At 69.7% G+C, this 56,860-nt stretch carries 52 protein-coding genes and 2 tRNA genes (1 of these 54 running past the window's edge); 30 read left to right on the top strand and 24 right to left on the bottom strand.

The features are described from left to right. Positions 1-738: 738 nt before the first annotated feature. From AFR_RS00525 to AFR_RS00510, 4 genes are read left to right on the top strand one after another with little or no spacing between them, the layout of a single operon-like run. Positions 739-2,484 (top strand): dynamin family protein, encoded by a 1,746-nt coding sequence (locus AFR_RS00525; RefSeq protein ID WP_052359614.1) that lies wholly within the window; start codon positions 739-741, stop codon positions 2,482-2,484. Next, positions 2,481-4,160, top strand: coding sequence for a GTPase family protein (locus AFR_RS00520; RefSeq protein WP_023357335.1), 1,680 nt, complete (start codon positions 2,481-2,483; stop codon positions 4,158-4,160). The genes AFR_RS00525 and AFR_RS00520 overlap by 4 nt, the downstream gene beginning before the upstream one ends. 35 nt (positions 4,161-4,195) lie before the next feature. Further along, the gene (locus tag AFR_RS00515) at positions 4,196-5,419 is read left to right on the top strand and encodes a hypothetical protein (RefSeq protein WP_023357334.1); all 1,224 of its coding nucleotides are present in this window, start codon (positions 4,196-4,198) and stop codon (positions 5,417-5,419) included. A 7-nt stretch (positions 5,420-5,426) separates the two neighbouring features. Then, entirely contained in the window at positions 5,427-6,005 is a 579-nt protein-coding gene (locus AFR_RS00510) for a Uma2 family endonuclease (RefSeq protein WP_023357333.1), read from the top strand. Positions 6,006-6,057: 52 nt separating this feature from the next. On the opposite strand, the gene AFR_RS46610 is transcribed toward AFR_RS00510, so the two are convergent. Then, a complete protein-coding gene (locus AFR_RS46610) occupies positions 6,058-7,740 on the bottom strand; it encodes a hypothetical protein (RefSeq protein WP_023357332.1) in 1,683 nt (560 codons plus the stop codon). 419 nt (positions 7,741-8,159) lie between these two features. Here AFR_RS46610 and pdhA point away from each other — a divergent pair, with 419 nt between their 5' ends. From pdhA to AFR_RS00470, 8 genes are all read left to right on the top strand, one after another. Beyond that, positions 8,160-9,335: a pyruvate dehydrogenase (acetyl-transferring) E1 component subunit alpha gene (pdhA, locus tag AFR_RS00500; RefSeq protein ID WP_023357331.1), complete on the top strand. Its 1,176-nt coding sequence runs from the start codon at positions 8,160-8,162 to the stop codon at positions 9,333-9,335. After that, positions 9,332-10,315 carry an alpha-ketoacid dehydrogenase subunit beta gene (locus AFR_RS00495; RefSeq protein WP_041841627.1) on the top strand — a complete coding sequence of 328 codons (984 nt, stop codon included), beginning with the start codon at positions 9,332-9,334 and terminating at the stop codon, positions 10,313-10,315. Before pdhA ends, AFR_RS00495 begins: the two co-directional genes overlap by 4 nt. Positions 10,316-10,320: 5 nt before the next feature. Beyond that, positions 10,321-11,769: a dihydrolipoamide acetyltransferase family protein gene (locus AFR_RS00490; protein ID WP_023357329.1), complete on the top strand. Its 1,449-nt coding sequence runs from the start codon at positions 10,321-10,323 to the stop codon at positions 11,767-11,769. A 164-nt stretch (positions 11,770-11,933) separates the two neighbouring features. Further along, positions 11,934-12,071: a hypothetical protein gene (locus tag AFR_RS47040; protein ID WP_023357328.1), complete on the top strand. Its 138-nt coding sequence runs from the start codon at positions 11,934-11,936 to the stop codon at positions 12,069-12,071. A gap of 299 nt (positions 12,072-12,370) precedes the next feature. Further along, positions 12,371-16,249: an LppU/SCO3897 family protein gene (locus AFR_RS00485; RefSeq protein WP_023357327.1), complete on the top strand. Its 3,879-nt coding sequence runs from the start codon at positions 12,371-12,373 to the stop codon at positions 16,247-16,249. Between the two features lie 69 nt (positions 16,250-16,318). Beyond that, a complete protein-coding gene (locus tag AFR_RS00480) occupies positions 16,319-18,103 on the top strand; it encodes an NHL domain-containing thioredoxin family protein (RefSeq protein WP_023357326.1) in 1,785 nt (594 codons plus the stop codon). A 46-nt stretch (positions 18,104-18,149) separates the two neighbouring features. Next, positions 18,150-18,827, top strand: coding sequence for a PAQR family membrane homeostasis protein TrhA (gene trhA / locus AFR_RS00475; RefSeq protein ID WP_023357325.1), 678 nt, complete (start codon positions 18,150-18,152; stop codon positions 18,825-18,827). Continuing rightward, complete coding sequence (locus AFR_RS00470) at positions 18,820-19,614, top strand: alpha/beta fold hydrolase (RefSeq protein ID WP_023357324.1); 795 nt, start codon at positions 18,820-18,822, stop codon at positions 19,612-19,614. The genes trhA and AFR_RS00470 overlap by 8 nt, the downstream gene beginning before the upstream one ends. Here the strand turns inward: AFR_RS00470 and AFR_RS00465 are convergent. After that, the gene (locus AFR_RS00465) at positions 19,596-19,952 is read right to left on the bottom strand and encodes a winged helix-turn-helix transcriptional regulator (protein WP_041840482.1); all 357 of its coding nucleotides are present in this window, start codon (positions 19,950-19,952) and stop codon (positions 19,596-19,598) included. The two genes, AFR_RS00470 and AFR_RS00465, sit on opposite strands and share 19 nt — an antisense overlap. A 132-nt stretch (positions 19,953-20,084) precedes the next feature. On the opposite strand from AFR_RS00465, the gene AFR_RS00460 reads away from it, so the two are divergent. Then, positions 20,085-20,933, top strand: a complete 849-nt coding sequence (locus AFR_RS00460) for an SDR family oxidoreductase (RefSeq protein ID WP_023357322.1) — start codon at positions 20,085-20,087, stop codon at positions 20,931-20,933. Positions 20,934-20,986: 53 nt separating this feature from the next. Here AFR_RS00460 and AFR_RS00455 read toward each other — a convergent pair whose 3' ends face one another. Then, positions 20,987-21,280, bottom strand: a complete 294-nt coding sequence (locus AFR_RS00455) for a DUF6458 family protein (protein WP_023357321.1) — start codon at positions 21,278-21,280, stop codon at positions 20,987-20,989. A gap of 104 nt (positions 21,281-21,384) precedes the next feature. On the opposite strand from AFR_RS00455, the gene AFR_RS00450 reads away from it, so the two are divergent. Beyond that, positions 21,385-21,900 (top strand): SixA phosphatase family protein, encoded by a 516-nt coding sequence (locus AFR_RS00450; RefSeq protein ID WP_023357320.1) that lies wholly within the window; start codon positions 21,385-21,387, stop codon positions 21,898-21,900. A gap of 51 nt (positions 21,901-21,951) precedes the next feature. On the opposite strand, the gene AFR_RS00445 is transcribed toward AFR_RS00450, so the two are convergent. After that, positions 21,952-23,808 carry an acyl-CoA dehydrogenase gene (locus tag AFR_RS00445; protein WP_023357319.1) on the bottom strand — a complete coding sequence of 619 codons (1,857 nt, stop codon included), beginning with the start codon at positions 23,806-23,808 and terminating at the stop codon, positions 21,952-21,954. A 258-nt stretch (positions 23,809-24,066) separates the two neighbouring features. Here AFR_RS00445 and AFR_RS00440 point away from each other — a divergent pair, with 258 nt between their 5' ends. Further along, entirely contained in the window at positions 24,067-24,276 is a 210-nt protein-coding gene (locus tag AFR_RS00440) for a hypothetical protein (RefSeq protein ID WP_023357318.1), read from the top strand. Here the strand turns inward: AFR_RS00440 and AFR_RS00435 are convergent. Further along, the gene (locus tag AFR_RS00435; protein WP_023357317.1) at positions 24,273-25,400 is read right to left on the bottom strand and encodes a PP2C family protein-serine/threonine phosphatase; all 1,128 of its coding nucleotides are present in this window, start codon (positions 25,398-25,400) and stop codon (positions 24,273-24,275) included. The genes AFR_RS00440 and AFR_RS00435 overlap by 4 nt on opposite strands. 102 nt (positions 25,401-25,502) lie before the next feature. Between AFR_RS00435 and AFR_RS00430 the strand changes: the two genes are divergently transcribed. From AFR_RS00430 to AFR_RS00420, 3 genes are all read left to right on the top strand, one after another. Next, the gene (locus tag AFR_RS00430) at positions 25,503-26,051 is read left to right on the top strand and encodes a phosphoribosyltransferase family protein (RefSeq protein ID WP_023357316.1); all 549 of its coding nucleotides are present in this window, start codon (positions 25,503-25,505) and stop codon (positions 26,049-26,051) included. A gap of 65 nt (positions 26,052-26,116) precedes the next feature. Next, the gene (locus tag AFR_RS00425) at positions 26,117-26,422 is read left to right on the top strand and encodes an SCO4225 family membrane protein (RefSeq protein ID WP_148307830.1); all 306 of its coding nucleotides are present in this window, start codon (positions 26,117-26,119) and stop codon (positions 26,420-26,422) included. A 35-nt stretch (positions 26,423-26,457) separates the two neighbouring features. After that, complete coding sequence (locus AFR_RS00420; RefSeq protein ID WP_148307829.1) at positions 26,458-26,745, top strand: hypothetical protein; 288 nt, start codon at positions 26,458-26,460, stop codon at positions 26,743-26,745. Here AFR_RS00420 and AFR_RS00415 read toward each other — a convergent pair. Beyond that, positions 26,742-27,014 carry a YciI family protein gene (locus AFR_RS00415; RefSeq protein ID WP_041841625.1) on the bottom strand — a complete coding sequence of 91 codons (273 nt, stop codon included), beginning with the start codon at positions 27,012-27,014 and terminating at the stop codon, positions 26,742-26,744. The genes AFR_RS00420 and AFR_RS00415 overlap by 4 nt on opposite strands. Before the next feature lie 60 nt (positions 27,015-27,074). Beyond that, a complete protein-coding gene (locus AFR_RS00410) occupies positions 27,075-27,734 on the bottom strand; it encodes a carboxypeptidase-like regulatory domain-containing protein (protein WP_041840479.1) in 660 nt (219 codons plus the stop codon). A gap of 89 nt (positions 27,735-27,823) precedes the next feature. Here AFR_RS00410 and AFR_RS00405 point away from each other — a divergent pair, with 89 nt between their 5' ends. Beyond that, positions 27,824-28,567 (top strand): hypothetical protein, encoded by a 744-nt coding sequence (locus AFR_RS00405; protein WP_148307828.1) that lies wholly within the window; start codon positions 27,824-27,826, stop codon positions 28,565-28,567. 249 nt (positions 28,568-28,816) lie between these two features. Here AFR_RS00405 and dcd read toward each other — a convergent pair whose 3' ends face one another. Beyond that, positions 28,817-29,395: a dCTP deaminase gene (gene dcd, locus AFR_RS00400; RefSeq protein ID WP_023357310.1), complete on the bottom strand. Its 579-nt coding sequence runs from the start codon at positions 29,393-29,395 to the stop codon at positions 28,817-28,819. A 75-nt stretch (positions 29,396-29,470) separates the two neighbouring features. Here dcd and AFR_RS00395 point away from each other — a divergent pair, with 75 nt between their 5' ends. Further along, positions 29,471-29,983, top strand: coding sequence for a pyridoxamine 5'-phosphate oxidase family protein (locus tag AFR_RS00395; protein WP_023357309.1), 513 nt, complete (start codon positions 29,471-29,473; stop codon positions 29,981-29,983). Between the two features lie 145 nt (positions 29,984-30,128). After that, a tRNA-Gly gene (locus AFR_RS00390) sits at positions 30,129-30,199 on the top strand. Between the two features lie 313 nt (positions 30,200-30,512). On the opposite strand, the gene AFR_RS00385 is transcribed toward AFR_RS00390, so the two are convergent. Then, positions 30,513-30,803, bottom strand: a complete 291-nt coding sequence (locus tag AFR_RS00385) for a helix-turn-helix domain-containing protein (RefSeq protein WP_023357308.1) — start codon at positions 30,801-30,803, stop codon at positions 30,513-30,515. A 19-nt stretch (positions 30,804-30,822) separates the two neighbouring features. Continuing rightward, complete coding sequence (locus AFR_RS00380; RefSeq protein ID WP_023357307.1) at positions 30,823-31,107, bottom strand: type II toxin-antitoxin system RelE/ParE family toxin; 285 nt, start codon at positions 31,105-31,107, stop codon at positions 30,823-30,825. A gap of 269 nt (positions 31,108-31,376) precedes the next feature. Here AFR_RS00380 and AFR_RS00375 point away from each other — a divergent pair, with 269 nt between their 5' ends. Further along, positions 31,377-31,898, top strand: a complete 522-nt coding sequence (locus AFR_RS00375; RefSeq protein ID WP_023357306.1) for an NUDIX domain-containing protein — start codon at positions 31,377-31,379, stop codon at positions 31,896-31,898. A gap of 49 nt (positions 31,899-31,947) precedes the next feature. Then, positions 31,948-33,156 (top strand): helix-turn-helix domain-containing protein, encoded by a 1,209-nt coding sequence (locus AFR_RS00370; RefSeq protein WP_041840478.1) that lies wholly within the window; start codon positions 31,948-31,950, stop codon positions 33,154-33,156. Here the strand turns inward: AFR_RS00370 and AFR_RS00365 are convergent. The 5 genes from AFR_RS00365 to AFR_RS00345 all read right to left on the bottom strand — a co-directional run bounded on the left by AFR_RS00365 (position 33,146) and on the right by AFR_RS00345 (position 37,873). Then, positions 33,146-33,973, bottom strand: a complete 828-nt coding sequence (locus AFR_RS00365; protein ID WP_148307827.1) for a hypothetical protein — start codon at positions 33,971-33,973, stop codon at positions 33,146-33,148. The two genes, AFR_RS00370 and AFR_RS00365, sit on opposite strands and share 11 nt — an antisense overlap. After that, the gene (locus AFR_RS00360) at positions 33,970-34,488 is read right to left on the bottom strand and encodes a SigE family RNA polymerase sigma factor (RefSeq protein WP_238547216.1); all 519 of its coding nucleotides are present in this window, start codon (positions 34,486-34,488) and stop codon (positions 33,970-33,972) included. Before AFR_RS00360 ends, AFR_RS00365 begins: the two co-directional genes overlap by 4 nt. A gap of 82 nt (positions 34,489-34,570) precedes the next feature. Then, positions 34,571-35,455, bottom strand: a complete 885-nt coding sequence (locus AFR_RS00355; RefSeq protein ID WP_023357302.1) for a LamG domain-containing protein — start codon at positions 35,453-35,455, stop codon at positions 34,571-34,573. Positions 35,456-35,520: 65 nt separating this feature from the next. Continuing rightward, positions 35,521-36,546, bottom strand: a complete 1,026-nt coding sequence (locus AFR_RS00350) for a hemolysin family protein (protein ID WP_041841621.1) — start codon at positions 36,544-36,546, stop codon at positions 35,521-35,523. Further along, positions 36,539-37,873 (bottom strand): hemolysin family protein, encoded by a 1,335-nt coding sequence (locus tag AFR_RS00345; RefSeq protein ID WP_023357300.1) that lies wholly within the window; start codon positions 37,871-37,873, stop codon positions 36,539-36,541. The genes AFR_RS00350 and AFR_RS00345 overlap by 8 nt, the downstream gene beginning before the upstream one ends. A 101-nt stretch (positions 37,874-37,974) precedes the next feature. Between AFR_RS00345 and AFR_RS00340 the strand changes: the two genes are divergently transcribed. Next, positions 37,975-38,637, top strand: coding sequence for a GOLPH3/VPS74 family protein (locus AFR_RS00340; RefSeq protein ID WP_023357299.1), 663 nt, complete (start codon positions 37,975-37,977; stop codon positions 38,635-38,637). Here AFR_RS00340 and AFR_RS00335 read toward each other — a convergent pair. Next, complete coding sequence (locus AFR_RS00335) at positions 38,634-40,775, bottom strand: (Fe-S)-binding protein (RefSeq protein WP_023357298.1); 2,142 nt, start codon at positions 40,773-40,775, stop codon at positions 38,634-38,636. The genes AFR_RS00340 and AFR_RS00335 overlap by 4 nt on opposite strands. A gap of 196 nt (positions 40,776-40,971) precedes the next feature. After that, the gene (locus AFR_RS00330; protein ID WP_023357297.1) at positions 40,972-41,235 is read right to left on the bottom strand and encodes a cell division protein CrgA; all 264 of its coding nucleotides are present in this window, start codon (positions 41,233-41,235) and stop codon (positions 40,972-40,974) included. Positions 41,236-41,404: 169 nt separating this feature from the next. On the opposite strand from AFR_RS00330, the gene AFR_RS00325 reads away from it, so the two are divergent. The 4 genes from AFR_RS00325 (at position 41,405) to AFR_RS00310 (ending at position 46,366) form a co-directional block, all read left to right on the top strand. Next, positions 41,405-42,214: a DUF881 domain-containing protein gene (locus AFR_RS00325; protein WP_041840477.1), complete on the top strand. Its 810-nt coding sequence runs from the start codon at positions 41,405-41,407 to the stop codon at positions 42,212-42,214. Between the two features lie 1,274 nt (positions 42,215-43,488). Then, on the top strand, positions 43,489-45,411 hold the full coding sequence (locus AFR_RS47570; RefSeq protein WP_238547215.1) for a class E sortase: 1,923 nt from the start codon (positions 43,489-43,491) through the stop codon (positions 45,409-45,411). Positions 45,412-45,422: 11 nt separating this feature from the next. Then, complete coding sequence (locus AFR_RS00315) at positions 45,423-45,707, top strand: hypothetical protein (protein WP_023357294.1); 285 nt, start codon at positions 45,423-45,425, stop codon at positions 45,705-45,707. 8 nt (positions 45,708-45,715) lie between these two features. Continuing rightward, positions 45,716-46,366 (top strand): aminodeoxychorismate/anthranilate synthase component II, encoded by a 651-nt coding sequence (locus tag AFR_RS00310; RefSeq protein ID WP_023357293.1) that lies wholly within the window; start codon positions 45,716-45,718, stop codon positions 46,364-46,366. A 59-nt stretch (positions 46,367-46,425) separates the two neighbouring features. Here AFR_RS00310 and pknB read toward each other — a convergent pair whose 3' ends face one another. The 7 genes from pknB to AFR_RS00275 form a co-directional block, all read right to left on the bottom strand. Beyond that, positions 46,426-48,219, bottom strand: coding sequence for a Stk1 family PASTA domain-containing Ser/Thr kinase (pknB, locus tag AFR_RS00305; RefSeq protein ID WP_023357292.1), 1,794 nt, complete (start codon positions 48,217-48,219; stop codon positions 46,426-46,428). After that, the gene (locus AFR_RS00300; protein WP_023357291.1) at positions 48,216-49,604 is read right to left on the bottom strand and encodes a serine/threonine-protein kinase; all 1,389 of its coding nucleotides are present in this window, start codon (positions 49,602-49,604) and stop codon (positions 48,216-48,218) included. Before AFR_RS00300 ends, pknB begins: the two co-directional genes overlap by 4 nt. Before the next feature lies 1 nt (position 49,605). After that, positions 49,606-51,111 carry a peptidoglycan D,D-transpeptidase FtsI family protein gene (locus AFR_RS00295; protein ID WP_023357290.1) on the bottom strand — a complete coding sequence of 502 codons (1,506 nt, stop codon included), beginning with the start codon at positions 51,109-51,111 and terminating at the stop codon, positions 49,606-49,608. Next, positions 51,108-52,559, bottom strand: a complete 1,452-nt coding sequence (locus AFR_RS00290; RefSeq protein WP_023357289.1) for an FtsW/RodA/SpoVE family cell cycle protein — start codon at positions 52,557-52,559, stop codon at positions 51,108-51,110. Before AFR_RS00290 ends, AFR_RS00295 begins: the two co-directional genes overlap by 4 nt. 80 nt (positions 52,560-52,639) lie before the next feature. Next, positions 52,640-54,067, bottom strand: coding sequence for a protein phosphatase 2C domain-containing protein (locus tag AFR_RS00285; protein ID WP_023357288.1), 1,428 nt, complete (start codon positions 54,065-54,067; stop codon positions 52,640-52,642). After that, entirely contained in the window at positions 54,064-54,546 is a 483-nt protein-coding gene (locus tag AFR_RS00280) for an FHA domain-containing protein FhaB/FipA (protein WP_023357287.1), read from the bottom strand. The genes AFR_RS00285 and AFR_RS00280 overlap by 4 nt, the downstream gene beginning before the upstream one ends. A 5-nt stretch (positions 54,547-54,551) precedes the next feature. Next, a complete protein-coding gene (locus tag AFR_RS00275; protein ID WP_041840475.1) occupies positions 54,552-55,337 on the bottom strand; it encodes an FHA domain-containing protein in 786 nt (261 codons plus the stop codon). Positions 55,338-55,505: 168 nt separating this feature from the next. Between AFR_RS00275 and AFR_RS00270 the strand changes: the two genes are divergently transcribed. Next, a tRNA-Leu gene (locus AFR_RS00270) sits at positions 55,506-55,588 on the top strand. A gap of 262 nt (positions 55,589-55,850) precedes the next feature. Then, positions 55,851-56,860 carry the 5' portion of an NAD-dependent epimerase/dehydratase family protein gene (locus tag AFR_RS00265; RefSeq protein WP_023357285.1) on the top strand. 64 nt of this gene lie beyond the right edge of the window, so the window shows 1,010 of its 1,074 coding nt (coding positions 1-1,010); its start codon is at positions 55,851-55,853; the stop codon falls past the right edge of the window.

The following is a 56,860-nucleotide window of genomic DNA, read 5'->3' as shown; positions in this document are numbered from 1 at the left end:
ACGGCCACAGAGTCCACACCCGCAAGCACGTCCCCTGAGGCCGGCCAGCAGGACACGGATGCGTCCCCGGAGCCCGGCACCGCAGCCACGCCCAAACCGGAATGGCCCCCGGCCACCGCCTCCACCACGGGAAACATCGTGACCACGAAGGCGGAGCAGCCGGTGCCGAAGGCCAAGCAGCCGGTTGAGCCGGATACCTCCGACGAGTCGATCACGGACTTCGTCGCGTCGCTGAAAAAACCGGCTGAGGAAGCTCCCGAGCCTCCCGTCGTCGCGAATAAAGCGAAGTCTGTCGATGAGCCGGTCGCCTCGGACACCAAGAACGAGCCTGCCGCCACGCCCGGGGCCGCAGTGGAGCCCGAGGTTGGCACAAAGCCGCCCGCCGAGCCGGAGACCGCCGACGAACCGGCCACCGAGCCGCTCACCGCGGACGAACCGACTCTCGTGGACGAGCCGACTCTCGTCGACGAGCCCGCGACCAAGCCGATCACCGCCGACGAACCGACTCTCGTCGACGAGCCCCCGACCGAGCCGGTGACCGCCGACGAGCCCGCTACCAAGCCGATCACCGTTGACGAGCCCGCCACCGAACCCGTCGCCGTCGGGGAGCCCGCCACCAAGCCGATCACCGTTGACGAGCCGGCGACTGAACCGGTCGCCGTCGAGGAGCCGGCGACTGAACCGGTCGCAGTTGACGAGCCGACGCTTGTCGATGAGCCTGCGACCGAGCCGGCTGCCGTGCTCGAGCCCGCGCTGCCCGTCGAGCCGCCCGCCTCCGTGGGTGCGCTCGCCACCGCCCTGTCGGGGCTGCGCGCGGCGATCGGCGGCGCGACGTACCCGCTGGTCATGCCTTCGGCCGAGGAGGCCAAGCGGATCGGCAGCGCGCTGGTGTCGCAGCTGGACGACTACCTGCTGCCGCGTCTCGCCCGGCTCGACGCTCCCCTGCTCGTGGTTGTCGGTGGCTCCACCGGCGCCGGCAAGTCCACGCTGGTCAACAGCCTCGTCCGCGCGCCCGTGAGCACCGCCGGTGTGCTGCGGCCGACCACCCGGTCGCCCGTGCTGGTCAGCCACCCGTCGGACTCGCAGTGGTTCCGGCAGGGGCAGCTGCTGCCGGGCCTGACGCGTACGGCGGAGAGCTCCACCGATCCGCAGACGTTGCAGCTGGTCTCGGCGCCCGCGCTCGGCCCCGGCCTGGCGTTCCTCGACGCACCCGACATCGACTCGGTCGTCGACCGCAACCGTCAGCTCGCCGCGCAGTTGCTCGCTGCGGCTGACCTGTGGTTGTTCGTGACGACCGCTGCTCGCTACGCGGACGCCGTACCGTGGGAGCTGCTGACGACCGCCCGGCTGCGCGGCACGGTGATCGCGCTGGTCCTGGACCGCGTGCCGGCCGAAGCCGCCGGCGAGGTCTCGGCACACCTCGGCGAGATGCTCGCGGCGCGCGACATGGGCGCGGCGCCGATCTTCGTGCTGCCGGAATCCACGCTGGACGGTCAGGGGCTGCTGTCGGAGGACGTGACGCGGCCGCTGCACGACTGGTTCGCCCAGCTCGCGTCGGACTCGAACGCCCGCGCGGCCGTCGTCAAGCAGACCCTCGACGGCGCGCTGGCCGCACTCGGCCCCGCGGTGGAAGGCCTCGCGGGAGCGGCCGACGAGCAGGCGCTCGCGGCCAAGGCCCTCGACGAGCGGGTCACCGCGGCCTACCGCACCAGCCGTCGCACCATGGAGGACGGTCTGCAGGACGGACGCCTCCTGCGCGGTGAGGTGCTGGCCCGCTGGCAGGAGTTCGTCGGGACCGGGGAGTTCCTCCGCACGCTGGAGTCGCGTGTCGGTCAGCTGCGCGACAAGGTCGTCGCGGCAATCACCGGACGTCCGGCGCCCGGCCGCAACCTCCAGGCCGCGCTGGAGTCTCAGCTGGTCACGCTGCTGCGCGGTGTCGCCGCCGATGCGGCCGAACAGGCCTACTCCGCCTGGCAGGCGCACCCGGCCGGGGTCGCGCTGCTCGACCCGTCGCTGCAGAAGGCCTCCCCCGACCTGCCGGAACGCGCCGAACGGGTGATCCGTGACTGGCAGCAGTACGTGCTCGACCTGGTCCGCCAGGAAGCCGGCGACAAACGCATCGTCGCGCGCGGTGCGGCGTACGCGGTCAATGGTGTGGGTCTGACCGTGATGGTCGCGGTCTTCACGTCGACGGCTTTCATCCCGACCGGCGCCGAGGTGGCGGTCGGTGCGGGCACCACGATCGCCGCGCAGAAGGTGCTCGAGGCGATCTTCGGTGACCAGGCGATCCGGACGCTGGCCACCCGGGCGCGCGAGGAACTTCTCAAGCGGGTTAACGTGCTGCTCGACACGGAGGCGGCCCGATACACGGACCGCACCGCCGCAGTCGGGCTCGAGCTCGAACCGGCGGCCACGCTGCGGCGTGCGGCGGCCGAGGTCGAGCAGGCCAGGGAGGAAGTCGCGTTGACCGGGACGCCGTCATGAGCCTCGTCGAGCGGGTCAAGCACGCTCTGACGCGTGACGACCGCGTGGACGCCGAACAACTCGTCGCGCGGCTCGACGCCCTGCAGCGGTTCCTGCGTGTCACCGACCCGTACCTGCCGGACAACGACCTGGTTGCCGCGCACACGCTGGTCGAGCGGGCCGGCAGCCGCCTCGCGCTCTCCCAGGACCACACGGTTGTTGCGCTCGCCGGCAGCACCGGCAGCGGCAAGTCCAGCCTGTTCAACGCCCTCGCCCGGCTGAAGCTGTCGCCGGTGGGCGTCCGCCGCCCGACCACCGGTGTGGCGCACGCCTGCGTCTGGGGCCCGCTCGAGCAGGCCAACAAGCTGCTCGACTGGGTCGGCGTCCTGCCCCGGCAGCGTTTCATCCGCGAGAGCGCGCTCGACGGCGACGACGAGGCCGCCCTGCGCGGGCTCGTGCTGCTCGACCTGCCCGACTTCGACTCGATCGAACGCGGCCACCGCCTCGAGGTCGACCGCCTGCTCGGACTCGTCGACCAGGTCGTGTGGGTGGTCGACCCGCAGAAATACGGCGACCGCGTCCTCCACAACGCCTACCTGAAGCAGTTCAAGCAGCACAGCGACATCACCATCGTCGTGCTCAACCAGGCCGACCGGCTCTCGCCCGCCGACACCGAGATCGTCCTGACCGACCTCAAGCGCCTGCTCGTCGAGGACGGCCTGACGGACGTGCCGGCCCTGGCGACCTCCGCGAAGCAGCCCGGCATGCTGACCGAGCTGCGGGCGGCCCTGGAGCAAACCGTCGCCGAACGCCAGGCCGCGCTCCGCCGCCTCTCCGGCGACCTCGACGCGGTCGCCGAGCAGCTCGAGAAGACGATCGGACCGCCCGCCGCCGAGGACGAGGTCGACCGCGCGACGGTACGCCAGCTCAGCGACGCGCTCGCCGCTTCGGCCGGGGTGCCCGCGGTGGCTTCGGCGACGGCGAACGCGTACAGGCATCGGGCTGTTGCGAGCACCGGGTGGCCGCTGATCCGTGGTGTCCGCAAGCTGCGGCCGGATCCACTCAAACGTCTCCACCTGTCGACGGAGAAGACCGAGCCTTCGACTGATCTGGTGCCTGTCTCGCGTACGTCTCTGCCGGAGGCCGACGCGGCGCAGAAGTCCGCGGTCGGTCTGTCCGTGCGGGCCGTGGCGGCCCGGGCCGCCGCGCCGATCCCCGAGGTCTGGGCGCCCGCCCTGAACACCGCCTCCCGGTCCCGCCTCGGCGACCTGCCGGACGCCCTGGACCGGGCCGTCGCCAAGACCGACCTGGGCATGAGCCGCAAACCGATCTGGTGGACCGTCGTCGGGCTGCTGCAATTGCTCTTCACCCTCGCGGCCGTGGTCGGCCTGGGCTGGCTCATCGCCGGGTACGCCGTCCGCATCATCGGCCTGCCGGAGCTCAACGACCCCAAGGTCGGCGACGTGCCCCTGCCGACCTTGTTGCTGCTGGGTGGCCTGCTCCTGGGCCTGCTGCTGGCCATGCTTCTGCGCCCGATCGTCAACCTGGGCGCCAAACGCGCCGGTCGCCGCGCCGAGCAACGCCTGCGAACATCGGTCACCGAGGTCGCCCGGGAGTACGTTGTCGCCCCCGTCCGCGAGGTCCTGAACGGGTACGCACAGGCACGCGAGGCCCTCACGGTCGTCCGTTCGGAATAGGGCCCGCGGTCGGCCTTACCGGTAGGCTCGGCGGCATGGCGGCACCCCAGACTCCATACGACGCGGTCCTGCACGCGGCCCGTGACGTGGCCAAACTCGACTGCGCCCTCGACGCCGAGATGCTGGGCACCGCACTCCTGGGCAGCGTGTACTCCGTGGCGGCCACCGACCGCGCCACGGCAGTCCGGGAGTTCGTCGGCCAGTTCCTCAGCGCGACCACCCGGCGCCGCACAGCCTCGGCGACGACCATCCGTGAAGTCTTCGCGGCCCTCGTCCCGGACGCCGAGGGAGCGCAGGAGGTCCGCCGCGGCCCCCAAGCCCCCGTCTGGACCGAGCAGCTCGGCAAGGTCCGGCCCACCGGCTGTTACGCGTACGGCGATGTGTACGGCGACCAGACGTCCTACCTGGTCACGTTTGCCTACGACAACACCGACGACGGCGGCCCCGAGCACGCCGTGGTGGCCCTCGTCGACCACAACATCGGCATCACCAAGGACGTGTTCGTCGGCGGCCCCGCCGAACGCATCCTCGGCCAGGTCCGCGAGATGTGCGCAACCGACGAGCTCACCTGGTTCCGCGAGGAGGACGCCGGCCGCCTCCGCGGCGAGGTCAGCAAACACCTCGAGATCACCGACGGCCTCAGCGACCTGCCCGCCGACGGCAACCTCGCCACCGACCGCGCCCTGGCCACAGCCAGGCTGGCCCTGCTCCCGGCGTCGACGGTCCCGCAGCTCACCGAGCCGCCGGAGCTCAGCGGCCCCGACCGCGAACGCCTCCTCCGCGACTTCCTGTCCTCACCGGAAGCAGCCCGCTTCACCCTCAACGACGTCTCCGCCGACGACGAACTCGCCTCACTGCACTTCTGCCTCAGCCTGATCCTCGACCACGCCGCCAGCCTCCCGGAGCCCGACCCGCTGCGCTGGAGCCCGGCCGTCGCCGGCCTGTTCCTCCTCGACTGGGTCCACCGCCGCGCTGTCCTCGACATGGACGACGCCGCCATGCTCCCCCGAGTGACCCGCGCCTGGTCCGCCTACGCCATCCGCAAACGCGGCCTGCCGGCGGCGGCCGCCGAACAAACCGACACGGTCGTCGAAGAAATGATCCCGGAGTTCGCCCGCCTCTACGCAACGGGCGAAAAGCGCAGCCCCGCAACGGCCGCAGTGGCCCAGCTGATCTCCGAAGGCGTCGACCCCAACGACGCCGAAGCCATCGACGCCTGGATCGAAACCAACCGCCACCGCCTCACCGACGACTCCTGACCTCGCAGTGCCTGACGTCCACGGCTACACGACGGCGGAGCTGCACGCGCTTCCCAGCGATGGGCGGCGCTGGGAGCTGATCGAAGGAACCTTCATCGTGTCGCCGTCCGGGACGATCGACCACAACGCCGTCGCCGCCTGGATCGCACTGGTCCTGGGCGACACGGCTCCCGAAGCCTTTGTTGTCGGCACGGATCAGTCGGCGACCATCGACGATCACAACGAGCCGCGGCCTGATGTGATCGTGGCCCCCGCCGACTATCTGCAGCAGTCACCGTTTCCGATCGACGGTGCACAGCTCGTGGTCGAGGTCATCTCTCCCACCTCGGTTCTGCGGGACACCGAGACCAAGCGCGCACTGTATGCCCGGGCCGGCGTGCCCGCTTACTGGATCGTCGTCCCGGACGCCGACAAGCCGACGATCTCGCTCGCGGAGCTCGTCCTGGACGAACCAGGTGGTCAATACCGGTTCGCGACCCACTACACGACCGAAGTCTTCGAGACCGAGACGCCATGGCCGGTCCGGATCGACCTTCCGCAGCTGATCGCCAGGCGCGCCCGGATCATGCGGGTCGACCCGGTCTAAAGCGGCCCCTCCTCGCCCGGCGAACCTCCACCTCGCCGGGTGAGGGGCCTTGTCACCAGCGGTTCTGGTGGTCTTGTTGCTGCGGGTCGGCGTGGTGGCGGCCGACCCGGGAGCTGCGGTGATGGGCGCCGGTGCGGTCGTCGGCGCGGTGCATGCGTTCGGCGCGGTGGCTGCCGCGGTAGGCGCGGAGGGCCGTTGCCGTCGGGCCGCCCTCGCCGCCGCGGTCAGAGCTTGACTGCTGATAGCGGTGGCTGTTGTGGGTGCGGTCGCCGCCTCGGGCGGGCCTGAGGTTCTGCGGGCGTTCGGTCACTTCTGACCTCCGGCTTGAGTCGGTCCGGGCGGCCTTCACCGACCGGATGCTGACGGGTTTCCGGGCCGGGACCGGCGATGAGCCGGCGTCCTCACGGTCCGGTGCTTCCGTGATCTTTGAGCGACGGTGCTGCTTGCCGCTCCTGTCCCGCTCGGTGCGGGAGTCATCGCAGTCCTTGTCACGGGACCTGTCCGGGCGGTGATGGTGCGACGGCCGGGCCGAACAGTCGGTGCGGTCCCAGCACCACGGCGGACGGACCGGCTTGGCCGGCGGCTTCACCGGCCCGTCACCGTCACCGTCACCCGAGCCGCCATGGCCCGAGTCACCGTCGCCTGTGCCCCCTTGGCCGGAGTCACCGTCGCCAGCGCCCCCGTGGCCCGAGCCGCCGTGGCCCGAGCCACCGTCTGATCCGCCGTCGTTCGAACCGCCGTTGTCCGACCCGTTGTGGCCGTCGCCGCCATCGTTGGAACCGTCGCCGTCCGACCCGTTGTGGCCGTCGCCGCCATCGTTCGAACCGTCGCCGTCCGAGCCGGAGTGGCCGTCGCCGCCATCGTTCGAACCGTCGCCGTCCGAACCGGAGTGGCCGTCGCCGCCGTTCGATCCGCTGTCATCCCCGGGGGAATGGCCGGGCGGATCGTCCGGGGAATCGGGCTCATCGGGAAAGTCGGGAATCTGCTGGGACTCGTCAGGCACAGCCGGCTTCGACGGAATGGACGGCAGGCCGGGCGCCGGCTTCGCGGGCCGCTCCGGCGAAGCACCCGAGCCAGAACCTGACCCGGACCCGGAACCCGAGCCAGACCCAGAACCCGAGCCGCTGCCAGAACCTGAGCCCGAGCCAGAGCCGCTGCCAGAGCCGGAGCCCGAGCCGCTGCCGGAACCCGAGCCGTCGCCTGCGCCCGAGGCGGAACCAGTGCCAGAACCGGAGTTCGAGCCGCTCCCAGAACCAGAGCCGGTCCCGTTGCCGCGGCCAGACCCGTTGCCGTTGCCGTTGCCGGAGGCTGAGCCCGAGTCGTCGCCACGGTCCCGGGACGGGTCTGGCGATTCTGCGCCGCGGTTGCTCTGGGCGTACCCCTTGGGCTTGGTTTTGCGTTTTTGGGCCTGGCCCTGCACGGGCTCGGAAGCGTCCGGCGACGGTGTGCCGGTCCCGGCTGAGGCGGTCGGCCGGACCTGGACCGGCCCGGTCGACGCCGGCGGGATGAAGGGCACGTCCATCGCCCCGGTGCGGCCGTCGTCGAGTTCGTTCGATCCGGCGGTGATCGCCGCGAGGGTGGGCAGGGAGGCGAGGCCGACGAGCATGGCGACGATCAGCACGTAGCGGCGGGTGGGTCCGGCGAAGCCTCGTTCGGCGCTGTAGACGCCGTTGAGACGCTTGCGCATGACCTTGATCGGTGGCACGAGCCCGTCGTCGTCCGGTTGCTCCGGCATGGCCACCACCCCCTGTACGTAAAGATCAACTTGGATCGGACTCGGCTATCGGGGTGAACGACGGCCGGCCGTTCGGGCAGCGGTGAATTGGGTCCGTTCAGACGGAAGTGATGGCACGAAAACCGCTTAATAGGACAAACACGGGCAGCAATGGCTCCGCAAGATTTCGGATCTGTGATCGACCTGACCTGTGGCGACCCTCACGTTCAGTGCGAGGATGGGGTCGACGGCACCGCCGCCGTCGCCGGCTGCAAGATCAGCGGGGCGCGGTGGGGGCCGTCACTCCCCGGCGGGGTCTTTGATCTCGTCGAACAGCCGCGCGGCAACCTCACCCGGGTCAGGCGCGGCGAACCCCAGCGGTCCGCCGCGCGGACGGGCAACACCCGCCGTGGGCGCAGAGATGAAACAGGGAGACACGCATGGCGAACGGCGAAAGCGAAGTCGGCGCTGCGCCACTACCGGCGGAGGATCGATCGCCGGGCAGTGACGCGCCGGCGGGCGGTTTCGTTCAGCTGCTCACGCCCGGCGGTGAACGCATCGACAGCGTCACCACGGCGGACGGCGTGACGTACTCGGTCGACTTCACCGACGACGAGTACCGCGAGCTCTACCGGGACCTGGTCACGGTCCGCCGCCTCGACGCCGAGGCGACCGCCCTGCAGCGGCAGGGTGAGCTGGGCATCTGGGCCAGCCTGCTGGGCCAGGAGGCCGCGCAGGTGGGTTCGGGCCGCGCGCTGCGACCGCAGGACATGGCCTTCCCGACCTACCGTGAGCACGGTGTCCTCTACACCCGGGGCATCGACCCGATCATGCCGTTCGGCCTGTTCCGCGGGGTCGACCAGGGCGGCTGGGACGCCAACAAGTACAAGTTCAACGGCTACACGATCGTCATCGGGTCGCAGACGCTGCACGCCACCGGCTACGCCATGGGCGTGACCATGGACGGCAAGACCGGCACCCCCGACGGCGAGGCGGTCATCGCGTACTTCGGCGACGGCGCCACCAGCCAGGGTGAGGTCAACGAGGCGTTCGTCTGGGCCGGCGTGTTCAACGCCCCGATGGTCTTCTTCTGCCAGAACAACCAGTACGCGATCTCCGAGCCGCTGGAGCGCCAGACCCGGATCCCGCTCTACCGGCGTTCGGCCGGCTTCGGCTTCCCGGGTGTCCGCATCGACGGCAACGACGTGCTGGCCAGTTACGCCGTGACCCGCGCCGCTCTCGACAACGCCCGCAACGGTCAGGGGCCGACGCTGATCGAGGCGTACACCTACCGGATGGGCGCGCACACCAGCTCCGACGACCCGACCCGCTACCGCATCGCGAGCGAGGTCGAGTCGTGGAAGGCCAAGGACCCGATCAGCCGGCTCAAGGCGTTCCTGACCAAGCAGCAGCTCGCCGACGACTCGTTCTTCGGCGAGGTCGACGACACGGCCCGCACCCTGGCCCTGGACCTGCGCGAGCGTGTCCTGGCCATGCCGGACCCGCAGCCGGTCTCGATGTTCGACCACGTCTACCCGACGGGTTCGCCCGAGGTCGACGCGCAGCGCGAGCAGTTCGCCGCGTACCAGGCCTCCTTCGAGGGGAGCGACCACTGATGACCGAGACATTGACTCTTGGCAAAGCCCTCAATCACGGTCTGCGCCGGGCCCTGGAGAACGACCCCAAGGTCGTCATCATGGGTGAGGACGTCGGCAAGCTCGGCGGCGTCTTCCGGATCACCGACGGCCTGCAGAAGGACTTCGGCGAGGACCGCGTCATCGACACCCCGCTGGCCGAGGCCGGCATCATCGGCACCGCGGTCGGTCTGGCCATCCGCGGCTACCGGCCGGTCTGCGAGATCCAGTTCGACGGGTTCGTCTTCCCGGCCTACAACCAGATCGTCGCGCAGGTCGCGAAGATGTACTACCGCTCGCTGGGCAACGTGCGGCTGCCGATCGTCATCCGCATCCCCTACGGCGGCGGCATCGGCGCGGTCGAGCACCACTCCGAGTCCCCCGAGGCGTACTTCGCGCACACCCCGGGCCTCAAGGTCGTGACGTGCTCGAACCCGGCCGACGCGTACGCGATGATCCAGCAGTCGATCAACTCGGACGACCCGATCGTCTTCTTCGAGCCGAAGCGCCGCTACTGGGAGAAGGGTGCGGTCGACCTCGACACGCCGTCGACCTTCCCGCTGCACGCCTCGCGGGTGGCGCGTGAGGGTTCGGACGCGACCGTGATCGCGTACGGCCCGATGGTCCGGACCGCCCTCGACGCGGCTCAGGCCGCTGCCGAGGACGGGCGCACGCTGGAGGTCATCGACCTGCGTACCCTCTCGCCCCTGGACCTGGGCCCGGTCTACGACTCGGTCCGCAAGACGGGCCGGGCCGTGGTCGTGCACGAGGCCCCCGGCAACCTCGGCCTCGGCGCCGAGATCGCCGCCCGGATCACCGAGGAGTGCTTCTACTCCCTCGAGGCGCCGGTGCTGCGGGTGACGGGCTTCGACGTGCCCTACCCGTCGGCGCGCGTCGAGGAGGAGTACCTCCCCGATCTCGACCGGGTGCTCGACGCCATCGACCGTTCGTTGGGCTGGTGACGCCGATGTCCCGCATCAAAGAGTTCACCATGCCCGACCTCGGTGAGGGTCTGACCGAGGGCGAGATCCTGTCCTGGCTCGTCGAGGTCGGCGACACCATCGAGCTCAATCAGATGATCGCCGAGGTCGAGACGGCCAAGGCGGCCGTCGAGCTCCCCGCGAAGTGGGCGGGCGTGGTCACGCAGATCTTCTACGAGGCCGGTGCGACGGTCGAGGTCGGTTCGCCGATCATCGCCATCGACACCGACCCGGGCGCGGGCCCGCTCCCGTCCGCCGAATCGCTCGCGGCCGTCGAGGTCGCGCCGGCCGAAGGCTCCGTCGAGCCCGGCATGATCGGTGGTCCGGCTCCGGGCGGCCGCACGGCCGTGCTGGTCGGTTACGGCCCGAAAACCGCAACCGCCAAACGCCGACCCCGCATCGGTACGCCCAACGGCTCCACAACCGCAGCACCCCCAACCCCGCCTCCGGCGGCTGACGCCGGATCACCACGCGCCGGAGTGGCACCAAATATCGTGACACCGGGGCCCACAGCTGCTCCGCCTGCCGCTTCAGTGCGGCCGGCGGGGCCGGTGCTCGCAAAGCCGCCCGTGCGCAAGCTCGCCCGCGACCTCGGCGTCGACCTCGCGTCCATCGCCGGCACGGGCCCGCTGGGCTCGATCACCCGTGACGACGTACACAAGGCAGCGGCTCCCCCGGCACCCGTCACCGCCCGGCCGGCGGTGGCGGCAACGGCAGCGGTGTTCGACGCCTCGCGGGAGCAGCGCATCCCGATCAAGGGCGTGCGGAAGCTCACGGCGGAGAACATGGTCGCCTCGGCGTTCACCGCGCCGCACGTGACGGAGTTCCTGACCGTGGACGTGACGCGGTCGATGAAGTCGCTCGAGCGGCTCAAGACCCGTCCGGAGTTCCGTGACGTGCGGATCTCGCCGCTGCTGCTGGTGGCGAAGGCCGTGCTGCTCGCGGTCAAGCGGCACCCGATGGTCAACTCGACCTGGTCCGGCGCGACGAACGAGATCGTCGTCAAGGACTACGTCAACCTCGGCATCGCGGCGGCAACCACGCGCGGCCTGATCGTGCCGAACGTCAAGGACGCCGGCCGCCTCACGCTGCGTGAGCTGGCAGATGCTTTGAACGCCCTCGTGCAAACCGCTAAGTCGGGCAAGACGCCACCGTCGGACATGTCGGGCGGCACCTTCTCGATCAGCAACGTGGGTGTGTTCGGAGTGGACACCGGCACGCCGATCCTCCCGCCGGGCGAGGCCGCGATTCTGGCCTTCGGGGCGATCCGTCCCACGCCCTGGGTACACAAGGGAAAGATCAAGATCCGCCAGGTCACCACCCTCGGGCTGTCGTTCGACCACCGGATCGTCGACGGCGAGCTGGGTTCGAAGTTCCTGCGTGACATCGGCCGCTTCCTCGAGGACCCGGAGGGCGCACTGCTCTCCTGGACCTGATTTTCGTCGGCAACCGGATTTCCCAACCTACGATCCGTAGGTGGGTAAGCCGGATCACCCTCTGAATCGTTGGCATGTTGTGTTCCGGCGCGGTTAAATAGAGCCAGCGCCGGAACACGGCACCAAAGACGAGGCCAGTGATGGCCAGGGGAGTGAGCACCACCATGAGCACCATCGAGCGCATCCGCAACCGCCGCAACGCCAAGCGTGACGCCCGCGCCATCGAGCGCGCGCTGTCGTCCGCGCCCACGCAGTCCATGCGTAACGAGATCGCGATCTTCAGCCAGCAGCGCGTCTTCTGATCATTTTTTGATCGACGCCGCAGCCGACGGCCCGCCCGGTTCTCCGGGCGGGCCGTTGACGTTCCAATCAGGGCATTTGCGGACCAACCGCTACCCATCAACGTGATTTTCAGCTCACCGTCACGCTCCGGACGGCGTACACCGGGATTCCTCCCGTCCGCAACGACCGGTACGGTTGGGCACGGTCAACCGCCCCGGCTCGGCCGGCCGGGGACAACTGACCGGGCGACGCCCAGCTCTGCAGGGTCGGCCGCGTCCGTGCAAAGCTGGCACGGCCGACAGTCATGGAGGAGGCGCGTATGACGTCCGAGGGCCAGCACGCCGGTCAGCAGCCGGGGCCCACGTCGGGCAGCGGAGCCGACCCGTTCGGCGCCGACGGTTTTCCCCCCGACTCGGACGGCCGGTCGGCCCCCGATCGCGCACCGTCCTATCCGCACGCGCAGGAGTCCTTCCCCAGCGCGTACGGGCCCCCGCCCCACACCACGCCCAACGGCGGCTCGCCGTTCGTGGTGCCCGCGGTCCCGCCGGCAAATCAGCCGCCGCCGCCCGCGCCTCAGCAGCCCGGTCCCGCTTTCGGGCCCGGAGCAGCCAAGTTCACCTCCAGCGGCTCCGCCCGTGTGCCCGAGCCCGGTGCGCTTCCGCAGCGCCCGCCCGCGGCTCCCGAGGCACCGCAGTCCGCCTGGGCTCCCCCGCCGTCCGCGCAGCCGAGTGCTCCGCCGGAGGAAAACCCGTTCGCCCCGCGTGCGGCCGAGCCTCACCCGTACCGTGGCGGAAGCGTCGGCGAGCTGCCGCAGCGCAACCCCGGTGTGGCCGGTGGCCCGCTCGACGGACCGGTCGGCGACTTCAACGGCTTCACCCCCACGCGCCAGCCCGCCGAGGCCGCACGCCCGGCCGGCGGCCCGGAGATGCCCCGGCGCACCCCCGGTGAAAATCACTCACCGTTCGAGCGCCCCGGCTTCAACCAGCCCCCGGCAGAGCAGCCGGCGTTCGGCTCGGCCCGTCCCGACGACGCCGACATGCCGAGCCGCGCTCCCGGTGTGTCCGCGTTCGGCGACCAGCGTGTCCGCGTCCCCGGCGCAACCCTGACCGGTCTGCCGGACGGCCCGCTCGCCGACAGTCCCCCGGCCCGCGGCAACGGCGGCCTGTCCGACAGCGGCGGCTTCCCGCTGCGCGGCGGCCCCGGCAACGCCAGCTTCCCGGTCCGCGGCGGTTCCGACACCGGCAGCAGCGGCTACGCGGCAGGCAGCAACCCCGACAGCGGAGCGCTGGCGGCCCGCAGTGGCGCCTTCGCCACCCCGGACGACTCCGTCCGCAACGGCTCGGGCGCCTTCCCGGCCCAGGATTCCGGCCCGTTCGCCCAGCGCGGCGACGACGGCTCCGCGCCGCCCTCCCGCAACGGCGCCGGCAGTGGCTCTTTCCCGGTCCAGGGCGGTGACCCGTTCGCTCGCGGCAACGCGCAGGACGGCGCCCCCTTCGCCCCGCGCGGCGACAGTGGGTCCGCGGACGACGGCGCACTCCCGGCCCGTAACGGCCCGTTCCCTGCCCAGAGCGGTGACCCCTTCGCCCAGCGGAGTGAGGCCTCCCCGGCCGACAGCGACGGCTTCGCCGCTCGTAGCGACGCTGACAACGGCCCCTACGGCCGCACCCCGGCCGACGGTGACAACGCGCGCGGCGGCGACTTCCCGTCCCGGGGTTCCTCGGACGGCGACGAACCGCGCCGCCCCTTCGGCGACCGCCCGGGCGAGCCCGACGCCGGTCGTTTCGACGACCCGCAGGGCGAAGACGACCAGCAGGACCGCAGCGGCCCGGCCGGTTACGCCCAGCGTGTCCCCGGCGCCTCGTTCGCCGCCACGGGTTCACCGGACACCAGCCGGCCCGAAAGCAGCAGCGGTTACGCCCAGCGCGTCCCGGGAGCCTCCTTCGGCAACGCGGGCGCTCCCGTGGTCGCCGAGCCCCGCAACGCCGCGGCCGTGCCGCAGCCGCGCGACCCCGCCGAGCAGCCCGAGGCCGCCGACCGTCCCGGCCCCGCGAAGGGCACCGCCCGTCCGGTGTCGGCGAGCGCTTCCGTACCGGTCGCGAGCCGGGTCAGCCCGCCCGCGGACGCCGAAGAGCTTCCGCCGCCGCCGGCCAACCCGCAGTCCAGGGTCTACGGCCGCCCGGCCCCCGCCGACGACACCCCGGACCAGGACGAGTCGTCCGGTGCGGCGCCGACCTCGGGCGCCCGCGGCCCTGTGCCCGTTTCCGGAGCCCGGGACGCCGCACCCACGTCGGGTGCCTACGGTCAGGCGCCGGAGACGCCCTACGCCGCCGAGAGCCCGTTCGCCCCGCAGCCCGACGGTCCTTACGGCCGCCCGCCGGCCAAGGACGCTGACGCTCCTTACGGCCGCCCGCCCGAGTCGAACGAGAACCCTTACGGCCGCCCGCCCGAGGCAGGCGAGAGCCCCTTCAGCAGTCCGGCCGAGGCAGACGAAAGCCCCTACGGCCGTTCGCCCGAGGCGGGTAACGGTCCTTACGGCCGCCCGCCGGAAGCAGGCGAGAGCCCCTTCGGCCGCTCGCCCGAGACAGGCGACGGTCCTTACGGCCGCCCACCCGAGTCGGACCAGGCCCCCTTCGGCCGCTCGCCCGAGTCAGATGACGGTTCTCACGACCGCCGGCCCGAGGCAGCCGAGGCCTTCGGCCGCTCGCCCGAGACAGGCGACGGTCCTTACGGCCGCCCACCCGAGTCGGACGAGAACCCCTACGCCCGCCCGCCGCGTGACGAGAACCCTTACGGTCGTCCGGCCGCAGACGGCGACAACCAGTACGGTCGCCCGGCCGCAGGTGGCGACAACCAGTACGGTCGTCCCGCCGCAGGTGGCGACAACCAGTACGGTCGTCCGGCAGAAAGTGCCGAGCACCCCTACGGCCGTCCGCCGGAGAGTGCTGACAACACCTACGGCCGCCCGGTCTCCGGCGCGTCCGGACCGTTCGCGCCCTCGGCTGACGGCCAGTCCGACGAGCGGTCCCGTTTCGGCGGCCCGCCGCAGGACGATCCCTTCGCGCCCCGGCCCGCCTCGGGTGCCTTCGGTGCCGCTTTTGACGGCCGCCCGGCACCCGACCAGGCCGGACGCCCCGGCCCGTTCGACGGCCCCGGCACACCCGACGCCGCGCCGACCTCGGGCGCATACGGCGCCGCACCCGAGGCGCCCACCTCAGGCGCGTTCGGCGCTGCACCCACGTCGGGTGCCTTCGGTGCTGCGCCCACTTCCGGTGCGTTCGGCGCTGCGCCGACCTCGGGTGGCGCGCAGCCCGGTCGCCCGTCGGGCCGGGCCACCGCCAGCGCCCGCGTCAGCCCGCCCGGTCAGCCGTTCTCGCCGCCCGCCCAGGGTGACGCGCCGGACGAGCGGAACCCGCAGGCGTTCAGCGAGTTCACCACGGACATCGCCGGTCGTGGCCGGCCCGGTCAGCCGGGTCAGCCCGGGCCCGTGCCGGGCAATCCCGCCGGCCGGACCACACCTCCGGACCTGTACAGCGAGCACACCACGGATGTGTCAGGGCGCAACCAGTCCGCCGAGCAGCCCTACGTGCCCGCACCGGCCCTGCCGTCGATGCACGCCGCGCCTCCGCTGGAGAACGGCTTCCCGCCGGCGCAGTCGCCGGACTCGACGCAGCCGTTCGGTGATCGGCCGCGGATGGGCGGGGTTTTCCCGGGTCCGGCCAGCCGGGCGACGGTGACGCCGCCCGGACCGGATCAGACGGCAAGCTGGCCGAACCGCCCGGAGTCCGAGGACGCCGACCAGGGCCGGTTCGACTCGTTCAAGCCGGATGCTCCCGAGGTTGTCTCGACGCAGGCCGCCAAGCCCGAGACCCCCCACGTACGCATGCTGCCTGTGATCCTGGGTGTGATCCTCGGCGCCGGCCTGATCGTCGGTCTGACGTTGGGTGTCACCTGGCTGATCGCCCGTGGTTCGCACGACGGCGCCCCGAGCGGTGGCAGCAGCTTCTCGGTCAAGGCGGGCGACTGTGTCAAGCGCAACGGCGATGCGGCGGTCACCGCGAGCTGCAGTGATGCGGGTTCGTTCGAGGTGACGGCGATCGTCGACACCAAGGAGCAGTGCCCGGACCAGAAGCAGCCGTACGTGGTGAACCCCACCGACAACGGCCGTACGCAGGTGCTCTGCCTCAAGCCGCGTACCTGACGATGTGACGTGCGCGAAGCGCGGTGACCCCGGCCTGTCCGGGGCCCGCGCGTCGGGCACGATTGCTGCATGACCGCGCGCGTACGCGCCCCGGAGCTCCGGGGCCGGGGCTGGCTGAACACCGGTGGCCGCCCTCTCACCCTTGCCGACCTGCACGGCAAGGTGGTCCTGCTCGACTTCTGGACGTTCTGCTGCATCAACTGCCTGCACGTCCTGGACGAGTTGCGGCCGTTGGAGGAGAAGTACGGCGACGCCCTGGTGATCATCGGGGTGCATTCGCCGAAGTTCGAGCATGAGCGTGATCCCGAGGCTCTGGCCGCCGCTGTCGAGCGGTACGGCGTGCATCATCCTGTTCTCGACGACGCCGACATGACGATGTGGCAGCAGTACGCCGCCAAGGCCTGGCCGACCCTCTCGGTGATCGACCCCGAGAGTTACGTGGTGGCCTCCATGGCTGGCGAGGGCCACGCCGAGGGTCTGGTGCGGCTGATCGACGAGTTGATCACGACGCACGAGGCGAAGGGCACGCTGCACCGCGGCGACGGCCCGTACGTGCCACCGGTCGCGCCCGACACGCTGCTGCGGTTCCCGGGCAAGGTGATCGAGCTGCCGAACGGCAATCTGCTGGTCTCCGACTCGGCCCGGCATTCGCTGGCGGAGCTCTCCCCGGACGGCGAGACGCTGGTCCGCCGTTTCGGCACGGGCGAGCGTGGCCGTACCGATGGGTCGGCGGAGACGGCGAGTTTCTCCGAGCCGCAGGGTCTCTGCCTGCTTCCGACCGGCACCGCCGACTACGACGTGGTGGTCGCGGACACGGTCAATCATCTTCTGCGCGGGCTGAGACTCGACACCGGCGAGGTCACGACGATCGCGGGCACCGGCAGCCCGTGGCGTTCCGCCGACGACGACGGCAAGGCGCTCTCGTCACCCTGGGACCTGGCCTGGTACGCCGACCAGGTGATCATCGCCATGGCGGGTATTCACCAGCTCTGGTGGTTCGACCCGGCGACCGGCCGCACCGGTGTCTACGCGGGCACCACCGTCGAGTCGTTGCGTGACGGCAAGCTGCCGGATGTGTGGATGGCTCAGCCCTCGGGTCTGTCGGCCGCCGGCGACCGCCTGTGGATCGCGGATTCCGAGACCTCGGCCCTGCGCTGGATCGAGGCGGGCGAGTTGCACACCGCCGTCGGCCAGGGGCTTTTCGACTTCGGGCACGTGGACGGCCCGGCGCAGGACGCCCTGTTGCAGCACCCGCTGGGTGTCGGGGCGCTGCCGGACGGCTCGGTGCTGATCGCGGACACTTACAACGGCGCTGTCCGCCGCTTCGATCCCGCGGACGGCACTGTGTCGACAGTGGACTCGGGGTTGTCGGAGCCCAGTGACGTCCTGGTGACCCGTGACGGTGCGGTGATCGTGGTCGAGTCGGGTGCGCACCGCCTGGTGCGGCTCGCGCCGGGCGTGGTCAAGACCGTCGCGGGTGAGCGGCACCGCACCGAGCGCCCGCCTTCGCCGCTGGCGCCGGGCGAGGTGACCTTGGACGTCGTTTTCACCCCGGCGCCGGGTCAGAAGCTGGACACGTCGTTCGGGCCGTCCACCCGCCTGGTGGTCTCCGCCGCGCCGCCGGAGCTGCTGCTGGAGGGCGAGGGCACGACCACCGAGCTGTCGCGCCGGCTCGTCCTCAATCCGGACGTGCCGAAAGGCATCCTGCAGGTGGTCGCTCAGGCCGCCACCTGTGACGCGGACGTCGAGCACGCCGCTTGTCACCTGACTCGTCAGGACTGGGGTGTTCCGGTCGTCGTGGAGCCAGGTGCACCAAGTCGCCTTCCGCTCATCCTTCGCGGATTGGACGCCTGAGACGCATGTTACTTCCAAGTAACCTACGGTGCCGTAACCTGGAGTCGTGACGACCTCAGCACCGTTCAAGATGAAGCGTGTTGATCTCGGCAAGCCGCGTCTCCGCGGCCGGCTGCACCAGTACGCGTTCTTCGTGGCCCTGGTCAGCGGCGTGGTTCTGTGCTCGATCGCCGCCACCCGCCCCGGCGTCGCGCCCTTCCTGAGCACCCTCGTCTACAGCATCACCGTGTGCGGCCTGTTCGGGATCAGTGCGCTCTACCACCGGCTGGAGTGGACCGAGCGCGGCTACCAGATCATGCGGCGGCTGGACCACTCGATGATCTTCATCTTCATCGCGGGCACCTACACGCCGTTCTGCATCCTGCTGCTGGACCGGCCCAAGGCGACCGTCATGCTGAGCCTGATCTGGACCGGCGCGATCGGCGGCGTCGCCCTCAAGAGCATCTGGCCGCACCTGCCCCGCTGGGTCGGCGCGCCGCTCTACCTGGCCCTTGGCTGGGGTGCCGTCGCGATCCTGCCGGACATCCTCCGCAACGGCGGGGTGGCCGATCTGGTGCTGCTCGCCGCCGGTGGCCTGATCTACAGCGTCGGCGCGGTCTTCTACGCGATGCGGCGGCCCAACCCGTGGCCCACGGTCTTCGGCCACCACGAGTTCTTCCACGCGTGCACGCTGGTCGCTGCGACCTGTCACCACATCGCCATCTACCTTGCTCTGTATGCCTGACGATCTGCACGTCTACGACACCGGTGGCGACGGCACGCCGATCATCTGGCACCACGGGACACCCAATCTCGGCGCCCCGCCGGTCCCGCTCTTCCGCGACGACGTCCGCTGGATCTCGTACGACCGTCCCGGGTACGGCGGATCGGCCGCACGTCCGGGGCGCTCGATCGCCTCGGCCGCGGAAGACGTCGCCCGGATCGCGGACGAGTTGGAGCTCGATCGTTTTGCGGTGATGGGTCACTCCGGCGGTGGAACCTACGCACTGGCCTCCGCCGCACTGCTCCCGGATCGCGTCACTGCCGCGGTCAGCATCTCCGGGCTCGCCCCGTACGGCGCCGAGGGCATCGACTGGTTCGCCGGCATGGCGCCCTCGGGTGTCGCCTCCCTGCGCGCCGCCACCGAGGGTCGTGCCGCCAAGGAACGTCACGAGGCCGAGGCCACGGAGGCCGAGCCCGGCTTCACGCCGAAGGACCTGGCGATGTTCGGCGGCCCGTGGTCGTGGATCCTCGAGGTGGTCAACCCGGCCCTGGCCGCCGGCCCCGCCGCCCTGATCGACGACGACCTGGCCTACGTCGCGCCCTGGGGTTTCGACCCGGCGAGCATCACCGCACCGGTGCTGATCGTGCACGGCGGCTCGGACCTCACGGTGCCCGGTTCGCACGGCGAGTGGCTGGCCCGGCACATCCCCGGAGCCGAGTTGTGGCTGCACCCCGGGGACGGCCACCTGTCGATCCTCGAGCACGCCCCGGCGGCGCTGGACTGGCTCGTTCAGACCCGGGTGTCGTAGGCCTCCCGGGCCTCGATGACGTCCGTGATGTGCGTCTCGGCCCACTCCTGCAGCGCGTTGACCAGGCCGAGCAGGCTGCGCCCGAGGGTTGTCAGCGCGTAGTCGACGCGGGGCGGCACGACGGCGTGGACCGTCCGCGTCACCAGACCGTCGCGTTCGAGGGCGCGGAGCGTCTGGGTGAGCATCTTCGGGCTCACGCCGGGGATGCGGTGGGCCAGCTCGGTGTAGCGCAGGGGTCCGTTGGCCAGCGAGCCGACGATGAGCACACTCCAGGCGTCGCCGATGCGGTCCAGCACCTGCCGGCTGGGGCAGTCCTTGGCGTACACACTTGTCTCCACCAGGACACTATCCCTCAGGTGCGTACTGCACTTCAAGGTGCTCACTCTCTCTTGGGAAGTGATCCTCGACCTGCCTTGTTGTGCAGTGTGGCGGCCGACCGACCGCCACACATGAACGTTGAGGAGTTCGCTATGACCATCGTCGTCACCGGCGCCACCGGACACTTCGGCCGCGTCGCCGTCGAGTCGCTGCTCTCGCGCGGTGTGCCCGCCGACCAGATCGTGGCGATCGGCCGCAGCGTCGAGAAGATCCAGGACCTGGCCGACCGCGGCGTCCGCGTCATCCACGCGTCGTACGAGGATCCCGAGTCGCTGCGCAAGGCGTTCGCCGGCGCCGACAAGCTGCTCTTCGTCTCGGGCAGCGAGGTGGGCAAGCGGCTCGAGCAGCACGCGAACGTGGTCGCCGCGGCCAAGGACGCCGGCATCAGCAAGGTCGTCTACACCAGCGCCCCGTACGCCGACACGTCCGACATGATGATCGCCGTTGAGCACCGGGCCACCGAGCAGGCCCTGGCCGGCTCCGGCATCCCGGACGTGCACTTCCTGCGCAACAGCTGGTACCTGGAGAACTACAACGTCAAGGGTGCGCTGGAGCACGGCCTGTTCGGCGCCGCCGGCGAGGGCAAGATCAGCATTGCCACCCGCGCCGACCTGGCCGAGGCCGCCGCTGCTGCGGTTGTCGCCGACAACCTCGACAAGCAGGCGTACGAGCTGGGTGGCGAAGCCGTCACCCTGACCGAGCTGGCCGCCGAGGTCTCGCGGCAGTCGGGCCAGGAGGTCGGCTACACGAACCTGCCGCAGGAGAAGTACCAGGAGTTCCTCGTCGGTGTCGGCCTGCCCGAGCAGTTCGCGGCCGTGCTGGCCGACTCGGACCGGGGTGCCTCCGTGGGCCTGCTCGACACCGGCGCCGGGGACCTGGCGCAGCTCCTCGGCCGCCCGGCCACCCCGCTGGCCGACGCGGTCCGCGCCGAACTGGCCTGAGACACAGCAAAACGGGGGTGTCCACCAGGACACCCCCGTTCTGCTTGCTGTGATCAGGCGCCGTACGGCGGCGGCGGGGGCTGACGCCGCGTGGTCTCGCGGTACTCCTCGACAACCTCACCGTCGCGGTACGCGGGGTCGTTGCTGACAACCGGCCGCTGCGTCTGCACGACGGCCGGACGGCGACGGCTGTTCCAGTACCAGATCGTGACGACGAGGCCGATCAGTCCGGCCAGCATCAGCACGTAGCCGACAACGTTGATGTCCAGTCCGCTGATGTCCGCGTTCACGGCGAACGCGAGGATCGCGCCCAGCGCGAGTAGGAAGATACTTCCGCCGATGCCCATTGGTGGCCTCCTTGGCTCGTGGCTGCCGCACCGAGCCGCGGCAATACGTCGATGGGGTGTGTCCTACCCAGGCGACGCGACGCTCAATCAGGCAAGCTGATCGCATGACCGTTCGCACCCTCGTGCTCCTGCGTCACGCCAAGGCCGAGACCCCCGGTGAGCTGCCCGACTTCGATCGTCACCTCACCGCGGCGGGCCGTTCGGCGGCTGACGCGGCCGGCTCCTGGCTGGCGGACGAGCGGCTGCGTCCGGGACTGGTGATCTGCTCGACGGCCGCCCGGACCCGGGAGACGTGGCAGGGCGTTTCGGTCGCCATGGCCCAGGCGGATCCCGACGCGCACTCACCCGAGGTGCATTACGAGCAGAGCCTCTACGACGGCGGGCGCACCGAGGTCATCGATCTGCTCCGCGCCGTTCCGGACACCGTGCACACCGTGCTGGTCATCGGCCACAACCCGACCATGTCCGACGTGTCCATCCTGCTGCGCCCGTGGGAGGAGAACGCCGTGCTGGAAAGCTTGAAGACGTCCGGTCTGGCCGTACACCGGGCCGAAGGAAGCTGGTCGGACACCGAGCCGGGCTCGCTCCCGCTGGTCCTGGCCCACACCGCCCGCGGATAGAAAAAGGCCGGCGGACATCGTTGTCCGCCGGCCTTTTGCCTTACCCAGAGATCAGAAAGCCTCTTCGGCGAGATCCATCACGTCGAGGGTGGTGTTCTCGATGATCCGGCGGTCCGAGCCGATCCGGGGCAGGATCTCGCGGGCGAAGAACCGCGCCGCCGCCACCTTGCCCTCGTAGAAGGTCTTGTCGGCCGCGCTGATCTCGGTGCCCAGCGCCTTGAGGGAAGCCTCGGCACCGCGCAGCAGCAGCCAGGAGACCACCACGTCGCCGAGCGCCAGCAGCACCCGCCGCGACGTGAGACCCACCTTGTAGAGCTCGCGGGTCTCGCCGCCCTGCACGGCCTGCAGCCAGCCCATCTGGATGCCCAGGATGGTCTGCATCTCGCCGAGCGCACGGCCGAGCGAAGCACGCTCGACCTTGAGCTGGCCGTTGCCGGCCTCGGTGTCGATGAACTCCTGCATCTCGGTCGCGAGTGTCGCCAGACCCTGACCCTGGTCCTTGACGATCTTGCGGAAGATCAGGTCGAGGCTCTGGATCGCCGTCGTGCCCTCGTACAAGGTGTCGATCTTGGCGTCGCGGACGTACTGCTCCAGCGGGTAGTCCTGGAGGAAGCCCGAGCCGCCGAAGGTCTGCAGCGACTCGTGACCGAGCAGCTCGTAGGCCCGCTCGGAGCCGACACCCTTGACCAGCGGCAGCAGCAGGTCGTTGACCCGGCTGGCGGCCGCGACGGCCTCGGTGTCACCGGCGGCCTCGGCGATGGCGACCTTGTCCTGCCAGGTCGCCGTGTAGATCACGAGAGAGCGCAGACCCTCCGCGTACGCCTTCTGCAGCATCAGCGAGCGGCGGACGTCCGGGTGGTGCGTGATCGTGACCCGCGGCGCGGCCTTGTTGGTGTTCTGCACCAGGTCCGCACCCTGTACGCGGTTCTTCGCGTACTCGAGGGCGTTGAGGTAACCCGTCGAGAGGGTGGCGATCGCCTTCGTGCCGACCATCATCCGGGCGTACTCGATGATCATGAACATCTGCCGGATGCCCTGGTGCACCTCGCCGAGCAGCCAGCCCTGGGCGGGCGTGCCGTTCTCACCGAAGGTCATCTCGCACGTGTTGGAGACCTTGAGGCCCATCTTGTGCTCGACGTTGGTCGCGTAGACGCCGTTGCGCTCGCCCAGCTCGCCGGTCTCGCCGTCGAAGTGGTACTTCGGCACGATGAACAGCGAGAGGCCCTTGGTGCCCGGGCCGCCGACACCCTCGACGCCGACCGGACGGGCCAGCACGTAGTGGATGATGTTGTCGCTGAGGTCGTGTTCACCCGAGGTGATGAAGCGCTTGACGCCCTCGATGTGCCACGAGCCGTCGGCCTGCGGGATCGCCCGCGTGCGGCCGGCGCCGACGTCGGAGCCCGCGTCGGGCTCGGTGAGCACCATCGTCGAGCCCCACTGCTTGTCGACGAAAAGGCGCGCCCACTTCTTCTGCTCCTCGGTGCCCTCGACGTCCACCACGTGCGCGAACGACGGGCCGGACGAGTACATCCAGACCGGGGCGTTGGAGCCGAGGATCTGCTCGGCGATCGCCCACCACAGAGCGCGGGGCGCAAACGTGCCGCCGAGGCTCTCCGGAAGGTCGAGGCGCCAGAACTCGGAGGCCATGAAAGCCGCGTACGACTTCTTGAACGACTCCGGCAGGTCGGCCGTGTGGGTCGCCGGGTCGAACCGCGGCGGGTTGCGGTCGGCGTCGGTGTAGCTCGCCGCCAGGTCCTCGCGGGCGAGGCGGTTCACCTCGGCGAGCACGTCACGTGCGGTGTCCGCGTCGATGCCCTCGAACGGCGCCTGGCCGAACGCACGATCAGCCCCGAAGACCTCGAAGAGGTTGAACTCGAGGTCACGCAGGTTGCTCTTGTAATGGCTCATGTGTTCTTGGCCCCGCTCTCCGGACGCGAGTTACCCGTCAGTAACACCCACTGTATTACCCACGGGTAGGGCCCGACAAGTCCGCTTCGATCATTTGCTGTCCGTCGTCTTGGGGGTCAAACGTCTCCGATCGGGTGGGAACCGGGACAACCGTTCGGCCATTTGCAAGCCACCACGCCGCGCAGACGTATCGACGGGCTCAGCGGGTCGTTGCTCCGGATGTACGTGAAGGACGTACGCCGACCCGGGGAGGTCCTGATGTTCGCCACGATCAAAAGTCTGATTCCCGAGCCTCGCCAGGCGGACCAGCCGCGTCACTACGTGGGACGGCACCGGCAGCCCGAGACGATCGCTGCTCGCGCCACGGTCGCCGTGATCCCCGCGCCGTCGCCCGCACCGGAGGCGACACTCGCACCCGCACCACCGGCCACGCCGGCGGTGGACGAACCCGGCGGCGACAAGAGCTAGCTACCGGCCGCGCCGACTTCCCAGCTCGGCATCCCCACGGTCGCACCGCCGTCGGGACCGCCGTACTCGAGCAGCACCAGGGCGATGTCGTCCTCGAGCTGCCCGTGCACCCAGTCGACCAGCGCGGTCTCCAGTGAAGCCAGGCCGTCGCCGACCGTACCGTGGCCCAGCAGCCGCCACGCCCGGTCGGCGGTCGGGAAGAACTCTCCCTCGCGGCGCGCCTCGCCCAGGCCGTCCGTGAAGAGCAGGAGCCGGTCGCCGGGCTCGAGCCGCTCCACGCGCGGCCGGGCCACCGGCATGAAGCCCAGCGGCGGTGCCGGCGCGGGCGGATCCAGTGCGATGACCTGACCACGGCGCAGCAGCAGCGGCGCCGGATGTCCACAGTTGACGATGGTGAGCGTGCCACCGCGCTCCTCGACCAGCGCCGCGGTCACGAAGTCCTCGTCACCGACGCTGCGAGCCACGGCCCGGTCCAGGTCCGTGACGATCGCGCGCAGGTCGGCCCGTTCGAACGCCACATGCCTGTACGACCCCAGCACGATGCTCGCCAGGCGTACCGCGTCGAGCCCCTTGCCCCGCACGTCGCCGATGATGATCCGTACGCCGTACGGGGTGTCGAGGGCCTCGTAGAGGTCTCCACCGATGTCCGCCGCGGCCGACGCCGAGATGTAGCGGCCCGCCACCGCGAGGTTGCCCACCTGCGGGCCGAGCGGCCGCAGCACGGCCTGCTGGGCGACGGCGGCGAGTCGCAGGAGCTCAGCGATCCGGTCGGCCTGACGCTGCCGCACGGTCGCGACCGCCGCGGCGATGGCGGTGGCCAGCATGATGCCGGCGACGTTGACCAGACCGACGGTGTCGAACCGCGCGTCCGCACCGGCGAACGCCATGCCCACGACCGTGGCCAGCGCGCCGACCACCAGCACCGTCTGCCAGTAGGCGAAGACGGCCGCCAGGAAAGGCACCGCGGCGTAGAGCCCGACGAAGTTGGCCTGGGGGCCGTCCGCCAGCTCGACCGCCGAGACGACCACGAGCATCACGAGGGCCGCGCCGAGTCCGGCGCGGGAGGCTGGGCTGAGCGGGCCGCGGCCCGACGGAAACTTAGGCATGGGTACGCCGAACAGCATGCCTGATCGACGTGGGCGACTGCATCAAGTTGACCCCTAGTCTGAGCAGGTTCTGCCCACTCGGCGGTAGGGACCCGCACCCCCGATGACACCATGACAGATGTGGCTTCCGACCTGCGAGACCGGCTGCGCGCCGGATTCCGTTGGACCGACCCCGGTCCGGGCACCGATCTGCTCGTCAGCGACCGTTCCGGCTGGTGGCGGGACCCGCTGGTGCTCGACGGACTGGGTCCGGGACTGGCCGGACTGTTCGCGGGATCACAACCGACCGTGGTGGTCTCGCCGGAGGTCACCGGCTTCCTGATCGGCCCGCTCGTGGCCCGGGCGCTCGGCACCGGCTTCGTGGAGGCGTACAGGGCGGGGGCGCGCCGGCCGATCGCCGAGCCGATGACCTGGGCCGCGGTGCCGTCCGATCACCGCGGTGACCAGCAGCATCTCGGCGTGCGCACCCACCTCGTCGGCCCGGCGGATCGCGTGTTGATCGTGGACGACTGGGCCGCCACCGGCGCCCAGGCCAGGGGGCTCACCAGCCTCCTGGGTCTGCTGGGTGCGCAGGTCATCGGCACGGCGGTGATCGTCGACGAGTGCAACCCGGCGATCTCGGCCGAGCTGAAGATCCGAGGACTGCTCACCGGCGACGATCTGAGCTGAGCACCGGTAGGTACTGAGTAGCGCTACTCAGGAACCGGGCCGCCCCGCTCACCACGATGGACCGCATGACCAAGTTCTTCTTCGGTAACTGGACCACCCGCATCTACCTCTTCGCCGTCGCGGTGGCCGCGGTCATCCTCATCGGCGGCAACCTGGCCACCGGCGACCATGAGCCGTCCTTCGCCGGCATCTACCTGATCGGCCTGACCGCGCCCGTCTCGGTGATCTTCGCGCCGTACTTCCTGCTCGGCGAGGGCTGGCTGGCCGTGGCGATGCTCTGGCTCAGCGTCCTCGCCGGCCTCCTGCTCAACACCCTGCTGATCAACACGATCGTCGGCGAGGTCGGCAAGCTCCGCACCCGCCGCGCCTGAAACCCGCTTCACCGCCCGGCCCCGACCACGTGCTGGTGGGACCGTCCGGCGAGCCTGTGCTGATCGACATCGAGGCCGCGATGTTCTACGACGTCGAATGGGAACACGCGTTCCTGGAACTGCGCTTCGGGCCGCACTACCCGGCGCTGCGGACCGTCCCGCTGGACCCGGCCCGGCTGTCGTTCTACCGGCTCGTGCAGTACCTGTCGCTGGTCGCCGGGCCGTTGCTACTCATCGACGGCGACTTCCCGAACGCGCAGGTGATGCGGGACATCGCCGAGGACAACGTGCGTCGTGCCCTCGGCGAAGTCCACAGTGGTTAGTTCTTCCAGTCCGCGAGCACACCCCGGGTGGGCGTCCAGCCCGTGGCGGCGTACTCGGCCAGGCCCTGCTGCAGGTAGGGGTCCGGCGCCATCAGCTCGCGGGCCTCGGCCTCGGTGTCGACGTTCAGCAGGATGACCCCGCCCGCGGGCGGGTTCTGCCGGCCCGCCGAGACGAGCACACCGGCGCTCTCGAGCTCACCGACAAACGCGAGGTGCGCCTCACGGGCCTGGTCGACCTGGTCCAGCGGGGCGAGATAGGTCGAGATCATCAGGTACACGGCGGTGTTCCTCTCAGACGCGGAATGCTCACCGCGATCGTACGAGCATTCCTAGCGCTGCTGGACCGCCACCGCGGTGGTGGTGTCCTCGATGACGTCGGCAAACTCCGGGTTCACACCCGGCTCGCCGTCCGCCTCGACCATGAGGAGGTAGGAGTCGACCGGCAGCTCTTCGAGGTGCAGCACACCGGTCGTGGTGCAGCCGGTCTTCAGGTAGCGGTCACCGATGGCCTCGACGCAGAAAGCAGCCAGCGGCTCGCTGGTGTCCCGGCCGAGCAGCGTGATGTCCAGAGCGCCGGTCGGGAAGAGCGACTCGTCCACCACGGTGGTCTGCCCGTCGCGGACCGTGAACCATGCACCCCGCGTCTCCCGCGTCGCCTTCGGCACCCACTGCTCGGACATCGTCTCCGGGAAGTAGAAGCCGACGCGATAGCGCCCGGCCGGCAGCGGCGTCAGGGTGTAGTGCCCGGACTCGTCGGTGCTGACGAGCGGCAGGGTGTCGTTCTTGCCGGTCGACGAGGAGACGAGGACCCGGACGCCCGCGACCGGGACACCCTTCGCCGAGGTGAGCGTGCCCTCGATCGTGCCGCCCGACACGGCCGCGGCAGGCGCGGCTTGAACGGGCGAAGCGGAGAAGACAACAGCGGCGAGCACAGCAACGGACGCGGAGAAGAAGCGCAGACGGAACACGGTGTCCTTCCGGATAGGCATCGACGAACACCGTAGTGATCAAGCGCTGGTGATGCTGCCCCGAGTCCGCGAACGCGGATGATAACGGACAATGCTGATAAAATGGGAGTATGAGCATTATTTCCCTCCCGAGCAGGCGGCAGGTGGCCGCGACGGCCGCCGTCGCCACCGCACTTGCCGGCTTCGCCGTGAACACCCCCGCGAGCGCCTCCACCCACCGGCCGTGCTCGATCGTCAAGCACAGCACCACCACCGGCGTAACCAAGATCGGTGGCGCCACCGCCACGGTCGGCACCGACGGCATCAAACTGACCACCACCAGGTCGACCAACGTCGACAAGGTGTCCTGGCAGACGGCGATCCGGCCCGTCCTCGCGAGCACCGTCAACGAGGTCAGCTACGAAACCGTCAAGCTGGACACGACAGCCGGCGACAACACCATCGTCAACGACGCCGCCGTCCCCGCGTACCACATCTACGTGAAAACAGCGGCCGGCGCCGGCGTCCTGATCTTCGAGCCGTACTACTACCTCGGCACGATCGGCGGCGGCAACCCGCAGCGCAAGGTCCGCACCGAGTGGAACGTCCTCGACGGACCCCTGTGGACGTCCTCCACCACGATCGCCGGCCTCCCCAAGACCGCCGGAGGCCCCGCCACAAAAACCTTCGCCGACGTCGTCCGCGACAACCCCCGCATGACCGTCACCGGCATCGGCTTCGGCCTCGGCACCTACAACGCCGGCGTCACCACGATCCTCGACGAGCAGCGCTTCGCCACCACCCGCGACTGCAGCGAACACCAGTGGTCGACCGGATTCCGCACCGGCAACTGGTGGCCGGGCCGCCTCCGCTGACCCACACCCTGACGAACCGGCCGAGCCTTCGGGCTCGGCCGTCGTCGTTTCTGCTCCACCCCGACCGGCCAAGCCTCAGGCCAGGCGGCCGAGCTCAGTGCACATTGGGGAGCACGGAGCTGGCAGGGTGGGGGTGGCTGGTTATGAGCCGCCAGGCGATTGGCCGCGCCCGCCCGGTCTCGGCGGGAGCGACGATCAGGGACATGCAACCAGGCACGACATGAAATTGACCTTGCCGTTGACCTGGTTTCAGGCGGTCGGCCAGGTGCGGAAGTTGTGGTGGCTGCGGCTCTGGGTAGGGCCTCGCTGGCCCTGGTAGCGGGAGCCGTAGACGGCCGAGCCGTAGGGGTGTTCCGCCGGGGAGGACAGGCGGAAGATGCAGAGCTGGCCGATTTTCATGCCGGGCCAGAGCTTGATCGGGAGATTGGCCACGTTGGACAGCTCGAGGGTGACGTGGCCGGAGAAGCCCGGGTCGATGAAGCCGGCGGTCGAGTGGGTGAGCAGGCCGAGGCGGCCGAGGCTGCTCTTGCCTTCGAGGCGGCCGGCGAGCTGATCGCCGAGGGTGATCACTTCAAGGGTCGAGGCCAGCACGAACTCGCCGGGGTGCAGGACGAACGGCTGGCCGTCGACGACCTCGACCTGGGCGGTGAGGTCGTCCTGCTGCTCGGCCGGGTCGATGTGCGTGTAGAGGTGGTTGTTGAACACGCGGAAGAAGCGGTCGAGCCGGACGTCGATGCTGGACGGCTGCATCAGCTCCGGCTCGAACGGCTCCAGAGCAAGGTTTTCCGACTTGATCTCGGAGACCAGGTCACGGTCGGAGAGCAGCATCGCCACACCATACCGACCTGCTTTAAGGTGCGTGTTCGGTGGTCGTCTCGTACATATGTTCGATATGATGTTCGCATGGCTTCCTGGTCCGAATTTGCCGCCGCTGAGCCCGAGCTCGCCTCGGCCATCCGCGCGCTGCTCCAGCAGTACGGTCCCGGCATGGGCTACCTCGCCACGGTCCGTGCCGACGGCGGCCCACGCGTGCACCCGGTCTCCCCGGTCGTCACCGACGAGGGGCTCTACTGCTTCGTGGTCGACTCGGCAAAACGCCGTGACCTGGAGCGCGACGGGCGTTACGCCCTGCACTCCTACCCACCTGAGGAAAGCGACGACGAGGCTTACGTGGCGGGCCGCGCCCACCCGGTGACCGACCGCACCGTGATCGCCCGGCTCTCCGATGCCCTGCGCGCCTCACCGATGGTCGACTGGCGGCTGTTCGAGTTCGACATCGACACCGCCATGGTCCGCCGCCACGGCCCGGCGGGCGCACTCCCCCTAGCCATGACCCTGCGCCACCCACCAATCACCCAGACGTGGCACGACCAGGCCCGCAGCTCAGGCCGCCCCCTGGTCGCCGCCACCGGATAGCAGGCCGCCGGCCGGGCACCGCGACCTGCGTCCGCGGGGAGCTGCCAGGCTGGGAGGGAGCTGGGCCGCACCACGCCCGGCCGGCGTCTTGCCCTCGGGGCGGCTACGCCACGACGCCCGCAGATCGGGTACAGTGGGGCCGCTCGCGGGTGTAGTTCAATGGCAGAACATCAGCTTCCCAAGCTGACAGTGCGGGTTCGATTCCCGTCACCCGCTCATCCCGGGATCCCTCTGTCCGCAGAAAGCGCGGATGGGGGGATTTCGCCATTCTGGCCTGGGGGCCGAGCCCCCAGACCCCCACGGTGCGGTGGTCGCTCGACCCGCGCCGGGGGCGCTGGTCGTCACTCCCTTGCTCGCATCAGGCGACGTCGGTTGTCATGACAGTGGCGCTGAATCTGCAGGCTGCGTGATGAGCGCTCATCAGGCGCCTCCTTGAGGATCGGGCTCGCGAAGATTTGCGAGCGCGGTGCCGCCTGGGACGATCCGCTAGAGCGAGCGCCTCAGCTGTTTTGTGCTCTGCTGTGTGCGGTCAAGCGGCGGCTGAGTTGTGGGGGCGGAAGGCGATGTCGAGGTCTGCGTCCAGAGCCGCAGCTAGGCGAGCCAGTAGAGGCACGGTCGGGGTGGCTCCGCCGGACTCCAGACGGGAGAGCTGGGGCTGTGTCATGCCGGCACGGTTCGCAAGGTCGGCCTGTGTCATTGCCAGTTCGGTGCGCCGGTCGTGAACCATCTGCCCGAGCAGTAGTGCCGCACGGGCCTCCTCGTACGCGGCGACGTGCTCGTCGGCTCCGGTACGTTCCCAGCGGGTGTGACGTGTGGTCATCGTCTGTCTCTCCCGTTCGTCAGCGCCATTTCCGGTCGTAGATCTCCGTAGCGGGAGCGTGCGCCTCATGCTGCGACTCGCAGACCTGCTGGGCGGCGACCGCCCGTGCGACTTCAGCCCGTTCGATCTGCCTGGTCTTGCGGAACACCGTCAGCAAGACTGCTCGCGCACCCGAGGCTAGCCAGTAACTGATCCGGACGGCGGAGCGGTCCAGGTGAAACCGCAGCTCACGTGTCTTACCGCTGAGATGTCGCGAGTATGGCTCGCCGAGCGTCTCGGCTCGTTCGGCGAGGATGTCCGCCATGGCTTCGACCCTTCGCGTAATCCCTGAGCCGCAACGTCTCGAGCCAGTTCCGCACCTCGGGTTCCAACTCGACGTCGTAACGGCTGGTCATTCGACGAGCATATACCGTCCTTGGTATGTCGGCTAGCTCGTGAACAGGACTTCCGTGGTGGTGGAGTGAGCGGGCACCGAGCACTGCAGCTAGCTTTGTCGCCCTTCTGGGCCGGTCGGGCTTGCGGCGGGTCGCCTTCATGGGCGGCGATGTCGTACCCGGTCTTTAGGTTGCGATCGTGAGTTTTGAGGAGTTGCGGCGGCAGTCGCTGGGGGCCGCGTTGGGTGATATTCGTCGGGCGCGGGTTGCGTTTGATGATGTTGCCGCGTGGGTGGCCGTTGTTGGGGACAGTCCGGAGGATCCGCTGGGGGCGGACGTCTGGGTGTTCGATGCGGGCCTGTCGCAGGTTTTGCTGGTGCAGCATCCGTGGCGAGGTTGGGTTGCGCCCGGTGGGCAGGTCGAGCCCGGTGAGACGCCGCGTGACGCGGCACGTCGGGAGCTTTTCGAGGAGACCGGGGTGGAGGCCGAGCTTTTCGACCAGCCGGCCGGTGTCAACGTTCGCTCGTATCACCCTGAGAGGCCGGCGAGCCTGAGTTTGTCCTATGCCGCGATTGTGGACTCGGCGGTTCCGCTGGTGGGCGAGCCTGGGCAGCCTGCCGCATGGATGAAGCTGGATCAGTCGTGGGAGAGCTGCTTTCCCGAAGACGTGTCGCGGATCCGGCAGCATGCGGAGTGGTTGGCCGGTGGTGGGCGGATGTAGTGGTACGAGGATGGACCACTGTTGGGCGGTGGGGGGTTAGCGTCGTTTTATGACGCCTCGACGTAGCGGTGATACCTCGGTGGGCGGACTCATCCGGGCCCGGAGGCTGCTTCGCGGGTGGAGCGTCCGGTACGCCGCCAGCCGCGCTGGGGTTTCGCATGCCACCTGGAGTCGGATCGAGCGTGGGCTGCAGGCGGCTGACAACCGGTTCATGGTGGCGGACATCGCCGGGGCGTTGGAGTGTTCGCCTGCCGATCTGGTGAGCACCGAGGTGCCGGCACCCGATCGGGTGACCAAGGCGGCGCGGGCGCGGGTCCTCGGGCTGCGGCGCGCGTTGATCGATATCGACCTGAGTGAGGCGCCGGCTGGGGCCGCGTTGCCGATGGTCGAGTTGAGTCGTGGGGTTGCGCTGGTTGATGCGCTGCATCAGGCCTGCGACTACGCCGGTGCGGCGCGGCTGCTTCCCGGGCTGCTGAGTGACCTGCACACCGAGACGGCCGGGCCGGACCGGTACGAGGCACTGCGGTTGCTCTGTGATGCCACCTCCAATGCGTCCTCGGTGCTGAGGAGCCTCGGGTATCCCGCCGACGCTTTCCTGGCTGCCGAGCGGTGCCGGGATGCGGCCGACGCGGCCGGTGATCCGGTTCTGCAGGGGCACGCGGCTTACATACTGGCCAGGGCGGCCACGGCCTGCGGGTCGTACCAGCGGGGGCAGACCATCGCCGAGCGGGCCATCGACGACCTCGGCCGGCACATTGCCAGGCCCGGCGGGCCCGAGGCGCTCGGCTCGTTGCACCTGGTCGCCGCGTTGGCCAGCCGGTGCCGGGAGCGGCTCGACGACAGCCGGGAGTGGCTCGACGAGGCTGCGGAGCTGGCGCAGCGTACGGGTGAGACCGACACGATGGGCATGTTCTTCGGGCCCACCAATGTGGACATCTGGCGCATGAGTATCGAGGTCGACGACGGTGACCCGGGCCGGGTGGTGGAGATCGCCCAGCGGACCGATCCGGCAACGATCCCCGCGGGTGTCCGGCAGGTCTTCTACTACGCCGACACCGCACGAGCACTGGCCCGCATCGGCGGACGCGACCGTGAAGCGATCCGTTTCCTGCTCACCGCGGAGCGGATCGCGCCGCAGCACGTCCACACGTCGGCCGAGCTGGCGGAGACGACCCGGGCCCTGCTCGACCGCTCCCGCCGGCAGGCCGGCGGGAGCGAACTGCGCGGGTTGAGCGAACGGATGCAGGTCAGCTCGTAGGGACCACATCGGCCGGGCGCTTGACCTTGACCTTCAGGCCGTAGTCGGACAGCTCGATCGTGGTGTCGAACCGGCCGGTGTCCAGGCGGCCTTTGGCTGTTGACCGCCACGTCGTGGTGAGGGTCATCCGGGCGATCCGGCCGTCGGAGTTGAGAGCGACATCGCCCGTCGTGGTCGCGTACTCGAAGTGGAAGGTGCCGTCGGGGTTTTCGCTGGTGGTGGCGTTGGCCTGGGACAGGGCCTTGAACAGCGCGGCCGGGTTGGGGGCGGCTGCGCCGACCACGGCATCACCGTTCCCGAAGAGTGACAGGCTCTTGTGCTTGCCGGGGTACTGGCCGTAGCGGCCGTACTTCTCGCCGCGACCCTTGTCGGCCGGAAGTTTGCCGAGGGGTGGTTCGCCGCCGATGTAGCGCGTGCCGTTGACCATGATCTCGGTGGTCACGGAGTCGTCCTGGGGCACCCGGAAATAGCCCGAGGCGGTTCGCGGGTCGAAGGCGCCGTCGCCGACGCGGGAGCCGGACTTCAGGTGGATGCGATAGCTGATGTTGTCGCTGGCCGTGGCCGCGTTCGCCAGACGCATCGACGCCGGCGCCGCCTGGACGACTGCGGGAGGTTCGGCGGCGCCACCACCGAGGGAAAGGCCGGCGGCCAGAGCACCGGCGAGACCGGCGGCGCCCAGGGCGTACCCGATCCGGATGGTGGTGGTGCGGCGCTGGTGGCGGCGGGTGGCGCGGTCGAGGATGTCGGTGGAGAGGGCGAGCCCGTCCACCTGGTGGTGCATGCTCTCCGTCAGTCGTGCTTCCAACTCAGTGGTCATCGTCCCGTCCCGTTCAGGGTGGCGTGGTGGAGGTCCCAGGTGGAGGTCAGCTCGCGCAGGCGGGCAAGGCCCCGCGACGCTGTCGATTTGACGGTGCCCACGGAGCAGCCCAGCTCCGCGGCGGTTTCCGGCTCGGTGAGCTGCTCCCAGTAACGGAGGACGAGCACCGCTCGCTGCCGGGGTGAGAGCTGAGCCAGCGCCATGATCAGCGCGTCCCGGAGGTCCAGGGCGTCGGTCGCGTCGGGGCCGCCCGGTGGCTCGTGGCCGAGGAAAACCTCCGGCCGCCGTCGGCGGTGGCGCCACTGGTCGATCGCCAGGTGGTACATCGTTCGCCGGAGGTACCGCTCGCGGTCCTCGCGCACCCGGCCCCAGGACCGCATCAGTCGTTCCAGGGCCGCCTGCAGCAGGTCTTCACCCGCCGCACGGTTACCGGTGAGCAGGACCGCGGTGCCGAGGAGGGCGTTGCCCCGCTCGGCTATCAGCGTGTCCAGGCCGTCGAATCTTCGGCTCCGCACCATGCTGCTCCTTTCGTCGCGAACAAGACGACGGCAGCACACCGATGGTTGTCGGAGCCGGACGGAAATTACCGCAAGGAACTCAGTTGATGGTCAGGTACACGTTGTCGATCTGGCCGGCGAACTGGTCGTTGCCCTTGTTCGGGCCTTTGCCGCCCACACGCAGCGGTTCGGCGTTCGCGATCGAGAGGGTGGCGGGGACGGGGACCGAAGCACGTTCGACGCCGTCCACGACCATGGTCAGGCGGTTGCGGCTGCGGGCGCACATCAGGTTGTGCCACCGGCCGTCGGCGACGTCCATGAACGGTTCGGCGCGGTAGATGCGGGCGCGGCCGGCGATGACGCAGCTGGGGTGGCCCTGTTTGTGGTCGACCTGGAGCTTGAACTGGCTGACGCCGCCGACCGAGTAGCCCTTCTGGAAGACGTTCGCGCCATCGGAGAGGTCCGCGTGGGTCATCAGGACCGACGCGCCGTACTGCATGGGACGCGTGCCCGGGTTGAGGCGGTCGTCGCGGAGGCCTTCGAGGATGGCGCGGGGGCAGCGGCGTTCCCGGGTCAGGGTGCAGCGGGCCGGGTACTTCACCGCGAGGCCCTTGCCTTGCGGGACGAGGCGCAGGGTGCCGCCGTTCTGGGCGAGGGGACGAAGGGCGTACGCGCCACCCAGGTCGGTGATCGGCTGGTGGATGCCGCCGTCGAAGGTGTATCGGACTGCGACCGGCGCCGCCGCGATGCCGACCTGGCCGGCGCCTCCGCGCTGCTGATGGGCGGCAAACCCACTGGTCACGCCGGTCAGGACGCCGGCGGAGGGCCGGGGCTGAAGGGCGACGTACTGCGGGCTGATGTGGGGCTTGGGGGTGAACTGCGTGACGGCGAGCAGGCCGGCGCCGAGTGCGGCGGCTGCGACCAGCACGCCGAAGGGGCTGACGCGCGGGCGTGCGCTTCGCGAAGACCGTCGGTTGTCGAACATGCCGCTATTGTCCGGATGAGACCATTAAAGGGGGTCTGCAAACTCCGAGTCGGTGCAAATGTGGGCTAAACCACGCTGCGGACGGACGGCTCCCCGACGACCGCGTGCAGCACGTCATCGAGGGCGATCACGCCCAGCGGACGTCGGCCGTCGCTGACGAGCACGATGTGCCGGCGGTCGCGGCGCATGGTGAGCAGCAGGTCAGCCAGGGTGCGCTCCGGGGGCACCACGGCCAGCGGACGGATGATCTCGGCGGGAATGGGGAGGCGGCGCTGTGCTCCCTCGTACCCGAGGATGTCTTTGACGTGCACGAAGCCCAGCACCCGCCGCGTCTCGCGTTGCACGACCGGGAAGCGTGACCGGCCGCTGCGGGTGGCGATCGCCTCGATGGTGGCGGGCGAAGCGTCGTCGGCGACCGTGGTGACGCCCGACCAGGGCTGCAGGGTGTCCGCGGCGGTCCGGACGTTGAGGCCGAGCGCGGCGTGGATCCGGGCGTACTGTTCCGTGCCGAGCAGACCCTCGGCGCGCGCCTGGGTGACCATGCCGGCCAGCTCCTCCGCGGTGAAGACGGTCTTGACGGCGTCCGTCGCCTCGACCTTCCAGAGGGAGAGCACGATCTTCGCGGCCCAGCGCATCGCGGTCAGGATCGGCTTGGTGGCCGTGCAGAACGCCAGCATGAACGGGCCGAGGACCAGCGCCGAGCGTTCCGGGCCGGCCAGGGTGATGTTCTTCGGGACCATCTCGCCGACCACGGTGTGCAGGAAGACGACCACACCGAGCGCCAGCACGAACGCGACCGGGTGAACCGCGCGCTCGGGCATGCCGATCGCCTCGAACGGGCCCTCGACCAGGTGCGCGAGGGCCGGCTCGGCGATCGCACCCAGGCCCAGCGAGCAGATCGTGATGCCGAGCTGCGCGCCCGCGATCATCAACGGGATCTGGTTCATCGCCGACAACGCCCAGCGGGCCCGGCGCGAGGTCGCCGCGAGCGGCTCCAGCGCCGTACGCCGGGACGCGATCAGCGCGAACTCACCACCGACGAACAGCGCGTTGCCCAGCAGCAACACCACGGTGACCAGCAGCTCAGTCATCGGCGGGCTCCGGCGGCGCGACCACACGGACCTGCTCGATGCGGTGGCGGTCGACCTCCATCACGGTGAACTCCCAGCCGTCGTCCTCCAGCGACTCACCGGCGACCGGGATGTGCCCGAGGCGGGACAGCAGGAAGCCGGCCAGCGTCTCGTACGGCCCCTCGGGCAGGCGGAAACCGGTCTGCTCGGCGACCTCGTCCTCGCGCAGCAGCCCGTCGACCAGGTACGTCTTGTCGCCGTCGGGTGCGGTCAGCTCCACGCTGCCCGCCTCGGTGAAGTCCAGGTCGTACTCGTCCGCGATCTCGCCGACGAGCTCCTCGATCAGGTCCTCCACCGTGACGACGCCGTCGGTGCCGCCGTACTCGTCGACGACGATCGCCAGGTCGGCGTCGGCGGCCCGCAGTGCGGCCAGCACCTTGTCGAGGTCGAGGCTCTCGGGGACGAGGACGGGCTCGCGGGCCACCGACGACACCGGCGTCGCGGCGCGGCGTTCCGGTGGCACACCCAGGGCGTCCGAGATGCCGACGACCCCCACGACCAGGTCGAGAGTCGACTCGTACACAGGAAAGCGGGTGTGTCCCGTCTGCCGTGAGGTGGCGATGAGATCGGCCACGCTGGCGGTGGTCTTGAGGCCGACGACGTCGACGCGCGGGGTCATCGCCTTGGCCGCGCGTTTTTCGCCGAAGCGGATCGTGCGGCGCAGCAGCGTCGCGGTCTCGGTCGGCAGCGCGCCGGCGCGGGCGCTGATCGCGGCGAGCAGGCCCAGCTCCTCGGGTGAGCGGGCGCTGGCCAGCTCCTCCTGCGGTTCGATGCCGAGCCGGCGGACCAGCCAGTTCGCCGATCCGTTGAGCGCGCTGATCAGCCATTTGAAGAGCTTCGAGAAGGTACGCAGCGGAGCAGCCGTCGCCAGCGCCACCCGCATCGGCCGGGCCAGCGCCGCGTTCTTGGGCACGAGCTCGCCGAAGAGCATCGACACCAGCGTGGCGAACACGAGGGAGAGCACGTGGGTGACGGTCTCGGTGGCCCCGCCGAAAAGCGGCTCGATCGCGGGCCGGAAGAGCCGGGAAAGTGCCGGCTCGGCCAGATATCCGGTGAGCAGCGCCGTCAGCGTGATGCCGAGCTGGGTGCCCGAGAGCTGGAACGAGAGCTCGTGAAGAGCGTTCTGCACGGTGCGGGCGCGCCGGTCGCCGGCCTCGGCCTGCTTGGCGATCTCGACCCGGTCGACGGTGACCAGTCCGAACTCGGCAGCCACGAAGAACGCGTTGCCCGCGGTGAGCAGCGCAAAAGCAGCCAGCGGGAGCACCGCGCTGAGGAACAGGCCGTCCATGATCGGTTCACCTCGGCCCTCATTGTGCCGGAACGCCCCGACCGGCGTGTGCTCGTGTCCACCACAACGCTGTGAAGCGTCGCGGGCGTTACCGTCAGGAGATGAACCTTGCCGAGGAGTTCGCGCTGCTGGCCTACGGCGACGACGGCGCACCGGACACCGACACCATGCGCCTCGACAACGGTCTGGGCGGCGCCCTCCTGCTCGAGCTGGCGCTGACCGGCCGCGTCGACGTCGAGGACAAAAAGGTGATCGTCCGCGACGGGACGCCGACCGGTGACCCGCTGGTCGACCAGGCCCTCGAGCGGATCGTCGCCGACGACAAGCAGCGCAAGCCCGGCCAGTGGGTGACCAAATTTGCCAAGGACGCCCGCAAGCTGACCCTCGACCGCCTCGTCAGCCAGGAAGTGCTGGTGCGGGAGCAGGACAAGGTGCTGCTGGTCTTTCCGCGTACGCGGTATCCGGCACCGCACGGAGGCCGGCCGATCCCGGAGACCGAGGCGCGGCAACGGCTGACCGCCGCGGTGACGCGGACCGAAGCTGTCGAGCCGCGGACGGCCGCGCTGTGCGCCCTCGTGGCCGCGACCGACCTCGACCGCAAGGTCTTCCGCGACCTGGACCGCAACCTGGTCAAGACGCGGCTGAAGGAGATCTCGCAGGGCGCCTGGGCCGCCGACGCGGTCAAGAAGGCCATCGAGGAGATCCAGCTGGCCATCATCATGACCGTGGTGGCGGCCACGAGCGCGACCGCCACCACGTCCTAGGCGGGAGCCTTGTCGCCCTTGATCGACCGGAGCAGGACACTCGCGACGTCGATGACCTCGACGTTCTCCTGCTCGCCCTTGCCGGTCACGCCGTCGCCGATCATCGTGTAGCAGAACGGGCAGCCCACGGCGATCGTCTTTGCGCCGGTGGCCAGGGCCTCCTCGGTGCGCTCGACGTTGATCCGCTTGCCGATCTTCTCCTCCATCCACATGCGGGCGCCGCCGGCGCCGCAGCAGAAGGACCGCTCGGAGTTGCGGGGCATCTCGGTCAGGCCGCCCTCGATTGCGCTGCCCAGCACCTCACGCGGCGCCTCGAAGACGCGGTTGTGCCGGCCCAAGTAACACGGGTCGTGGTAGGTCACGCCGCCGTCGACGGGCTGGACCGGGGTCAGCTTGCCCTCGGCGACCAGGTGGGCCAGCAGCTGCGTGTGGTGCACGACCTCGACCTTCAGGCCGAGCTGCTCGTACTCGTTGCCCAGCGTGTTGAAGCAGTGCGGGCAGGTCGCGACGATCCGCTTGACCTTCGCCTCCTGCAGGGTCTCCACGTTCTGCTGGGCGAGCATCTGGAAGACGAACTCGTTGCCGATGCGGCGGGCCGGGTCGCCGGTGCAGGTCTCACCCTCGCCGAGGATCGCGAAGTCGACGCCGGCCTCGTGCAGCAGCGTGGCGACGGCGCGGGTGGTCTTCTTGGCGCGGTCCTCGAAGGCACCCGCGCAGCCGACCCAGAACAGGTAGTCGAACTCTTCCTCGCCGACCCGCTTGATCTCGAAGTCGAGACCCTTGGTCCAGTCCTCACGGGTGTTCTGCGGCGCACCCCACGGGTTGCCCTTGTTTTCCAGGTTGCGCAGCATGACGCCGGCCTCGGACGGGAAGCTCGACTCGATCAGCACCTGGTAGCGACGCATGTCGACGATGTGGTCGATGTGCTCGATGTCGACCGGGCACTGCTCGACACACGCGCCGCACGTGGTGCAGGACCACAGCACGTCGGGGTCGATGACTCCCTGCTCTTCCTCGGTACCGATCAGGGGCCGGTTGCCCTCGGCCAGAGCGAGGACGTCCATGTGCGCCAGCTGCGCCTCGGTCGCCTTCTCCTCACCGGTCAGATCCTTGCCACCGCCGCCGAGCAGGTACGGCGCTTTGGCGTACGCGTGGTCGCGCAGCGAAAGGATCATGAGCTTGGGCGAGAGGGGCTTGGCGGTGTTCCACGCCGGGCACTGCGACTGGCAGCGACCACACTCGGTGCAGGTCGAGAAGTCGAGCAGGCCCTTCCAGGTGAACTGCTCGACCTGGGCGACGCCGAACTGGTCCTTCTCGGGGTCGGCCTCCTCGAAGTCGAGCGGCTTGCCCTGGCTCATCATCGGCCGCAGGGCGCCCATGCCGGAGCCGGCGGGCTTCTTCGGGCTGCGCTTGAAGTAGATGTTGAAGAACGCCAGGAAGCGGTGCCAGGCGACACCCATCGTCACGTTCAGCGAGATGGTGATCAGCCAGCTCATCGAGATCAGGATCTTGACGAGTGCGGTCCAGGTGGCGCCGTTCTCCCAGTCGGGCAGGAGCGCGCCGATGCCGTGGCTGACCGGGGTGGCCCAGAACGGGTACTCGAAGTGATCGGTGGCGACCTTGAAGCCGCGGATCAGGAAACCGCAGATCAGGACGGCGATGATGATGGCCTCGACGAAGTACGCCTGCCACATCGTCGAGCCGGTGAAGCGGGAGACCTTCTTGCGCTTGTCACGCTGCCGGATCGCGACGAGGACCAGGATGCCGATCGTGCCGAGCACGCCGATCCACTCGGTCGCGAGACCGAAGACCACCCAGTGGCCGATGACCGGCAGACCGAGCTCGGGGCTGACGACCTCGAAGTAGGCCTCGAGCACCAGCAGCGACAGCACGACGAAGGCGACCATCACGAACCAGTGCGCCGCGCCGACAACACCCCACTTGAGCATGCGGGTGTGCCCGGCCGTCTCGACCAGCATCGTCTTGGTCCGGGCGCCCTTGTCGCCGAAGCGCTCCGGGTCGGGCTTGCCCTGACGGATCACCGCGGTCATCTGCATGACGGCACGCACCGCGAGGGCCACGGCGACGATGGTGACCGCAGCCGCCAGGACGGTGGCGATGATCTGCGCAGTGCCCATGGGCGTTGTGCCTCCTCGATCGGCTGGCTCGCCGACCCATGTTACCCACGAGTAATCAGATTGCGCGCGGGCATCTCCGTCGACTTTGCAGATCTCAACCGGCAGCGCACCCCATAAATGGACGGCAGGGGTGCGCTGTCGGACAAATCAGACGAAGATCACGGTACCGGCTGAGCCGGCACCGCGACGGGGGAGATCAGCGCCAGCGGGACAGAATGCCCAGCGAGGCAACCATGCAGCCGAAGCCCACCAGGAGGTTCCAGTACCGCCAGGCCTCGACCGGGTACTGCTGCTCCGAGAGGTAATACACCACCAGCCACGAGATGCCGAAGACGATCAGAGCGACCGCGGTGATCGGCAGCCAGACCGGACTCGGCTTCTTGGAGGCCGCCGCCGCAGCCGGACGGATGTCCGTCGGCGGGGTGTAGACCTTCTTCTTTCGAACCTGTGACTTCGGCACGGTGCTCTCCTGAGGGCAACAAGTGGTGAACAACCCACCCCTGAGCGGCTCCGGGGACCCCGAAAGCTGCCCGTGGCGAATACTGTTCGATAGCTAGCGTAGTCAAGGCGGCGCGCGTACAGGCACCCGCAGGTGGGTTTTTCGGCCGAGCCGAGGGAGGACAACCGACGTGGAGTACACCACGGGGGCGCCCTCGTGGCGACTTGTCCTGCGACGAGCCCTGGGTGGGCTGCGTCCGCGGCGGCCCGGTCAGCGCCAGCGCGGCTGGTCGATCGCAGTTCCGTTGATCGGCCTGGCAGCCGGCCTGCTGTTCACGACGTCGGCCACCACAGCCGACGGCACCTCGCTGCGCGACGATCGCCGTCCCCAGCTCGCGCAGCTGATCGCCGACAAGCGCACCCGGCTCGACGGCCGCGAGAAACGCGCCGCGGACCTCCGAGCCGCCGTCGACCAGGACGCTGCAAAACTCGCAGACGTGGACGAGCCGGTCAAGTCGGCTCGCGCACGCGCCGATGCCATGCGCGGCGGAGCAGGTTTTACTGCTCTCCGTGGCCCCGGCATCACGGTGAGTCTCAACGACTCCCCCCAACGCATCACCGGCACCGGCGTCGACGCGCCGGAGAACGACGATCTGGTCGTCCACCAGGGTGACGTCCAAGCAGTGGTGAATGCCCTCTGGGCTGGTGGAGCCGAGGCAATGTCGATCATGGATGTCCGCGTCATCTCCACGAGCGCGGTACGCTGTGTCGGCAACACGCTGCTGCTTCACGGCCAGGTCTTCTCGCCGCCATTCAAGATCACGGCAATCGGCGAACCCACAGCGATGCACCGGGCGTTGGAGTCCGCAGAAGGAGTCCAGCAATTCCGGACCGCTGTCGCCGATTTCGGCCTCGGCTATCAGGAAACCGTCGAGAGGAACGTGACTGTGCGGGCGTACGACGGGTCGAGTGACCTCCGATCCGCCGAGGTCACCGAGTGATGGAAACGTCGGACGCCCAGGAGGGCGCGGCGAACTCCGGGCGCCACCGCGCCCCGGACGGCGACGCACAAACCGCTTTCATCCCCCGGATCACCGACGCGTCACCCGACGGCGTCCCCGGCGGCCCCCTGGACCCCCCGGTCAGCCTCGGCGCTGCCTGGCCCCCAGACCCCTCCGGCTCTTCCGGCCCTTCCGGTACGGACACAGCATCGCCCGCCGACACCGCGGTGATCCACACGGACTCGCCCGCGGCGTCGAATGTGGATCCTGTGGTCGCGCGCGCCGCCGCCGCAGCCCGTGCCGCCGCCAAGGTGGAAACACCGGCCCAGCCTCCGGCCCCGGTGGTGGCGCCCAGTCCGGTGCCGGCTCCGGTGCGTGACAAACCTGTCGTGGGTGCGCCTACCGACTTCGACTTCTTCGCTGCCGCCGAGGCGGAGGCTGCCTCCGCGCGCGCCGCCGCGTCAGCAGCTGCTGAGCCGGTTGTGCCAGGTGCGCAGCGGCCTGAGGCTGCCGCCGAGTACGTCCGCCCGAACAGTGGAGCCCCCGGCTTCGCCCGGCCCGAGGTAGCTCCCCCGCCTGCCGAAGTCGTCCGGCCTGCCGCTGCGAGCGCACCCGCCGACTTCGGCCGGCCCGCGGCTGGTTTTGCCCGGCCGGAGGCTTCTGCGAGCGCACCTGTCGCCTTCGGCCCGCAGGGGGCTGCGAGCGCGCCTGTCGCCTTCGGTCCGCCGGCGGCTGCGAGCGCGGCTGGATTTGCGCGGCCCGAGACGGCTGCTCAGGCAGCCGATCAGGGTCGGCCTGAGGTTGCGTCCAGCTTTGCGCGGCCCGAGACGGCTGCATCGGCGGGCTACGCGCGGCCTGAGGTCGCACCCAGCGCCGAATACGCACGACCTGCAGCCGCCGGCGCCGCAGCATCCGGCTATGCGCGGCCGGAGCCTGTCAGCCCGAGCGCGGCCGACTACGCACGGCCCGAACCTGTCAGTCCAGGTGCAGCTGGCTACGCACGGCCCGAGACCGCCGCCGCCGCGGGATATGGGCGGCCCGGCGCTCCTTACGCGGATGATCAGCCCGGAGCGAGTTACGCGCGGCCTGACGCGGACGCTTCGGAGTTTGCGCGACCGCAGAGTGCGAACGGTTTTGCGCGGCCTGCAGGTGCCGCTCAGCCCATGGTGGGTTCGGCCCGCCCGGCTGATCCCGGTCGATCCGCCTCCGGCTTTGCGCGGCCCGCGGGCGACGTGCCGGCTGGTGACAGCTTCGGCCGTGCCGCAGGCGGTCGCTTGCCGGCCAACGGAGCTGCAGCGGAAAACGACGTCTACCCCACGCCTACGAGCAGTTACGCCCGCGGCGACAACGGCGCACAGCCCCAGGCTGACGGCTTCAGGGCGCCTCAGGGTGCCGCGGAGTCCTTCGGTCGTCGCAATGGCGCAGCTCAGCAAGCCTCCGACGGTTATCCAGCTGGCACCTTCCGGCAGGACAACGGACACGCCGAGGCGAACAACGGCTTCGGCCCCCGTTCCACGCCCGCCGAACGCCACCACGCCAATGACAGTGAGTCACTCGCCACCGGGACCTTCTCGGCGCTGGGCGGCGACCACAGTCCGACCACCAACGGCTTCGCACCGGCCAACGGCGCACGGTCAGCGCCCGGCGACTTCGCGCGCGACGCACCGGGCGACCGTCGATCCGTCGCCGACGCCTTCGGGGCGCGCAGTTCCCGGCGGGCGGCCACCGACGCCGGCGCTCAGAGCTTCGACACACCGCGGTCGGCCGCCGAGATCTTCGGAGCGCAGCGGTCCGGGAACGACGCCGGCCCTCGAGGCTTCGGCACACCGGCCCCGGCAAGTGACGCCGGCCCTCAGGGCTTCACACCGCGGTCGGCCGGCGACGGCTTCGGCGCGCCGCGGTCGGCGAGCGGCACATCACGGCCGGCCGGCGACGCGGGTCCTCAGGGCCTCGCCGCGCGGTCGGCCATGGGCGGCGTCGATTCCGGTGCGCAGTGGTCGGCAGGCGGCGGCTCTCAGGGCTTCGGGGCGCGCGGGCTCACGTCCGCCGACGACCACGACGCCGGGTCCGACGTTGCCGAACCCGCCGGGCTGCTCCGCCGCCGCGGCCCCGGCACCGAGGCAGCCGGCTTCGGCCAGAACGGTGGACAACAGGCCGGCAGTGAACACGCCGCGCCGCAGAACGGGTCAGATCCCTCCGCTACTGCGATCATTCGTACAGCGGATGCGCCGACCGGTTTGCTCCCCTCTGTCCGGCCCAAGGCCGGCAGCCCGTCAACTCCGGACGTGAGCGGCTCTGTGCGTACCCCTCTGCCTCCGGGTCCGGGTGACAAGGGCGCCGCTTCGGTTGCAGCGGCTGCGGCCGCGGTGGCGGCCGAGCCGGACGCCGGTGCGGGCGGCGACGAGGGCGACAAGCCACGGCGTGGGGAGAAGGTCGTGAAGCTGCGACCTGAGCAGACCGATGAGGGTTACAAGAGCGTGTACTCCGAGTTGACCCGCCCCACGCTGGGCTCGCGGATCCGGGCCGGTGTCCGGGTGTCCGGCGAGCTCATGATCACGTTCGGGCTGATCGTGCTGCTCTTTGCCGGGTACGAGGTGTTCGGCAACTCGGCCAAGGTCGAGAACGAGCAGGACACGCTGGCCAACCAGCTGGACGATCAGTGGAACGACCCGACGGTGGCGCCGAGTGCGGGGCCGACCAAGGCCGCGCCCGCCGCGCCGGGCAAGAACCTGGTCGGGCGGCTCTACATCCCGAAGCTGGGCATGGAGTGGGTTGTTGTCAACGGCGTGCGGCCGCAGGACATCCGGTACGCGCCCGGGCACTACCCGGACACCGCCGATCCCGGCAAGGTCGGTAACTTCTCGGTCGCGGGCCACCGGATCCGGAAGATCTTCTGGCGGCTGGACGAGCTGCAGCCGGGTGACGTGATCGGTGTCGAGACCAGGACGAACTGGTACGTCTACAAGGTCAGCCGCAGTGAGGTCGTCAAGCCCAGCGCTGTCGAGGTCGTGGCACCGGTGCCGGGCAAGCCGAACGCGAAGCCGACCAAGGCAATGCTCACGCTGACCACGTGCAACCCGAAGTTCAACAACTATCAGCGGCTCATCGTGCACGCCGAGCTGGTCGACACGGTCAAGCGTGACGCCTCGCAGCCCGAGGCCGGCAAGCCCGCCGAGATGAAGAAGACGAAGGCGTAAGGAGGGCCGTCATGTATGCCTGGATCTGGCGCAAGCTGCCCTTCGGCCTGTGGGGCAAACTGACCGGTTCGCTGGCCATGGCCGCGGCCATCGGCGCGCTCCTCTGGTACGTCGTCTTCCCGTGGGCGACCCCGCTGCTGCCGTTCGACGACGTGCAGGTGGGGACGGGCACCGAGCAGGGCGGCCCCGCCGAGCAGGACCCGAACGCGGTTCCCGGCGCGGACGACCCCGGGCTGGGGCCGGACGAGATCCCGTACAACGAGCACACGAACGACCCCGAACCCACTGCCAGCTAGGTGACGCCGTGCGCATCCTCGTGATCGACAACTACGACTCGTTCGTCTTCAACCTGGTGCAGTACCTCGGCCAGCTCGGTGCCGAGTGCGAGGTGCGGCGCAACGACGAGATCACGGTCGCCGACGTCGCCGATTTCGGCGCCGCGGGGGTCCTTCTTTCCCCCGGCCCCGGTACGCCCGAACGCGCCGGCATCATGATGGACGTCATCACCGCGTACGCGGGGAAGATTCCGATGTTCGGTGTGTGCCTCGGTCACCAGGCGATCGGGGCTGCCTTCGGTGGCACCGTGACCCGGGCGCCGGAGCTGCTCCACGGCAAGACGTCCTCGGTCCAGCACAAGGGTGCGGGTGTGCTGGCCGGCCTGCCGGACCCGTTCACGGCGACGCGTTACCACTCGCTGGCGGTGCTGCCCGAGACGCTGCCCGAGGAGCTCGAGGTCACCGGCTGGACGGAGTCCGGTGTGGTGATGGCGATGCGGCACCGCACGCTGCCGATCGAGGGTGTGCAGTTCCACCCCGAGTCGGTGCTGACCGAGGGTGGTCACACCATGCTGGCCAACTGGCTGGCCTCCTGCGGCCTGCCGGAGGCGCTGGACCGTGCACCCGAGCTGGCCGCCGAGGTGGAGACCCGCCGCCGTTCGGCCTTCGCCGGCGCCTGAACCTCTGACAGCAAAAAGCACCGCGGCCGGGAAGAGCGCCGCGGTGCTTTTTCGTGGTGTCAGTTGCCGATGATCCCGTCGAGACCGCCGCCGTCGCCGCCCGCGCCCGGTCCATCGGTCGGGTCGGTCGGGTCGGTCGGGTCGGTCGAATCACCCGGTTCCGGTTCCTGAGCGACGATGACCGTGATCGTGATCGTGGTCGACTTGGACTTCTTCTGGTTGGCGAAGGTCTGCTCGACAACCGTGCCGACGGGCCCTTCCTGGTTGGTCTCCTGGACCTTGACGTCCTTGAAACCGGCCTGTTCGAGCAGCGCGATCGCGGTGTCCTGCAGCTTGCCCCGCACGTCGGGCACCGGGCTGAGGTTGCCGCGGGACACGGTCACCGTGATCGTGGTGCCGCGCTTGACCTCGTCACCTTCGTCCTCGACGGAGAGGACCTGACCCTCGGGCGCGGAGCTGTCCTTCTCCACGAACTTCGGCTTCAGTTTGGCGTCCTCGAGCGCCGACTCGGCGGCATCCCTCGTGCTGCCCACCAGCCCGGTCGGCACCTTGGTCGGCGCGGGGCTGCTGCACAGCTGGAGAGTGACGGCCTGGTCGACCCGCGTGGTTGCGTTCGCTTCCGGTGTCTGCCTCTCGACCCTGTCCTTGCAGTCGTCGGTCTCGATGGGGTCGCCCACCGTCACCGCCGTGAAGCCGGCGTCCGTCAGCGTTTTACGGGCGTCGTTCTCGGAGAGACCGGTGACCTTCGGAACGGCAGCGGTCGCCGGCGTTTCGGGGTCGTCGTTCCTGTTGGCCAGGGTCAGGCCGATGCCCAGAGCCACGACGGCGAGCACGCCGAGTGCGGCCAGCACCGCCATCACCCACGACGAGGTCTTCCGCTCCGGCGGCTGCGGCCCGCGCGGACCACCGGCCGGGATCGTCCGGGTCATCGCGGTCTGCTGACGCATCGGCGGACCGGCCATCGCCATCGTCTCGGCCTCGTTCATCACCGGTGTGGCGAGAACCGGGCGGCCGGAGACGGCCCGCAACGCGTCAGCGCGCATTTCCTGCGCGCTCTGGTACCGGTTGAGCGGGTTCTTGGCGAGGGCCTTGAGCACGATCGCGTCGACGTCCGGCGAGACCTCACGGTTGATGTCGCTCGGCGCCTTCGGATCCTCGCGGACGTGCTGGTACGCCACGCTGACCGGGCTGTCACCCACGAACGGCGGGTGTCCGACCAGGAGCTCGAAGAGCACACAACCGGCGGCGTACACGTCGGAGCGGGCGTCGACGGACTCGCCGCGGGCCTGCTCGGGCGACAGATACTGCGCCGTGCCGATGACCGCGCTGGTCTGCGTCATGGTCGTCGCACCGCTGGCCAGGGCCCGGGCGATGCCGAAGTCCATGACCTTGACCTGGCCGTTCTGCGTGATCATCACGTTGCCGGGCTTGATGTCCCGGTGGATGATCCCGTGCCGGTGGCTGAACTCCAGCGCGGCGTCGATATCAGCGATGATCTCCAGGGCGCGGCGCTGCTGGAGGCGCTGCTCAGCGGCCAGGACCTCCTTGAGGGTCCGGCCGTTGACGAACTCCATGACGATGAACGGCTGTTTCTCGCCGGCCGACGACACTTCCTCGCCGGTGTCGTAGACGGCGACGATCGCCGGGTGGTTGAGCGCCGCGGAGTTCTGCGCCTCACGACGGAACCGCTCCTGGAACGTGGCGTCACGGGCGAGGTCGGTACGCAGCATCTTGATCGCCACGTCACGACCCAGGCGCAGGTCACGGCCTTTGTGTACCTCGGCCATGCCGCCGTAGCCGAGCAGCTCGCCGACCTGGTACCTGCCACCGAGCAGGCGGGCCTGCGCCGTCATAACGTCTGTCGTCCTTCGGTCGCGTGGTTCAGGCTGTGCGGAGCAGCAGCCTGCTTCGTAAGACGGTACGACGTCGCGGACGTCCGTTGATCAGCGGAACCCGCCACCACGACCGTGGACCGGTTCCCGTGATCGCCCATCGCGTTGGTGTTGCCCTGGTTGAGCAGGAACGAGATGACGCCGGCGCACAGCAGGACCAGCAGTGCGAGGACCACGGCCAGCACGATGAGGACCTGCCGGCCGCCGGAACCGTCGGCCTGCTTGCCGCCCTGCATCGGCTGGTGCTGCTGCATCGGCGGCGCCGACGGGTGCCTGTACGGCTGCTGGGCCGGCGGCACCGAAGCCGCACCCCGCGCCTGCGCACCCGACACGGGACGAGGGATGGGCGGGTACGGAGGACGGCCCTGCCCCGACATCGGGTGCCCGCCCGGGCCTGACGTCGGCGCACCGGAGTGCGGCCTGTTCGCCATCGAGGGGCCGCTGGACTGCGGCCGGGTCATCGTCGGTCCGCCCGACTGCGGGCGTCCGGCCGACGAGCCGTTGACGGCCGGCTGCTGAACCTGCGTGGTGAGCGAGGACGCGGCCTGCCGAGCCACGGCTGCCATCGCCGAGGCCGTGGGCCAGCGTGCGCCCGGGTCCTTGGCCAGGGCACGGTCGACGATCGCGCGGACCGCCTGAGGAATGTCGGCGGGCAGCGGGCGCGGGGTGTCGCGGACGTGCTTCATGGCGATCTCGATCGGCGTCGAGCCGTCGAAAGGCCGGTGACCGGAAAGGCACTGGTAGGCGACAACGCCCAGGGCGTACACGTCGGAGGCCGCCGTGGCGACCGCGCCGGACGCCTGCTCCGGGGAGATGTAGGACGCCGTGCCGAGCACCGAGCCGGCCACGGTCAGCTGTCCCACCATGGCGGAGCGCGCGATGCCGAAGTCGGTGAGGACCAGGGTGCCGTTCGGGCGTACCAGAAGGTTGCCGGGCTTGACGTCGCGGTGGACGATGCCGTTCGCGTGCGCGGCCTGGAGCGCGTCCGCGGCCTGTGCGACCAGCGCCATGGTGCGGGCCGGCGTGAGCCGCCCGACCCGGCTCAGGGTGCGGGACAGGGCGTCACCCTCGACGTACTCCATGACCAGGAACGCGAGCTGCTGGTCGCTGCCGTAGTCGTAGACGTCGACCACACCGGGGTGGTTGATCGTGGCCATGGTCCGGGCCTCGCCGCGGAAGCGCTCGGCAAAACCGGGCTCGTCCAGCAGGGCCGGGAGCAGGATCTTCACGGCGACCGTCCGGCCGAGCACCTCGTCGGTGCCACGCCAGACATCGCCCATGCCGCCACCGGCGATCCGCTCGTCCAAGCGGTACCGGCCGCCGAGGGTGACCCCAGGGCTGATCATGTCAGTCCCCTCCCCGGCCCGCCGCGGCCTTCATGATGAGCCCGGCGATCCGGGCCGCCTCGGCGCTTGCATGTCCGCCGGGCACGTTCTCCAGCATGACGCAGACTGCTGAGACTGCCTCACCCTTGTCGTTGTACGCGAATCCGATGAACCAGCCGTGGTCGTCCGCGTCCACCGCGTTCTGCGCCGTACCCGTCTTGCCGCCGACCTCGTACCCGTCGATCTTCGCGCGCTGGCCGGTGCCGTTCTCGACGACGCTGACCATCATGTCCTTGAGGTCACTGGCCACCTGGCCGTTGACCGGGGTCCGCAGGGTCTGCGGGCTGGCGTTGTAGATCGGCCGCCGGTCCGGGCTGAGCAGCTGCTGCACCAGGTAAGGGCGCATCTGCTTGCCACCGTTGGCGACCGTGGCCGCCATCAGCGCGCCCTCCATCGTCGTCATCCGGACGTCCTTCTGCCCGATCGACGACTGAGCGAGGCCGGCCTGGTCGGTGCTGCCGTCCGGGTTCTTGATCTCACCGGTCTTGCTGGCGGCGACCGGCAGTCCGGTGCCCTCCTGGAGGTTGCCCACCGTCAGGTCGTTCTGCTCGAAGCCCCACGCCTGCGCGGCCTTCTTGACCTTGTCGCCACCGAGCTTGACGCCGAGCTGGGCGTACCCGGTGTTGCAGCTGTCGGTCAGGGCCTCCTTGAGGGTGACCTGCGCGCCGGGGCAGGTCTGGTCCTCGGAGTTCTTGATCGGAGCGCCGGACCCGGGTGCCGTGTAGGTCTGGCCGGCCGGGATCTCGGTGCTCTGCTCGTATCCGTCCTGGAGGGCGGCCGCCGAGATGATCACCTTGAAGGTCGAGCCGGGCGGGTAGGTCTCGGACAGCGCGCGGTTGAGCAGCGGCTTGTCCTTGTCGGCGTTCAGGTCCTTGAACGCCGCCGTGGCCACCTTGTTGTCGTGGCTGACCAGCGGGTTCGGGTCGAACGTCGGGAACGAGGCCAGCGCCTGGATCGCCCCAGTCCGCGGGTCGATCGCCACCGCGGAGCCCGCCTTCGCGCCGCGCTCGTTGTTCGTGAGCTGCTTGTACGCGACCTCCTGCGCCTTCGGCTTGACCGACAGCACAACGTTGCCGCCGCCGGCCTTGTCACCGGTGAACATGGCGCTGACCCGGTCGGCGAAGAGCTTGTCGCTCGCGCCGGACAGGAAGTCGTTCTCGCTGCGCTCGATGCCGGTCTCGGCGTTGTCGACCGGCTTGTACCCGATGATCGGCGCGTAAACCTTCTTCTCGGGGTACACGCGGAGGTACTTGAGGGTGTCGTCGGTCGCCTTGCTCTGGGCGAGGGCCTCACCACCGGCCTCGATGACTCCGCGCGGCGTCTCGTACTCGGCGACACGGACACGTCCGTTGTAGTCGCTGGTGCGGTAGTCGTCGGCCTTGTAGGCCTGGACCCAGTTGAGGTTGGCGAAGAGCATGCCGAAGAGGACGAGGATGACCACGCCGGCCTTGCGCAGGGGTGCGTTCACGGCTTGATCACCTCCGTCATGGCGCCGTGGAGCTGGGCGGGTGGTTGTTTCGGTCCGCCGGATGCCGCCGGGCCGCCGTTCGCGGGTTTGCGGGCGGCATCGGAGATCCGCAGCAGCATCGCGATGAGCAGCCAGTTCGCCATGAGCGACGAACCGCCGGAGGACAGGAACGGCGTGGTCTGACCGGTCAGCGGGATCAGCCCCGTGATGCCACCAAGGATGACGAAGACCTGCAAGCCCAGTGTGAAGGCGAGGCCGCCGGCGACGAGCTTGCCGAACGAGTCCCGGACGCCGAGCGCCGCACGCAGACCGCGCTCGACAATCAGCAGGTAACAGACCAGCAGCGCGGAGAGGCCGAACAGGCCGATCTCCTCACCCATGCCCGCGAAGATGAAGTCGTTGCGCACCTCGGGCACGAAGCCGGGCGAGCCGGCACCCGGACCGGTGCCGAACATGCCGCCCGTACCGAGGCCGAGCAGGCCCTGGACCAGCTGATAGCTGCCGCCGATGCGCTCGTAGTTCTCCGAGGCGAACGGGTCGAGCCAGACCGTGGCGCGGTCGTAGAAGTTGGCGAACGGGCCGCCGATCGACGCACCCAGGAGGTACGCCACGTAGACGCCGCCGAAGAACATGACCAGGCCGATGATCAACCAGCTGGCACGTTCGGTCGCGACGTAGAGCGTCACGACGAACAGACCGAAGTAGAGCAGCGCCGTCCCGAGGTCCTTTTCGAAGACGAGAACCAGCAGAGACAGCAACCAAACCGTGACAACCGGGCCCAGGTCGCGGCCCCGTGGGAAGTCGATGCCGAGGAAACGGCGGCTCGCCAGCGAGAGCACCTCACGCTTGCGGACCAGGTAGTAGGCGAAGAACGAGACCAGCGCCAGCTTGGCGAACTCACCGGGCTGGATCGAGAACGCGCCCATCTTGATCCACAGCTTGGCCCCGTTGACCTCGGAGATGCTGCTCGGCAGCACCGCCGGGATCATCACCAGCACGATGCCGACCAGACCCAGCGTGTACGCGTACCGGGAGACGGTCTTGTGGTCGCGCACGATCAGCAACAGCACCGCCGCCAGGACCAGGGCCACCAGCGTCCAGGCGAGCTGACGGCCACCGACACCGGCGAAGACACCCAGCTCGGGCTGCTTCTCGGAGATCGCCTTGGCGATGTCCAGCCGCCGCAGGAAGCCGACACCGAGACCGTTGATCAGGGCGACCGCCGGGATCAGCACCGGGTCGGCGTGCGGCGCCACGAACCGGACGACGAGATGCAGCCCCAGGAACAGGACGCTCAGGAGAGCCGCCGGCACCCAGAAGGTCGGCGTGATCTTGTCGTACTGGTTGGCTTCGACCGTGGCGCCGTAAGCGGCCACGATCACCATCGCGAAGGCGAGCAGTCCGAGCTCGGCGTTGCGCCCCGTTTTTGTGCCCGGGACACGCGGCATCTCACCCGTGGACGCGGGTGTGGGAGCCGGAATGGCGGGCGCGGTCAAGAAAGAGTCCCCAGACTTCGGTGAGCGGACACTCAGTCGACGGGCCGGCACCCGACCGGGTCGACGACCGGCGGGGCGGAGTCCGAAGGCTGGGCGTCCGGCGTGGTGGCAGGCGCGAGCGCCGGCGCCGAGGAGGGTGTGTTCCGGCTGGGAGACGTCGTCTTCCCTGCCGCGGACGGTGCGCCGGAGGGGTTCACCGGCTGCGTCACCGTCGGCGCGGGGCTGCTCGGGGAGCAGATCGGCTTCAGGTTGGGGTTGGACGGCTCGTCGCTGGTCAGCTCGGCCAGGCGGCGCTGCGCATCCGGGTTGCTGTCCGCGTGGATGCCCTGCTTGACCCGGTCCTGCGCGACCGTGGTGAGGTCGTCCAGGCGTGCCTCGCTGGTCTCGTGGACGCTCGACAGGTCGAGACCCGCGATCTGCCCCGGCACCCCGCGGAAGATCGCCAGCTGGCCCTGCTCGGTGGCACCGACGTAATACTGGTCCTGGGTGTACTGCCAGCCCAGGTAGAGGCCACCGCCGAGCACGCCGAGCAGCAGGAGCACGAGCAGACTGGTCCGCACCGGATGCCGCTTGGGCTGGTCGGCCTCGTCACGGTCGTAGGACGTGTTCTCCGGGGCCGCGGGTCGCGGAGGCGCCTGCAGAGCCGCCGCACGAGCCGCGGCGCTGGACGCATCAGCCACCGTGGAGTTGCCACGGTCGCGGGCGGCAGCGCCACCGACGATCGGAGCCTGCTCCATGATGTCGGCGTCGGTCGCGTCGGCGACCACCACCGTGATGTTGTCCGGGCCACCGCCCCGCAGCGCGAGCTGCACCAGACGCTCACAGCAAGCCTGGGCGTCCTGGATGTCCCGCATGCTCTCGCCGATGGTCTCGGCACTGACAACGCCGGACAGGCCGTCGCTGCAGATCAGATAGCGGTCACCCTTGAGGACCTGGCGCACCGAATATTCGGGGTCGATGTCCCGGCCGTCGAGCGCACGGGTCAGCAGCGACCGCTGCGGGTGACTGCTCGCCTCCTCCGGACTGATGCGGCCCTCGTCGACCAGCATCTGAACGTAGGTGTCGTCCTTGGTGATCTGCGAGAACTCACCCTGGCGCAGCATGTAGGCGCGCGAGTCGCCGATGTGCACCATCCCGATCTTGCTGCCGGAGAAGAGCACCGCGGTCAGCGTGGTGCCCATCCCCTCGAGATGCGGGTTGGCGTCGACGGTGTCGCGCAGGGTCTGATTGGCCGTGCCCACCGCGTGCCGAAGAGCGTCCACCAGCGCATCGCCGGGAACGTCCTCGTCGAGCGGGGCCATGGCCGCGATGACGATATTGCTGGCGACGTCACCGGCGGCCATGCCGCCCATGCCGTCGGCGACGGCAAGGAGCCGCGGTCCGGCGTAGACGGAGTCTTGATTTCCGTCTCGGATCAGACCGCGGTCGCTCTGGGCGGCGTAGCGCAGGGTCAGGGTCATGGCCGTAACTCGAGTGAAGTGCGGCCGATCCGGATCGGCACGCCAAGGGGGACGGGAGTAGGTCCGGAGACCTTACCGCGATCGAGATAGGTGCCGTTCGTCGAGCCGAGGTCCTCCACGAACCACTGGCCGTCCCGAGGCACGAGCCGGGCGTGTCGAGCCGACGCGAAGTCGTCCGTGATGACCAGCGTCGAGTCCTCCGCCCGTCCAATAGTGATCTGAGCCTCACCCAGCGTGATCCTGGTGCCGGCCAACTGACCGGCGGTCACGACGAGTTGCCGGGCCGCCTTCCCACGCTTCGCCTTCGCGGGCCGGCCCTGGATCACCGCGCCACCCACACCTCGTGGACTGGCGACGATGCTCTTGGACCGGACACCGGCGAAGAGATCCTTACGGATGACCCCGACAACCGTGAACACGAAGATCCACAGCAGGATCAGGAAGCCGAACCGGGCAACGGTGAGGACAAATTCTGGCAAGGTGCCTAGCCGTCCACTCGGAACGTGAGGGTGGTCGTCCCCAACTGGATCATGTCGCCCGGGTTGAGCGCCACGGCCGACACGCGCTGGCCATTGACCATCGTGCCGTTCGTCGAACCCAGATCGGTCAGCACGACCTGACTGCCGTCGTAGTCCAGCCGGGCGTGCCGGCGGGAGATACCCACATCCGGCAGACGCAGATTCGCCTGGTCACCACGGCCGATCACCGTCGACCCCATCTGCAGCGGGTACGTGCGCCCGTCGCCCGACACCAGACCGACATTCCGGCCGTTGTGCCCGTGCTGCTGGTACCCACCCTGCTGTTGCTGGTCGTACGGCGAATACGCCGGAGCCGCGTCGTAGGCAGGCTGCTGCACCGGAGCGACCTCGCCGCCGGTGTACACCTCCGCCGTGACACGGAACATGCCGGTATCGAGCCCGTCACCGCGCTCGATCTCCACGATCACATCGCCGTAGACCGTCCAGGCCTGCTCGCCGATGAACTCCGCCTGCGACTGGGCCAGCTCCTGGGCCAGTGCAGCGGCATACGGCGCCAGCCTGCTGTGGTCGTACGGCGAGAGATCGATCACGTAGCGGTTAGGCACCAAGGTGCGGCCACCGGCAAGGATGGCCTTGTGCGCCTCGGCCTCCCGCTGCATGGCATTAAGGATCTCCACCGGGTGTACGACACCCTTGAAGACCTTCGCGAAGGCCCCCTCGACCAGGCCTTCCAATCGCTTTTCAAAGCGCTGCAGCACGCTCACCGGCTCCTCCTCGGGTTCCGAGGACATGATGGTATCCGGCCGCCGCTTCCGCATCTCTGCGAAGAGCAACCGGTCGCTCCTGACCCTCGTATTGCAGCCCCTGACGCCGTGCTAGTCTTCCCTGGCGTCACGGGCAGTATCTGCTCGCGGTGTAACGAGGGACAGCGTAGTCTGTTCCGGCTAACTGAATGCCACGGGGATGTGGCGGAATGGCAGACGCGCACGGTTCAGGTCCGTGTGTCCGAAAGGACGTGGGGGTTCAACTCCCCCCATCCCCACGAGACGCCTAGGCGCCCCATGTCCGCAAGAAGCGCGGACCGGGGGCGTCTCGTCATATCTGCTCCGGGGGCCGAGCCCCCGGACGCCCCGCGTTGCGGTGGGCACCTGGCTGCATCGCTCACGCTGGGAGGGCCGCCCTTGCTGCGCTCGGTCACTCTTGGAGACGTTGTGGTCCCCCTGCGGGTGATTTACGGAGCGTGAGGGTCGGGGCGTTATGCTCTCGACTTGTTTTTACTCCCTAGACCTCTGGAGAGTTTGCTCGTGGCCGTCGCCCTGGTTACTGGATCGGGTGGTCTCATCGGCTCCGAGGCGGTCCGGCATTTTGCCGGGCTCGGCCTGGAGGTCGTGGGGATCGACAACGACATGCGGCAGGAGTTCTTCGGGGCCGAGGCTTCGACGGCGTGGAACGTCCAGCAGCTCTCCGCGGACCTCGGGGCGGCGTACTCCCATCACGGGGTGGACATCCGGGACCGGGACTCGCTGGGGAAGATCTTCAAGCGGTACGCCGGTGACATCGCGGTCGTGATCCACACCGCGGCGCAGCCGTCGCACGACTGGGCTGTGCGGGACCCGTTCACGGACTTCGACGTGAACGCGGGTGGCACGCTCAACATGCTGCAGTTCACGCGTGAGCACTGCATCGAGGCGCCGTTCATCCACTGCTCGACGAACAAGGTCTACGGGGACACCCCCAACCGGCTCCCGCTGATCGAGCAGGAGACACGCTGGGAGATCGACCCGTCCCACGCGTACGCGGACGGCATCACCGAGGACATGTCGATCGACCAGACGCTGCACTCGGTCTTCGGCGCGTCGAAGGTCGCCGCGGACGTCATGGCCCAGGAGTACGGCCGCTACTTCGGCATGAAAACCGCTATCTTCCGGGGTGGCACGCTCACCGGGCCGGCCCACTCGGCGACCGAGCTGCACGGCTTCCTCGGGTACGTGATGCGCGCGAACATGGAACGGCGGCTCTACCGGATCTTCGGTTACAAGGGCAAGCAGGTCCGCGACGCCATCCACAGCCACGACGTGCTCAGCGCGTTCGAGGCGTTCTTCCGCAACCCGCGCTCGGCGGCGGTCTACAACCTCGGCGGCGGCCGGCACTCGAACTGCTCGAACCTCGAGGCGTTCGCGATGGCCGAGAAGATCAGCGGCACCGAGATGGTCACGGAGTACGTCGACGAGAACCGCATCGGCGACCACCAGTGGTGGATCGGCTCGATGGCCGCGTTCCAGGCCGACTACCCGGAGTGGAAGCAGGTCTACGA

This window comes from Amorphoplanes friuliensis DSM 7358 (genome assembly GCF_000494755.1).
GTDB lineage: Bacteria > Actinomycetota > Actinomycetes > Mycobacteriales > Micromonosporaceae > Actinoplanes > Actinoplanes friuliensis.
The sequence above is the reverse complement of the archived record's forward strand: the minus strand, read 5'-3'. Positions and strand labels throughout refer to the sequence as shown.

Bases quoted from the DNA above. Each gene is read 5' to 3' on its own strand.
- AFR_RS00520 (WP_023357335.1), top strand. From the start codon at position 2,481: ATGAGCCTCGTCGAGCGGGTCAAGCACGCTCTGACGCGTGACGACCGC.
- AFR_RS00515 (WP_023357334.1), top strand. From the start codon at position 4,196: ATGGCGGCACCCCAGACTCCATACGACGCGGTCCTGCACGCGGCCCGT.
- AFR_RS46610 (WP_023357332.1), bottom strand. From the start codon at position 7,740: ATGCCGGAGCAACCGGACGACGACGGGCTCGTGCCACCGATCAAGGTC.
- pdhA (WP_023357331.1), top strand. From the start codon at position 8,160: ATGGCGAACGGCGAAAGCGAAGTCGGCGCTGCGCCACTACCGGCGGAG.
- AFR_RS00490 (WP_023357329.1), top strand. From the start codon at position 10,321: ATGTCCCGCATCAAAGAGTTCACCATGCCCGACCTCGGTGAGGGTCTG.
- AFR_RS47040 (WP_023357328.1), top strand. From the start codon at position 11,934: ATGAGCACCATCGAGCGCATCCGCAACCGCCGCAACGCCAAGCGTGAC.
- AFR_RS00485 (WP_023357327.1), top strand. From the start codon at position 12,371: ATGACGTCCGAGGGCCAGCACGCCGGTCAGCAGCCGGGGCCCACGTCG.
- AFR_RS00480 (WP_023357326.1), top strand. From the start codon at position 16,319: ATGACCGCGCGCGTACGCGCCCCGGAGCTCCGGGGCCGGGGCTGGCTG.
- AFR_RS00470 (WP_023357324.1), top strand. From the start codon at position 18,820: ATGCCTGACGATCTGCACGTCTACGACACCGGTGGCGACGGCACGCCG.
- AFR_RS00460 (WP_023357322.1), top strand. From the start codon at position 20,085: ATGACCATCGTCGTCACCGGCGCCACCGGACACTTCGGCCGCGTCGCC.
- AFR_RS00455 (WP_023357321.1), bottom strand. From the start codon at position 21,280: ATGGGCATCGGCGGAAGTATCTTCCTACTCGCGCTGGGCGCGATCCTC.
- AFR_RS00450 (WP_023357320.1), top strand. From the start codon at position 21,385: ATGACCGTTCGCACCCTCGTGCTCCTGCGTCACGCCAAGGCCGAGACC.
- AFR_RS00445 (WP_023357319.1), bottom strand. From the start codon at position 23,808: ATGAGCCATTACAAGAGCAACCTGCGTGACCTCGAGTTCAACCTCTTC.
- AFR_RS00440 (WP_023357318.1), top strand. From the start codon at position 24,067: ATGTTCGCCACGATCAAAAGTCTGATTCCCGAGCCTCGCCAGGCGGAC.
- AFR_RS00435 (WP_023357317.1), bottom strand. From the start codon at position 25,400: ATGCTGTTCGGCGTACCCATGCCTAAGTTTCCGTCGGGCCGCGGCCCG.
- AFR_RS00425 (WP_148307830.1), top strand. From the start codon at position 26,117: ATGACCAAGTTCTTCTTCGGTAACTGGACCACCCGCATCTACCTCTTC.
- AFR_RS00415 (WP_041841625.1), bottom strand. From the start codon at position 27,014: ATGATCTCGACCTATCTCGCCCCGCTGGACCAGGTCGACCAGGCCCGT.
- AFR_RS00410 (WP_041840479.1), bottom strand. From the start codon at position 27,734: ATGCCTATCCGGAAGGACACCGTGTTCCGTCTGCGCTTCTTCTCCGCG.
- AFR_RS00405 (WP_148307828.1), top strand. From the start codon at position 27,824: ATGAGCATTATTTCCCTCCCGAGCAGGCGGCAGGTGGCCGCGACGGCC.
- dcd (WP_023357310.1), bottom strand. From the start codon at position 29,395: ATGCTGCTCTCCGACCGTGACCTGGTCTCCGAGATCAAGTCGGAAAAC.
- AFR_RS00395 (WP_023357309.1), top strand. From the start codon at position 29,471: ATGGCTTCCTGGTCCGAATTTGCCGCCGCTGAGCCCGAGCTCGCCTCG.
- AFR_RS00385 (WP_023357308.1), bottom strand. From the start codon at position 30,803: ATGACCACACGTCACACCCGCTGGGAACGTACCGGAGCCGACGAGCAC.
- AFR_RS00380 (WP_023357307.1), bottom strand. From the start codon at position 31,107: ATGGCGGACATCCTCGCCGAACGAGCCGAGACGCTCGGCGAGCCATAC.
- AFR_RS00370 (WP_041840478.1), top strand. From the start codon at position 31,948: ATGACGCCTCGACGTAGCGGTGATACCTCGGTGGGCGGACTCATCCGG.
- AFR_RS00365 (WP_148307827.1), bottom strand. From the start codon at position 33,973: ATGACCACTGAGTTGGAAGCACGACTGACGGAGAGCATGCACCACCAG.
- AFR_RS00355 (WP_023357302.1), bottom strand. From the start codon at position 35,455: ATGTTCGACAACCGACGGTCTTCGCGAAGCGCACGCCCGCGCGTCAGC.
- AFR_RS00350 (WP_041841621.1), bottom strand. From the start codon at position 36,546: ATGACTGAGCTGCTGGTCACCGTGGTGTTGCTGCTGGGCAACGCGCTG.
- AFR_RS00345 (WP_023357300.1), bottom strand. From the start codon at position 37,873: ATGGACGGCCTGTTCCTCAGCGCGGTGCTCCCGCTGGCTGCTTTTGCG.
- AFR_RS00340 (WP_023357299.1), top strand. From the start codon at position 37,975: ATGAACCTTGCCGAGGAGTTCGCGCTGCTGGCCTACGGCGACGACGGC.
- AFR_RS00335 (WP_023357298.1), bottom strand. From the start codon at position 40,775: ATGGGCACTGCGCAGATCATCGCCACCGTCCTGGCGGCTGCGGTCACC.
- AFR_RS00315 (WP_023357294.1), top strand. From the start codon at position 45,423: ATGTATGCCTGGATCTGGCGCAAGCTGCCCTTCGGCCTGTGGGGCAAA.
- pknB (WP_023357292.1), bottom strand. From the start codon at position 48,219: ATGACGGCGCAGGCCCGCCTGCTCGGTGGCAGGTACCAGGTCGGCGAG.
- AFR_RS00300 (WP_023357291.1), bottom strand. From the start codon at position 49,604: ATGATCAGCCCTGGGGTCACCCTCGGCGGCCGGTACCGCTTGGACGAG.
- AFR_RS00290 (WP_023357289.1), bottom strand. From the start codon at position 52,559: ATGCCGCGTGTCCCGGGCACAAAAACGGGGCGCAACGCCGAGCTCGGA.
- AFR_RS00285 (WP_023357288.1), bottom strand. From the start codon at position 54,067: ATGACCCTGACCCTGCGCTACGCCGCCCAGAGCGACCGCGGTCTGATC.
- AFR_RS00275 (WP_041840475.1), bottom strand. From the start codon at position 55,337: ATGTCCTCGGAACCCGAGGAGGAGCCGGTGAGCGTGCTGCAGCGCTTT.